Here is a 54,221-nt window from a genome sequence, read left to right as displayed (position 1 = left end):
CCTCTGGGTCAAGTGCCCGGATACCGGCCAGATGGTGTTCCACAAGGAGGTGGAGGCCAATCACTGGGTGATACCGGGCTCCGAGCACCATCTGAAAATGAGCGCCGCGGCGCGGCTCAAGATGATGTTCGACGGCGGCACCTGGATCGACGTGGCGCTCCCCGAGGTCGCCACCGACCCGCTGAAGTTCCGCGACGAGAAGCGCTACGTCGACCGGCTCAAGGAGGCTCGCGCCAAGACGGGCCTGCAGGACGCGTTCAAGATCGGCTTCGGTCGGGTCGGCGGCCTGCCCATGACCCTGGCGGCACAGGAATTCGGCTTCATGGCCGGCTCGCTGGGCATGGCGGCGGGCGAGGCCTTCGTGCGTGGCGCCGAGACCGCCCTGGAGAAGCGCACCCCCTACGTGCTGTTCTCAGCCTCCGGCGGCGCGCGCATGCAGGAGGGCATCCTGTCCCTCATGCAGATGCCCCGCACCACCGTGGCGGTGCGCCGGCTCAACGCCGCGCGGCTGCCCTACATCGTGGTGCTGACCAACCCGACCACCGGCGGCGTCACCGCCTCCTACGCGATGCTCGGCGACGTGCATCTGGCCGAGCCGGGAGCGCTGATCTGCTTCGCCGGTCCCCGGGTGATCGAGCAGACCATCCGGGAGAAGCTGCCGGACGGGTTCCAGCGGGCGGAATACCTGCGCGACCACGGCATGGTCGACCAGGTGGTCCATCGGCACGCCCTGAAGGAGACGATCACGCGCCTCTGCGGCCTGCTGACCAACGCCGCGACGCAGGACGCGCCGGGTCCCGCCCAGGCCGCGGCCTAGCCCGCCGCATGGCCTCCTCCGATGCCCTCATGGCGCGATTCCTCGCGCTCCATCCGCGCACCATCGACCTGTCGCTGGGCCGGATCGAGCGGCTGCTGGCCCGGCTGAACCATCCGGAACGGCGCCTGCCGCCGGTGATCCACGTCGCCGGGACCAACGGCAAGGGCTCGACCATCGCGTTCATGCGGGCGATCCTCGAGGCCGGGAGCCTGGCCGCGCACGTCTACACCTCGCCCCACCTCGTCCGGTTCCACGAGCGGATCCGGCTCGGCGGGATCGGCGGCGGCCAGTTCGTGGACGAGGACCGGCTGGCCGACGCGTTCTCGCGCTGCGAGGCCGCCAATGCCGGCGAGCCGATCACCATGTTCGAGATCACCACGGCGGCGGCTTTGCTGCTGTTCTCCGAGAGCCGGGCCGACGTGCTGCTGCTGGAAGTCGGTCTCGGCGGACGGCTCGATGCCACCAACGTCATCGCGCAGCCGGCCTGCGCGGTCGTGACCCCGATCGGGCGCGACCATGCCGAGTATCTCGGCGATACGGTCGAGTCGGTCGCCGCCGAGAAGGCCGGGATCTTCAAGCGCGGCTGCCCCGCCGTGATCGCCGCGCAGGACTATGCCGAGGCCGACGCCGTGCTCTGCCGCCACGCCGAAGCCGTGGGCGCGACCCCGATCCTGATCGGCAACCAGGATTTCTCCGCGCATGACGAGCGCGGCCGCATGGTCTACCAGGACGAGATCGACTTGTTCGACCTGCCCAGGCCGCGACTGGCCGGGCGCCACCAATTGGTCAACGCCGCAACCGCGATCACGGCGCTTCGGGCGGCCGGGTTCGGCGACATCGGCAACGCCGCCCTGGAGCGGGGCCTCGTCGAGGTCGATTGGCCCGGGCGGCTGCAGCGGCTCGGCCGTGGGCGGCTTGCCGCCCAGCTCGATCCCGGGGCCGAACTGTGGCTCGACGGCGGCCACAACATCGATGGCGGCCGGATCCTCGCCGCCGCCATGGCCGATCTCGGTGAGCGCAGCGACGTGCCGCTGGTGCTGATCGTCGGCCTGCTCAGCACGAAGGACGCGGACGGCTTCCTGCGCAACTTCGTCGGCCTGGCGCGGGCGCTGATCGCGGTCCCGATCACCACCTCGATGGCCGCGCGGCCGGCCGAGGAGGTGGCGCGGATCGGCGAAGGCGTCGGCCTCTCGACCCGGACCGCCCCGAGCATCGAGGCGGCACTGGGTCAGGTGAAGGACATCGCCTTCGAGCAGCCGCCGCGGATCCTGATCTGCGGCTCGCTCTACCTGGCCGGGCTGGTGCTCGCCGCCAACGATACGCCGCCCGTCTGAGGCGCAGCCCGATTCTTATCCCAAGCCCTGGATTTTTCCGGATGTTTGGTTAACGGCCCGTTCATCGCCGCCGATTCGCCGCATTCGACGGTCCGAAATGCCGCTCACGGCCACGCTTTCCCCCGGCTGTGGCAGCGAAGCTACATCCTTGGTCGGTCCCTTCGCCTAGCCTTGGCGTCGATCGGGCTTGTGCTGGGGATCACAGTAATGAAGACGCTTCTCACTTCTCTCGCGGCGTTCACGGCGCTCACCGCCGCCGCCGCTGCGGCCGACCTGCCGCGCCGCGCTGCGCCGCCGGTGTTCACCCCCGTTCCGGTGTTCACCTGGACCGGCTTCTACTTCGGTATCAACGCCGGCTACGCCTTCGACGCCAGCAGCGGCGACAACAACCGCGGCTTCGTCCAGACCGCCGGTAGCCCGGCCGTGCTCGGCGCCGGCGGCCTCGTGCCCTACCGCGCCCTGGCGCCGCTCGGCTCCACGCTGATCTACAACAAGAACAACCGTGAAGGTTTCTCCGGCGGTGGCCAGATCGGCTATAACTATCAGTTCACCCCGGGCTCGGGCGTCGTGATCGGCTTCGAGGCCGACGCGCAGTACCTCGATTTCGGTGGCCGTCCGCGCTACGCTACGAACGCCGCCGCGATCAACCCGGGCTTCATCCCGGTCAACGGCACCCTGAACACGCTGGACTTCTTCGGCACCGTGCGCGGCCGTCTCGGCTACGCCTTCGACAAGACCCTCGTGTACGCCACCGGCGGTTTCGCTTACGCCACCGGCGACCAGGGCACCCAGGGCGTCGCCTTCCAGAACTTCGCTGGCCGTCGCGACGACTTCAAGACCGGCTACACCGTCGGCGGCGGCGCCGAGTTCGCGCTCCCCACCGACTCGTTCCTGAACTTCTTCCGCTCGTCGGCCGTGACGTTCAAGGTCGAAGGTCTGTACGTGAGCCTGGACCGCAACCGCACCGGCCTGCCGCTGGTCGGCGCCTCCGTCAACACCGGCGCCGTCCTGCCGGTCTACGCCGTCACCGGCAACACCAGCCGCAACACGAACGACTTCGCCGTCGTCCGCGCCGGCCTGAACTACAAGTTCGGCTCGTACTAAGAGCTACGCACACGCCGTCCGCCGGTCGGGCCCCCCTCCGCACGGGACCGTGCGGAGGGGGGTGTGAGAGACTCCAAGATCGAACAGGATCCCGGGCCCCGCGCCCGGGATCTTTTTTGTTGGATGAAGCATGCAAATGGAAGGTCAGGTGAATATCGAATGATATTCATTCAAAAATCTGACCTCGGTATAAATTTTAATAAATATAGTGTCTTTGCTTAAAGGTATTGACGTTTAGATTTCGAGTTTCATGGCTCTGCTGTTGTTTGCCGTGTCTCTTTTTTTGACGTCTTTAGATCGCCGCCTATAAGCTTAGCCGAAGAGCAGCGATTCGGAGACCGGCATGACGTTCCGGACCAGCCTGGGCAATCAGCTCGCAATCGCGACCGGCGGTGCGGTGGCACTCGTCATCCTGGGCTTGCTGGTGATCTCCGGATGGGGTGCCGACACGCGCATCCGGGCGGACGTCACGGCCCAGGCGACGGAACAAGCCTCCGGATTCGCCGGACGGGTCTCGACCGAGATTGCCGAGCCCGTCTCCGCGGCCGTGAGCATGACGGCGAGCCTCTCGGCCCTGATCGACACCGGGTCGGCGAAGCGCTCCGACGTCGTCGCGATCACCAAATCCGTCCTGCAGAGCTATCCGGTCCTCTTCGGCTCCTGGGCCGCCGAGGCGATCGACCGGCGCCTGGGGACGAAAGTTTCTGGGGAAGAGGCGACCAACAAGGCCGGCCTGTTCACGCCGTACTGGACCAAGACAACGGCGGATTCGATCGCGTTCAACACCTTCGAGATCGACCCGAAGCAGCTCTGGTATGCCGTGCCGATCACGACGGGGAAGAGCCTGCTCACCGAGCCGTATCGGAGCACCAAGGGCGATCTGATCACCTCCATCTCGGTACCGCTGCGGGCGGAGGGCGGCATCGTCGGCGTCGCCGGCTTCGACATCAAGCTCAGCCGTCTGCAGGAGATGTTCAGCGCCTTCCGCCCGTTCGGCACCGGTCGCGTGATGCTGCTGTCCGGCGGCGGAAACTGGCTCGTTCCGCCGAGCCAGGATCTCGAGATGAAGGCGTATGACGGCGTTGGCGCGAGCGAATTGAAGGCCGCCCTCACGGACGGCCGGATGCGCGTGGTCGCGGAGGGGCTCGGTGGCGGCTTGCGGCTGATCTACCCGTTCACCGTGCCGAACATGAACACGATGTGGGCCCTGGCCGTCGACGTGCCGGCGACCGTCCTGTCCGAGCCTGTCGAGGCGGACCGAAGAGAGATCGTCCTGCGCGGCTGCGTCCTGCTCGCGGCGGTCCTGCTCGTGGTCGTCCTGGTGACGCGCCTTCTGGTGGCGAAGCCCTTGGCTGCGGCAAGCCGGATCGTGGGGGCTCTGATCGGCCGCCAGTACGATGTCGTCGTCCCGAACACCGAGCGGCGGGACGAGATCGGCGCGATCAGCCGGGCACTGGCGCTGTTCCGGGACACGGCGCGGGAGACGGACCGGCTGAGGGCCGAGCAGGAGGCGCTCCAGCGCGGGCAGGAAGCCCGCATGGCGCTGATCCAGCAGCATTCCGAGGATTTCGATCGCCGCATCACGGCGCTCACCGATAGCGTCCTGGGTCTCGGCGACGAACTGCAGACGGCTTCTTCCGACCTGTCGAAGCAGGCCCAGTCGACCAGCGAACGCAGCGTCTCCGTTGCGGCCGCCTCGGAGCAGGCCTCGGCCAATGTCGGCACGATCGCCGCGGCGGCCGAGGAATTGCTGGCGTCGGTCAACGAGATCGGCCGCCAGGTCGGCCTGTCCGCGGAGATCACCGGCGGTGCGGTGAGTCAGGCGCGCGAGGCGAACGGGAAGGTCGGCGGCTTGGCCGATGCGGCCCATCGCATCGACGAGGTCATCCAGCTGATCAAGGGCATCGCTGCGAAGACCAACCTGCTGGCCCTCAACGCGACGATCGAGTCGGCGCGCGCCGGTGAGGCCGGGCGTGGCTTCGCGATCGTGGCCGCGGAGGTCAAGGAACTCGCCGGACAGACTGCGCGCGCGACGGAGGAGATCGCGCAGCAGATCGAGGCCGTCCAATCCGGAACCAAGGACGCCGTCCAGGCGATCCTGGCCATATCGGATGTCATCGAGAAGATCAGCGCCGTGGCCCTGTCGATCCGCGAGGCGGCGGACCACCAGGGCTCGGCGGTGCGCGAGATCACCCTGAACATCCAGAGCGCCTCCGCCGGCACCCGGGATGTCTCGACCAGCATCTCGGACGTGTCGAAATCCGCCGACGGGACGGGTCACGCCGCCAAGGTCGTGAGCGCCGCCGCCCTCGTGCTGCACGGCAAGTCCAACGAACTCCGCCAGGAGGTCGTGACCTTCCTGACGCAGGTCCGGGAGGCCGGCTGAAAGCGTGTGTCCCCGCCCGATTCTAGCGGGAGGAGGTCCGATGCGGCTTCCGGTCGGATCAGGATAAGGGAAGAGGTCGGGCGTAGCTCAGTCAGACCGGTTTCAGGCCGTCGCCCACCGCGCCGGCCGAACGCGCCACGGATGATCGCGGCGCGTTCGGCCTCCGATGCGAAGGCCGAACGCCATCCCGGACTGGCCGAGCGTACAGCTTACGCGACCTGCGCGCCGATCCAGCGCGAGAGATCGCCCTTCGGGGCGGCACCGACCTTCTGATCGACCCGCTCGCCGTTCTTGAACAGCAGCAACGTCGGGATCGAACGGATGCCGTACTGGGCGGCGATCTGCGGGTTCTCGTCGACGTTGACCTTTGCGATCTTCACCTTGCCCTGGAGATCGGTGGCGATTTCTTCGAGCGCCGGGCCGATCTGGCGGCAGGGGCCGCACCATTCCGCCCAGAAATCCACCACGACGGGCTCGGCGGACTTGAGAACGTCCTGCTCGAAGCTCGCGTCGGTTACTTTCACCGTCGCCATAACATCACCTTTCGGAAGCGGCCGCCGGTCGGGCGGCCTCGGACGGGCAGGGGCCCGCGCGGTTCGATGAGAATTGGCGACGGCCCGCCGCCCGGTCAAGCAGTCCGCCCGCCGTTGCATGGGGGTGCCTCGAAGGGCGCATTGCGATGTGCGCTGGCGCATGTTGGGTGGGGAAGGAGGCGGGAGAAAACCCTTCCAAACGGTGCCGCCGCCTTGCAGCTTTCTTCCTCGACATTCGCGCCCCACCGTCATTGCGAGCGCAGCGAAGCAACCCAGGGCGGCGCGCAATCTCCATACGTGGCGCATCACTGGGTTGCTTCGCTGCGCTCGCAATGACGGCGTGAGGTGGGCGCCGGTCAGCCCTCGATCCCCGCTTGGCCTAAAGCCGCCCGGACGTCGTCCGCGCTCAGGGTCCGGATCACCGGGCCGGAGGTCCAGATCAGCATCGGCCGAATCGTTCGGTCGGGATAGATCTCGCCGAGAAGCCGCGCGTAGAGGGCGATCTGCCCGGCCTCCGCGGGGGGCAGCGGCTCGTCCTCGGCCGGGGGGCGGCCGGTCTTGAAGTCGGCGATCCGGATCGTGTCGGCCGCGACCGCGAGGCGATCGACGCGGCCCTGCACCACCCGCTCGGCACCCCCGGCCCGGACGCGGCCCGTGAGGTTCACCTCCGCGCGAGCGTCGGGGGCGAACAGGGGGGCGAGGTCGGGATCGTCGATCAGGCTCAGCACCGAGCGGACGATGCCGTAGGTCGCCGGGCGCGGCAGGCCGGGTGCGCGCGCCCGCACGAAGGCGAGGCCGGCCGCCTCCCGGCGCTCTTTCTCGATCCGCGGCAGATGCTGCAACAGGGAATGGATCAGGATGCCCCGGCGGCGCGCCTGGGCGTCGGCGAGTCGGGGCGGCGGAACCCGCGAGCCGTCGGCCGCCTGCAGGGCGCCGGACGGGTTGAGAACCGGGATTTCCGGCTCCGGCGGCACGGGGCTGCGCAGCCAGTCCGGCTCCGGCACCTTCGCCGCGACCGATGAAAGCACGTCCGGTGGCCGGCGCGTCTCGGTGCCGTCCCGCCACAGGGTCGCGGGCCCGTAGGGCAGGTCCAGGGCCTGGCCCGCGCCGAGGGCGGCTTCCAGGCCGGCCCGGACCATCCGGCACCAGGCCGCCTCACTCTCCCGCTCGTGGCCCCGGAACGGCGCCACGATCAGCCGGTCGGCTGCCCGGGTCATGGCGACGTAGAGCAGTCGGTTGTGCTCCTGCCGCGCCCGGGCGAGCAGCGCCGCCCGGGCCTCGCCGGTGGCGGCGCAATCCTGCGTCTTCCCGCTCGACCAGACCGGCGGCAGCGCCGTGCCGTTGCCCGCCAGGGGCAGCAGCGGCGGGTCGTTGCGCCCGAGCGGCTCGCAGCCGTCCATGACCACGACGACCGGCGCCTCAAGCCCCTTGGCCCCGTGCACGGTCATCACCCGCACCTCGTCGCGGCCGGATTCCATGTCGCGTTTGACCGTGTGGCCGGCCTCGGTCCCAACATAGCGGGCCAGGAAGCCGCCGAGCGAGGGTGCATCCTCGCCGGTCTCGGCCTGGGCGGCGGCGGCCAGAAATACGTCGATGGCATCGCCGGCCTCGCCGCCGAGCCGGGCGACCAGCTTCGCTCGCCCGCCCTGCGGCCCGAGCAGCCGCGCGTAGAAGCCGAAAGGGCCGTGGAGCCCTGCGAGCGCGATCCAGTCCGAGAGCGCAGCCAGCCCACGGCTCGCCGCGGGATCACCCGAAGCGGCGTGGCGGTGCAGGGCATCCTCCAGGGTCTCGGAGAGGTCGCGGCGGGCGGCCAGGCGAACCAGGTCGTCGTCGGTGAGGCCGACCAGGGGCGTCTTGAGCGCGGTGGCGAGCGTCAGGTCGTCGGCCGGCAGCAGACCGGCGCGCCCGGCGGCGACGAGGTCGGCCACCGCAATATGGGCTGAGACCTCCAGCCGGTCCTGGCCGGCGACCGGCACGCCGAGATTTTTCAGGGCGCGGATCACCTCCTCGAAGGCCGGCCCGCGCTTGCGCACGAGGATCAGCACGTCGCCGGGGCGCCAGACCCGGCCGGTGGCGTCTCCGGCCGTCGTCCAGGTCCGCACCGCGTGCGCCACCCGCCGGGCGGTGACGATCGCCGGGGCGCTGGTCTCGGGGGCATCCACCGGCGCGGTCCAGGCATCGGGTTCCGGCGTCGGCTCGGGCTCGGCGATCGGCCACAGCTCGACGGCGCCGGGGGCGCCGGGCCGGGCGCTGGCATGGACGGTCCTGCGGGCGCTGTCCTCGAAGGCCAGACCCTCGTTATGCGCGTCGAGGGCGAAGACCGCATCGACCGCCTGGAGGACCAAGCCGGTCGAGCGGAACGACAGGGTCAACGGCACGTCCTCGAAGGTGAGGCCGGCCGCGCGCGATTCCTGGATCCAGGCCGCCCGGGTCAGGGCGAATTCCCGCGGCTCGGCGCCCTGGAAGCCGTAGATCGACTGCTTCGGGTCGCCTACCGCGAAGCGGGTCCGGGTGCCGGCCCGGGCGCCTTCGCCGGCGGCGAATTCCTGCGTGATCGCCCGCAGGATCTCCCACTGCTCCGGGTTGGTGTCCTGCGCTTCGTCGACCAGCACGTGGTCGATGCCGCGGTCGAGCTTGTACAGCACCCAGCCGGCCCCGACCCGGGCCAGCAGGTCCAGCGCCTTGTGGATCAGGTCGTCGAAATCCAGCGCCCCGAGCCGCGCCTTCTGGGCCTCGACCCGGCGGTGGATCTCTGCGGCGAGCTGGAACAGGGCCTGCGTCCGGGCATGGGCCCGCGCGGCGCGCAACCGATCGAACAGAGGCTCCAGCCGGTCGCGCTCGGCGATCAGGCTCTCTTTTGCCGCGGCCGGAACGCCCTTGGTGCCGAGGCTGCTATCGGCTTTCGGCTCATCCTTCTGGGTGAAGAACACCGCCCGGTAGAGGTCGAGCGCCTCGGTCCGCTCCGGCAGTCCTTCCGATCGCGCCCGCTCGGATTCGGCCGCCGCCAGCGCATCGGCCAGCTTCTCGTCGTTGGCCTTGCCGGTGCGCAGGGCTTCGATCAACGCCGCCCGGTCCTCGGGGCGGCAGGCTGGGCCACCATCCAGGATCGCCGCCTCGATCCGCTCGGCGCTTTCCTCGGCGGCGAGGCCCAACGCTCCGTGCAGGCGCGCGAAGGCGGCGTCGAGGCCGCTCCGGTCGCCGATGAGGCTGCGGGCGCGCATCGCCTGGCGGATCGCCGCCCGCAGGGTGTCGCCCGTCGCCTCGGGGGTGACCCGGGCCAGGGCGGCGCTGAGCGGCGTGTCGCCGTTCGAGACCGCGTCGGCCAGGACGTTGGCCATCTCGATGTCGAAGATCTCCCGGGCCTTGGTCTCGTCGAGCACCACGAAGCGGGCCGGCACGTTCGCCTCGAACGGGAACATGTGCAGCAGCCGTTCGCACAGGGCGTGCAGGGTCTCGATCTTGAGGCCCCCCGGCGTCTCCACCGCCCGGGCGAACAGGCGCCGCGCCATGCGCAGGCGCTCGGCGTCGGCGCGCTCGCCGGTCAGCGCCGTCAGCTCCGCCGTCAGCGCGGTATCGTCCAGGGTCACCCAGCGGCCGAGCAGGCGGAACACCCGGATCGCCATGTTGGCGGCGGCCGCCTTGGTGAAGGTCAGGCACAGGATCCGGCCCGGGGGCGCCCCGTCGAGGAGCAGGCGTACCACCCGGTCGGTGAGCACCTTGGTCTTGCCCGCGCCGGCATTGGCCGAGACCCAGGCCGAGGCACGGGGATCGGCCGCCCGGCGCTGGTTGGCCTGGGTCAGGTCGTCGACGACGAAGGGGTTGGCGATCGGGGCGCTGCTCAACGGTCTCGTCCGGCTCGGCTGCGGCACCTCTCTACAACACAAACGCGTCTGCGGCTTGAGCAAGGCGTCACACCGCGGTTTGCGGGATTGCCCCGGGCGCGGCCGCGCCGCATGGATGCGGGACCATCCTCGCGACACCGAAAACGCCCGTGACCCAGCCGACATCCGAGCCGGCGCGCCCGCCGATCCGCTTCCGGGGCCGCTCCTTCATGGCCACCGTCCTGGCCCCCGTACCGCCCGTGGCCGAGTGGTTCGGCGACCTCGACGCCCTGAACCGACGCGCGCCCAACTTCTTCGCCGGCCGGCCGGTGATCCTCGACCTCGCCGGCCTGAAGCTCACCCGGGAGGATCTCGACGGCCTGCTCGCGGAACTCGCCGCCCGGAGGATCGCGATCCTGGGCATCGAGGGCGCGCCGCCGTCGATCCTCACCCCCGAACTGCCGCCGGCTCTGTCGGGCGGCCGCCCGGTGGGCGAGGTCGCCACCCCGGACGCGGACACGCCGCCCGAACCCCAACCCAAGGACGGCGCCGCCCGCTCGCTGATCCTCGACGCGCCGGTGCGCTCGGGCCAGACCGTGCTGCATCTCGAAGGCGACGTCACCGTGCTGGGCGCCGTGGCCTCGGGCGCCGAGGTGATCGCGGGTGGCTCGATCCACGTCTACGGCGCCCTGCGTGGCCGGGCGGTGGCGGGCGCCGCCGGCAATCCGGGCGCGCGGATCTGGTGCCGCCGCTTCGAGCCGGAACTGGTGGCGATCGACGGCCTCTACCGCGCCGCCGACGACCTCGACCCGGCCTTCCGGGGCCAGGCCGTGGAAGTGCGGCTGGTGGAGGATGCGATCAAGCTGGGCTTGTTTGAGCGGGGGTGAGCGGGGCAACCCTCAATCCGATCTCCCGGCGCTGCCCGGTGGCCGTCAGCCGTTCAGCACGGAACAGGCGACGGGGAGCCCTCAACCGGGCAGAGCGGGTTCGACCTCGATAGGGACGGCAGTCAGCCGCACGTTGAGAGCCTTCATCACCCGCATAGCGGTATCCAGGCTCGGATTTCCTTCGGGAGAGAGGGCCCGATACAGGCTTTCGCGCGAGAGGCCAGCCTCCCGGGCGATCTGTGTCATGCCGCGTGCGCGCGCCACGACACCCAACGCTTGGCGGAACAGGGCCGGATCGCCCTCCTCGATGGCTGCCGCAAGGTACTCCGCGATAGCCTCGTCCGAATCCAGGAATTCCGCCGAGTCGTAAGGTGCAGTCTCAATCATCAGTCTCTCCTTACGACGTCAGAGCCAAGATTTTCGCGCGGTCGATATCCCGGCTCTGGCTGCTTTTGTCGCCGCCGCATAAAAGCAACAGCAAGGTAGCGCCACGCCGAACGAAATACACGCGATACCCGGGGCCGTAATCGATCCGCAATTCACTCACACCAGCACCGACGGATTTCACATCTCCGAAGTTGCCGTTCGCCAAGCGGTCTATGCGATTTGCTATCCGTGCCTTTGCTCGATCATCCCGGAGACTCTTCAGCCACCCGGCGAAAACCTCGGTGCGGCGGACGGTTAGCATATCGAAACGTAGCCCATGGGCTACGGTCGAACAAGATAGATTCCGAGGATGAGTCTGAGCGTTTTCAGGCTGGCGAACGAGGTTGTGACGCTGGCCGCAACCAAATCCAATCCCATGGAACTCCGCTCACGGCGACCTGCACGAGCAGACCCTCGGCGCGTGGACAGCCATACGTGGACCACCTACTTGTATCGGGCTCTTTCGATGATGGACGAGCGCACCTCGCGTTCGTGATTATAAGCACTGGACATCGACCGTTGCCGTAGACGGCGCGTTCAAAACTCGGGTTTCGACTGGTCATCGGGATCGATCCCGTAATCATCGATCCGAAATTTTTTACCGCAGAAGGCGAAGCGCGCGTCATTTTATAGCCGTCGGACGATCCGAGTTCCGGAGGCACCGCGCCGAAGCGTTCAACCGCGTCATTTTGAGAAATTTGATATTCGACAAAGCCTTACGGCGACTTGACCGTGCGCTTTCGCAGGGCCGATCCACGGCCGTCGGCCCCAATGCTGCAGGTTGCACGGCGATCGCGGCGGCCCGGCCGCACAGGCCCCAGGCTCCACCGATACCAGGATCCCGGCAGAATTTGCCGACCGGATCCAAAACTTAACCCTTCGGTAACCATGCCCGCCGTCAATGGTCCGGTAAGGACTCTTAACGGGCCGACATGAGCGAAACCCTCCCCGAGCCGATCGACGACCCGGAGACCGCCCCCAAGGCGGCTCCTGCGCCCCGGCCGCTCAGCCTTCGCGGGCGGGCGTTCAAGGGCCTGGCCCTCACCCCCGAGCCGCCGCTGCCCGAGTGGCTCGCGGGTCTCGACGCGGCGCTCAAGCGCTCGCCGACCCTGCTGAAAGGCCGGGCCGTGATCCTGGACTGCGCCCAGCTCAACCCCGAGCCGGACGCGCTCGAAACGTTAATGGCCGAGCTCAAGGCCCGCGGCATCGCGGTCCTGGGGATCGAGGGCCTCGAGACCGTCGGGTCCGGATTGCCGCCGCTGCTGGTGCAGGGGCGTCCGTCGGACCGGGTCGAGATCCCGGCCGCCCCCGCCGAGCCGGAGCCGCAGGTGGTCACCTCGATCACCGTCGAGGGCTCGGTCCGCTCCGGACAGAGCGTGATCAACCCCACCGGCGACGTCACCGTGATGGGGTCCGTCTCCTCGGGCGCCGAGATCCTGGCGGGTGGCTCGATCCACGTCTACGGCGCCCTGCGGGGCCGCGCGATCGCCGGTGCGGCGCGCAACCCGCGGGCCCGAATCTACTGCCGCAAATTCGAGCCCGAGTTGCTGGGGATCGACCGCCTCGTGCGGACGGCGGAGGACATGGGCACGGCCCTGCGCGGCAAGGCCGCCCAGGTCTGGCTCGATGGCGGCAACATCCGAATGGCAAGCTTAGACTAACGCAAGCTTAGAAATCAGGGAGATCCACGCGTGGCAAAGGTTCTCGTCGTCACATCGGGCAAGGGCGGCGTCGGCAAGACGACGACGACCGCGGCCCTCGGAGCGGCCCTGGCGCAGGGCGGGCAGAGCGTGTGCGTCGTCGATTTCGACGTCGGTCTGCGCAACCTCGACCTGGTCATGGGTGCCGAGCGCCGGGTGGTCTACGACCTCATCAACGTCGTCAACGGCGACGCCAAGCTGCCGCAGGCCCTGATCAAGGACAAGCGCCTCGACACCCTGCACCTGCTGCCGGCCTCGCAGACCCGCGACAAGGACGCGCTCACCGATGTCGGCGTCGCCCGGGTGATGGACGAGCTGCGCGAGCGGTTCGACTGGGTTGTGTGCGACTCGCCGGCCGGCATCGAGCGCGGCGCCCAGCTCGCCATGCACCATGCCGACGTGGCGGTTGTCGTGACCAACCCCGAGGTCTCCTCGGTGCGCGACTCGGACCGGATCATCGGCCTCCTCGATTCCAAGACCGCCAAGGCGGAGAAGGGCGAGGAGATGGAGAAGCACCTGATCCTCACCCGCTACGACCCAATGCGCGCCGACCGCGGCGACATGCTCAAGACCGAGGACGTGCTCGACATCCTGTCGATCCCGCTGCTGGCGATCATCCCCGAGAGCCAGGAGGTGCTGCGCGCCTCGAACCTCGGCTGCCCGGTCACCCTCAACAACCCCCTCTGCGCCCCGGCGCGGGCCTACGCCGATGCGGCGCGCCGGCTGAAGGGCGAGGCCGTGCCGATGAGCATGCCGACCGAGCGCAAGTCCTTCCTCGACAAGCTGTTCATGCGGAGGGCGGCATGAGCATCTTGGGGATCTTCCAGAAGCGCAATTCCGGCGCGGTCGCCCGCGACCGCCTGCAGCTGATCCTCGCTCACGAGCGCGCCGAGTCGGGTCGCCCTGACCTAGTGATGCAGCTCCGCGACGAGATCCTGGCGGTGATCGCCAACCATGTCTCGGTGGAAGCCGACAAGGTGAAGGTCACCCTGGAGCGCGGCGAGGGCGTCTCGACGCTGGGCCTCGACATCGAGCTTCCGCTCGGTGTGTCGGGCAAGCTCGATGCGAAGCTGGCGGCAAAGCTCGCCGAAGTCGCTGCGAACAGGGGTGGGCAGAAATCGACGGCTTCCAAGAAGGCCGCTTGATCCGGGCCGGACTGGCCACCGCCGACACGAACATCTGCGAGCCGCGCCCGCTGAGCCGGGTGCGGCTTTTTTTGATCTCCACCGCGACACGGCCTGATCGCGCGCGTTCGCGTGAGAACGGCGATCAGGCGCCGACCGGATCCCGCGGGATCAGCCGGAACTTGGCGAAACGCTGCGGCTGAGTGGTCACCACCGCGTGCGGCAGGATCGGCTCGCGATCCTCCAGCACCAGCCGGAACCGGGCCAGCAGCCGCGCCAGCGACAGGACCGTCTCGATCAGGGCGAATTGTGCGCCGATGCAGACGCGCGGACCGGCTCCGAATGGCAGGTAGGAGAAGCGCGCCGGCGGCTTCGCGCCGGGCAGGAAGCGGCCCGGGTCGAAGGCTTCCGGATCCGGCCAGAGCCCGCGGTGCCGATGGAGTACCCACGGGCTCACCATCACGATGTCGCCCTTCCTGACCGGATGACCCGCCAGCGTGTCGGGGCCGAGCGCGCGCCGCACGATGACGAAAGCCGCCGGGTAGAGGCGCAGGGTCTCGTCCACGGTCGCCCGGATCAGCGGCAGCCGGCCGTCGCTCTGGCAGCCGGTCGGGTTGGTGAGGTCGGCCGCCCGCGCCTCTGTGGCGAGGCGCTCTTGGAGTTCGGGGGCGAGCGCCAGCATGTAGGCCGCCCAGAACAGGGTGCCGGCCGTGGTCTCGTGGCCGGCCAGGATCATGGTGGCGACCTGGTCGCGCAGTTCCTCGGCGCTGAACGGAGCGCCGGTATCCGGGTTGCGGGCGGTCGCGAGCAAGTCGAGCAGGTCGCTGGAATGGCCTGCCTCCCGCGTCGCAGCCTGGCGCGCCGCGATGATCCGGTCGAGGAACGGGATCCAGCGTCGCCGGAACCGTCCCCGGGCCCAATCGAGCGGCACCGGCCAGCCCGGTGGGGTCACGATATCGAGGAGGTGCGGCCGACCGATCTTGACGCTGTAAGTGGCGATGAAGTCGCGCAGCTCCTCGCCGTACTGATCCATCCCGACCGAGAACATGCTGCGCCCGGCGATCTCCAGCGCCAGCCGGTGGAACGCCCTGAACAGGTCGACCGGACCCTCGGCCGCGTCCGTGACGATCCGCTCGATCCCGTCATCCACCGCGGCTGCGATATGGGGCACCAGCCCGTCGATCGCCCGGGGCGTGAAGGCCGGCGCCAGGGTCCGGCGCTGGTGGCGCCAGGCCGAGCCCTCGCTGATCAGGAGGCCGTCGCCGAGAATCGGGCGCAGGATCCGCACGGTCCCGGTGGTGCGGGCGTAATTGGCCTGATTCTCCACCAGAAAATGGCGGATCGCCTCGGGATCGTTCAGGACGTAGCTCGACCGCCCGAGCAGGCCGCGGCGGGTGATCGGCTCCTCGAAGGCACGCCGGGGAAAGCCCGCCAGCCCGTTGTCGCGGATCGAGCGCAGATAGGCCGGGAGCGGCAGCTCGCGCTCCGCCAGGGCCGGGTGCGGCGGCACCAAGCGCGGCAGGCCGGCGAGGCTCGGATTCGTTCGGTCCGAACTCGCGATCGCGTCGGTCAATACAGCCATGTCGGGCCAACCTGTGCCGGAGACGGGCTGCAGTGTAAACCGCCGGCCGGCCCGGGTCGTGCGTCACGGCACCGCCGCGTTCGTTTCACTCGGCGGCGTTGCGCAGACGGGATTCGGTGGGGCGGAGCGCCAGTCGTGTCGGGAAGCGGTTGGCCTCGGCTTCGCTGGACACGCTCGCCACGAGACTGCCTTTCGGCATCACCGCCGCCGTCACGTCGAGCAGCGTCTCCGCGCCGCGCTCCAGCTGCTCGCTCACCCTGTCGACCACGAGGATCTCCGGGTCGCGCAACAGGGCGCGGGCCAGGCCGATCCGGACGCGCACGCGCTCGGTCAGGAGCTGGCCGCGATTGCCGACCTGTCTGTCGAGGCCGCGCCGCTGGACCGGCCGCTCGAGGTCGAACTGGCGGAACACCGCCCGGGCCTCGCGCTGGACGATCTGCTCGCCGTGCATCCGGGCCGTATCGATGCGGCCGAACAGCAGGTTGTCGAGGACGGTGCTGCGCGGATTGATCCGGTTGGGGTCGTAGGATTCGATGTCGCAGCCGTCATGGCCGTGCATGAACGCCTGCACGACGCCGCGTGCCCCGACGATGCGCAGCTTGAGGGGCTGGTTGAGCAGGCCGAAGCGCATCCGCGGTTCGACATAGGCGAGCGCCAGTGCCAGGAACGCCACGCTGTCCGCCTCGTCCAGCCGGCCCTCGGCCGGCAGGCGGGCCAGCCGGCTCAGATACTCGGGCAGGGCGTCCGGGGTGATCAGCGAGAAGCGCCGGAACAAGGGGTGGCCCGGCGGCACGTCGGCGAAGATGTCCTTGAGGTTCTGCGCGATCGCCACACCCATCCGGTCGAGATCGTCCAGGAGCTTCGCCCGCTCCAGCGCCTCCCGGAACAGCCGCACGCCCGCGAGCCGCCGCGGATCGGTCAGGGTCGGGTCGCGCGGCACCCCGAACATCAGGTTCTCCGCCACCGTCGCCTGCGCGTTGTAGCTGCCGCGCGAGAACGGGATCACCAGGTCGGCGAGCCCGCTCTGGGCGAAATGCTCACGCAGATGCTCCCGGGCGGCGATCATGCGCTGGCCCGCCGGCGTGTCGTGGACCACGGTGCTGAGCGCGCCGAGACCAAACCGGTACAGGTCGTCGCCGAGATCGAGCTGGAAGAGCAGGTCGAGCAGGCGCTCGTCGAGTTCCCGGGCATCGCGGACGCCGAACTTGGCGTAGTCGATCCACGGATCGTCGACGCTGTCGGCGGGATTGCCGGTCTTCACCGCCTCGTTGATCCGCGCCTTGCTCAGGTCGAGGCTCGTCGTGCGCAGGGGTTTGATCCGCAGTCCATAGAGCAGGTTGTCGCGCACCGTGCCGGGAAACAGGACCGGTTCGAGATCGGCGAAGGCGATGCGGCGGGCCCGGGTCGAGCGCGGCAGGGTCGAGAGGTCGTGGTCGCCGATCCGGATCGAGCCGCTGGTCGGAACCCGCAGGCCCGCGAGCGCCCGGGCGAATTCCTGCGCGATCGGGCCGGGCGGGACCAGGGCGAACCGGCCCGGAAGCGCCGCCTGGATATCGCCGATCTCGATCGGCAGGCCCCCCTGCGGATCGCGCAGCGCCAGGGCTTCGACGCGCAGCGGGCCGCCGAGCAGCGGCGCTCCCTGTTTCTCCCGTTCCGCGGGCTGGAGGCGCTGCGGCCCGAAATGCGCCGCCACGGTCTCGTACTTCACCTCGACGTCGAGGCGCTGCTGGTCCCAGTCGATCAACTCCTTCAGGGGCGGCGGCAGGTCGCGATAGGCCGCCAGCACCGCCACGAGCTGGCCGATATCGAGCTCGCCCTTGAGCGCGAACACGCCGCCGATGGCGTAGAACAGGAACGGCGTGATCTGCGCGAGCAGGTTGTTGAGGTATTTGACCGCGAATTTCCGCCGGTAGATGCGCAGGCGCAGGTCGTACAGGCTGTAGAGCCGGCCGCCGATCTCGGCCCGCTCCCAGCGGCCTGTGTCGTTGAGCGTCACGGCCGGCAGGCCGTCGAGCACCTCGGCGACCCGGCCCGCGAGGTTGCGCGAGGCGATCTGGCGCTGGCGGCTGAGCAGGATGATCTGCCGCCGCAGCCGCGGAATCACGGTCATCTGCACCGCCACCATCCCGCCCGCCGCGAGGCCGAGCCAGATGTTCTGCATCATGATGAAGGCGAGCGCGGTGGCCGCCTGGGTGCCGAGGAAGACCGGCACCACGATCGCGTCGCCGATGAACGAGCCGATCGGCTCGACCTCGTCGCGGATGATCGTCGCCGTCTCGGAGGATTTCACCTCGCGCTGCGCCTCCGGGGTAAAGCGCAGCATCAACGAGAACAGCTGGAAGCGCAGCCGGCGCAGCATCCGCTCGCCGAGAATGCCCTTCTGCAGATTGATGTAGAACTTGAACGCGCCGTTGATCAGCACGAGCCCCAGGAACAGGATCGAGAGCCCGAGCAGCAGCTCGAACCGGTCGAACTGGAACCCTTCGAACAGCCGGGTCGTCCCGCCGCCTAGGAGATCTGGCCATTCGACGGTGATCTCGAGGAAGGGTGCGGTCGCCTCGCCATGCGCGAAGGCCTTGCCGGTTATGGCATCGTTGACGATGCGCTTCGGCAGGTCCAGCGACGCGAAGTAGAACGGCAGCGAGGCCAGCACCACGGCGCAGATCTTGAGCTGCTCGGCCTTGGAGTAGCGCCAGATGTACGGGAAAAGTCGCGGCTCAAGCTCGCGCATCGGGAACGTCCGGCAAAGGTCTCTCCTGGCGAAAACGATGCCGGCTCGCTGTGCGGCCACGCACAGATCTGAGCGAAAACGCCATCGAACGATGCGGTTCCATTCAGGAAGCCTCGCGGCGCTCGGCTTGGTTGACGCGACTCCGCAGCCTCGATGGGAGACTGCAGCGTCATCGCGCCGTCATATAGAGCAGGCCAGCCGCATGGCGGCATCATCCGATCACGGATCCGATAGCTGAGCAGTTCGCCTTTTTCGGCGCAGCTGATCCGGATGGCGTCAGATGAGGTCCAGAAATCAGATCGCCCGGGTCAGGCCGCCATCGACGCGCAGGTTCTGGCCGGTGATGTAGGCCGCGCCGTCCGAGGCGAGGAACGCGATCGTGGCGGCGATCTCGTCGGTGCGGCCGTAGCGGCCCATCGGGACGCCCTGTCGGCGTTCCTCCGTCGCGGGCAGGCTGTCGATCCAGCCCGGGAGCACGTTGTTCATGCGGACGTTGTCGGCGGCGTAGGTGTCGGCGAACAGCTTCGTGTAGGCGGCGAGGCCAGCCCGGAACACCGCGGAGGTCGGGAACATCGGGCTCGGCTCGAACGCCCAGGCGGTGGAGATGTTGATGATCGCGCCGGCCCGCTGCGCCTGCATGATCGGCGTCACCAAGCGCACCGACCGCACGACGTTCATCAGATAGGTGTCCAGGCCGGCGTGCCACTGCGCGTCGGTGATGTCGAGCAACGGCGCCCGGGGGCCATGGCCGGCGCTGTTGACTAGGACATCGATCCGGCCCCAGCGGGCCATTGCCCCGTCTACCAAGCGCTTCAGGTCCTCGCTGGACTGGTTCGAGCCGGTCACGCCGAACCCGCCCAACTCCTGTCCCAGCGCTTCACCCTTGCCGGACGACGACAGGATCCCGACCGCGAAACCGTCCGCCGCGAGCTTCTGGGCGGCGGCCGCGCCCATGCCGCTGCCGCCCGCCGTCACGTGAGCCACCCTGTCGCTCATGGTCATCCGCTCCGCTCTCGTCCGGTGATCCAGCCTGGCTGCTACAGATGCAGGGGCGGCGAATCGCCACCGCCGGCAAGCCGTACCGGTTTACGGTACGCGAGCGGTCGGGCGGAACGGACTTTGCAGCAGAACCGACGAGACCACGGGTTGCGATGGAGCAGATCGCTGCCGCTTCGAGCCCGAAATTTGCTGGCACCACGTGTGGTTTAGCGGTGCGCGCCGCGCACAACGGCATACCGGCATGCGTGCTGTGGCCTTGCGGGCGGACGCGCGGGCTTATATTGCGACGCAACCACCACGACTCCGTACCTCACCCGGCGCGGACGGCCGCGCCGCGCGGCCGCCAGGGAGCCGGCACAACCCGTTTCGGGCCGCCATGAATCTGCGCAACATCGCCATTATCGCTCACGTCGACCACGGCAAGACGACGCTCGTCGACAAGCTGCTGGCTCAGTCCGGTACCTTCCGCGAGAATCAGCGGGTCGAGGAGCGGGCAATGGACTCCAACGACTTGGAGAAGGAGCGTGGCATCACGATCCTGGCCAAGGCGACCTCGGTCGTGTGGGAAGACACCCGCGTCAACATCGTCGACACCCCCGGCCACGCCGATTTCGGCGGCGAGGTTGAGCGCATCCTGTCGATGGTCGACGGCGTGATCGTGTTGGTGGACGCCGCCGAGGGGCCGATGCCCCAGACCAAGTTCGTGGTCGGCAAGGCCCTCAAGATCGGCCTGCGCCCGATCGTGGCGATCAACAAGGTCGACCGTCCGGACGCCCGCATCAACGAGGTCGTGAACGAGGTGTTCGACCTGTTCGCGGCGCTCGACGCAACCGACGAGCAGCTCGACTTCCCGATCCTGTACGGGTCCGGCCGCAACGGCTGGATGGCCGACAGCCCCGAAGGCGATCCCTCGGTGGGTCTCAAGCCGCTGTTCGATCTGGTCCTCAAGCACGTGCCGCCGGCGCGTGTCGACGAAGGCCCGTTCCGGATGCTCGGCACCCTTCTGGAGGCAAACCCGTTCCTGGGCCGGATCATCACCGGCCGCATCGCGTCGGGCACCGTCAAGCCGAACCAGCAGATCAAGGTCCTGTCGCGGGACGGCAAGCTGGTCGAGACCGGCCGCGTCTCGAAGATCCTCGCCTTCCGTGGCCTCGAGCGTGCGCCGATCGATATCGGCGAGGCGGGCGACATCGTCTCCATCGCCGGCCTGATCAAGGGCACGGTGGCCGACACGTTCTGCGACCCGCAGGTGGATACCCCGATCCAGGCCCAGCCGATCGATCCGCCGACCGTGACCATGTCGTTCATCGTCAACGACTCGCCGCTGGCCGGCACCGAAGGTGACAAGGTCACCAGCCGTATGATCCGCGACCGCCTGTTCAAGGAGGGCGAGGGCAACGTCACGCTCAAGATCGAGGAAGCGGCCGACAAGGATTCGTTTTATGTGTCCGGTCGTGGCGAATTGCAGCTCGCCATCCTGATCGAGACGATGCGGCGCGAAGGCTTCGAGATCGCCGTGTCCCGGCCCCGCGTCGTGTTCGAGAAGGACGAAGAGGGGAACCTGCTTGAGCCGATTGAAGAGGTCGTGATCGACGTCGACGAGGAGCATTCGGGCGTCGTCGTCCAGAAGATGTCGGAGCGTAAGGCCGAGATGCTGGAGATGCGGCCTTCGGGCGGCGATCGCCTGCGCCTCGTGTTCCACGCCCCGACCCGCGGCCTGATCGGCTACCAGGGCGAGCTGCTCACCGACACCCGCGGCACGGCGATCATGAACCGCCTGTTCAAGGCGTACGAGCCGTTCAAGGGCGAGATCGCCGGCCGCCGCAACGGCGTGCTGATCTCCAACGATAAGGGCGAGGCGGTGGCCTACGCCATGTGGAACCTCGAAGACCGCGGCCCGATGATGATCGAGCCCGGCTGGAAGGTCTATCAGGGCATGATCATCGGCGAGCACAACCGCGAGAACGATCTCGAGGTGAACGTGCTCAAGGGCAAGAAGCTCACCAACATCCGCACCACCTCGAAGGACGAGGCCGTGCGCCTGACGCCGCCGATCCGGATGACCCTGGAGCGCTCGCTGGCCTGGATCCAGGACGACGAGCTGGTCGAGGTGACGCCGAAGTCGATCCGGCTGCGCAAGACCGTACTCGACCCGAACGACCGCAAGCGTGTCGAGCGCTCGTCGAAGGACACCGCCGCCTAAGCTGAACGCCGGGCAACCGGGCGCTCAGGCCCGGTTGCCGAGAGGGACTTCATTCTGGTCCCCGGTTGACCCATCAGGCCATTCCGACGAGCATTCCGGCTCTGCGGGACGTCCCGATTGGGCCGCATGAAACCCCGTGACCCCGATGCCCGTCGCCTTGAACGCCAACCTGCCGGCCCGCTCGGCCCCGGCAGCCGCTCCGTATCTCGTCGGCCAGGATGGCGAAGGCCATTGGGTCGCCGTCGAGACCGGCGGCAGGGCAGGGGGCCTGTTTCGTACCCGCCAGGATGCCATCCGCTACGCCTGCGTCGAGACCGGTTGCCGTCCGGACGAGGTCGCGCTGGCTGTCGAGCCGATCCGCTTCCGGCTTTCCTGAGCGCGTGTCCCAGGCGGTTAGAACCCCGCATCGACCTTGAGGCTCATGCCCCAAGATCGGCGGCCATCTCGAAAGGACGCCTCAGCTTCCGCCGGGGTCGGTCTCGTCGTTTTGGCTCTTTTCCCCCTGCGGACCCATCCCGGGCTTGCCATCGGTCTTCTCGTTCGGGTCCTTCACCGCGTCGGGCGCGATGTTGGCCGGTTTCTCCGGTTTCGGATCTTTACGCTCGCTCACTTTTTGTCCTCCTGCTCGACCCGATAGTGCCCGTCGGCCACTTTCTGGTCGGCGGCTGGGCCGCGTGATGCCTTCTGTTCCGAATGGCCGCCGGATGAGCCGCCCACGGCGGGTGGGGAGCGACCGGCCTCACCGGAACTGCCCCATCCCTCCTTGGATTCGGTTTTGGCCGGGCCACCCGTGCCCATATCGGTGATTGCCGCCTGCTCGGAGGTCTGGTGACCGCCGCCCGCGGGATGCTCGCCCGGTGAGCCGACCGTGTCGTCGGGCTTGCGGGTGACAGTTCTGGACTCGCTGGTGAGCCTGCCCATCAGCGTTTTCCATCATCCTGGCCGACCGCTGCGGTGGCTCGGTCGATCGCTTCGCCCAAACTTGAGCCCTTGTCCGAAGCTTTGCCGAACTCGCCCTGTAACTTCCTCAGGTTTTCCGGCGGCGTCTCCGCCTCGGTGGCGTCGGTCGCGTCCGAGCCCGGCGTGCCGGAAGCGATTCGCGCCGCCTCGGCGTCGCCCGCCGGATCCCGCTTCAGGTCGGCCTGCGTGTTGGCGGCCAGACCCACGTCGAGGGGCGAGTCCTGGCCGAGATCCTGGCCGTTCCGGTCGGCGTTGGCGTTGAAGTCCTTCAACGACGGCCGTGGTGTCGTCTGCTCTGCCATGGCTCCCGCCTCTCCTGCTGTGCGCTGTGGCGGGACAACGGGAGCAGGAGACCAGGGTTGCGTCGATCCTGCCGTTCCCTCCGGACGGCCGGTCCTAACGCTACGGTTGAGGTGAGCTGGGCGTCATGGGCCGACAATCTTCGGGGCGATTTTCTGCGTCAGCGCCAGCACCGCATCTTCGGCATGCCCTGGGTTATCGGCCTTGGCCCGAATCGTCAGCAGGTCGCCGTCGCGCAGGATCACTGCGGTCGATCCGCCTTCGTTCCCCACGGCATAGACGGTGATCCAGCCGACCGCCGGGCTGACCGGCAGGGCCGAGAGCCGGCAATCGGGGTTCTGCTTGATGCAGAGCGCCTCCAGCTTCGCCAACGAGGTCTGGCCGGTGCGCACACGCGTCTCCGTCCCGTCGGTCGAGATTCCGAGCTGGATGTCGACGTTCGGCGAACCCGTGCACGGGACACAGGTGGCGGTGAGCGTGAGAGGAGTCGCCCGCACCGAGGCCTTTCTGCCGATCGCGGCCCTGACCGGGTCCGTGAAGGCCGTGAGGTCGTGGCCGGCAAAACCCTGTGCCTGTGCCGCCTGGGCGATGAGACATCCGAGGAGAACGAGGAGGCAGCGCATGCGGCAATGTCCGTCCGGTGCTGGGGTGTCGACGACAGGACGACCCGGGATCCAGATGACCGATGCGCGAAGGTTTTCCAAGGTTTGCGTCGCCGTGCGTCGTCGCGCGGAACGCAGATCACGGATGATGCTGAAGGATACTGTCTCTGAGTCCGAGAAAAATCGCCCTTTTTCGCGAGACGGCGTCTGGTTGGTCCGTTCCGCGCTCACGCGAATCAATTGATCGATCGAAGAACTAGCAGATTCGGCGTCCTAGACGGCTCGCGGATTTCATAAGGAATCGCGCTTAGTCCCTCATGACCAACAACCGCGCCGGCTCCCGTGGAACCGGCGCGGCTTCAGACGTCGTCGATGCGGCGCGCCGCAGCGGCTGTGCTAGCCGATCCCGTCGAACAGGGCCGACGAGATGTAGCGCTCGGCGAACGAGCAGGCGATCGTGACGATCCGTTTGCCCTGGAATTCGGGCCGCTTGGCCAGTTCCAGCGCCGCCGCGACGTTGCCGCCCGTGGAGATGCCGCCCGGGATGCCCTCAAGCCGGGCGAGCGCCCGCGAGGTCTCGAAGGCGGTGTCGTTGGAGACCTTGAGCACGCCGTCCAGGATATCGGTGTGCAGGTTCTCCGGGATGAAGCCCGCGCCGATGCCCTGGATCTTGTGTGGGCCGGGCTGGCCGCCGGAGATCACCGGCGATTCCACCGGCTCGACCGCGAAGACTTTGAGGTTGGGCAGCCGCGGCTTCAGCACCTCGCCGACGCCGGTCACGGTGCCGCCGGTGCCGACGCCGGCCACGAAGGCATCGAGCTGGCCGCTGGTGTCGGTCCAGATCTCCTCGGCCGTGGTCTTGCGGTGGATCTCGGGATTGGCCGGGTTCGAGAATTGCTGCGGCATCACCGAGCCTGGGATCTCCTTCAGCAGTTCCTCGGCCTTGGCGATGGCGCCCTTCATGCCCTGCGCGCCGGGGGTGAGCGCGAGTTCGGCGCCCAGGAAGGCCAGCATCTTGCGCCGCTCGATGGACATCGTCTCCGGCATCACCAGGATCAGACGGTAGCCCCGTGCCGCGGCCACGAAGGCCAGCGCGATGCCGGTGTTGCCGGAGGTCGGCTCGACCAGCGTGCCGCCGGGCTGCAGCTTGCCCGAGGCCTCCAGGGCGTCGATCATGTTGACGCCGATGCGGTCCTTCACGCTGGCGATCGGATTGAAGAACTCGAGCTTCAGCAGGATCTCGGCGTCGACGCCGTGCTCCTTGGGCAGGCGGTTGAGGCGGACCAGCGGGGTGTTGCCGATGGTCTCGGTGATCGAGCCGTAGACACGGCCGTGGCCGACTTTCGCCGGCGCGTTGAGGGAATCGGCCATCGCGAAACTCCTGCAGATATCGAGGCGAACGGAATTCGGGTCCGGACGGTCCGGTCCAGGAAGGACCCTGGTCGGCCGGCGGATGGACAGCTGCGATATCGCGTCGCCGGAGCCGGGGCAATCGGTCTAAGTGTCCTGTACGAAAGTTCTTTTTGTCGCCGTACTGGATTACTGTCGATGGTGGGATAAGATCTCTGACAGGCCGACGTTTTGTGGAATATCGTTCTCACTACCGGTGCGTTAGGCTTTGCGCCTGCCGGTTGCGGTCGAGGGCTGTCCCATGAAACGCCGTCTCACCGGTGCCGAATGGCCGTCTCGCCGCACCGCCCTGCTCTCCGGTCTCGGCGTCGTCCTGGCCCGACCGGTTCTGGCCGCAGAACCGGTGCGCGTCGTCCTCGCCACCGCGACCCCCGGCGGCGGCTTCCCGGCTTTCGGGGATGCCTTCGCGGCATCGATCCACGCGGCCGATCCCGAGCTTGTCATCGAATCACGAGCCAGCAGCGGCTCGGCCGAGAATGTCGGGCTGCTGCGTGCCGGCCGTGTCGACCTCGCGCTGGTCCAGGGGGAATACGCGTATCCGGCCCTGACCGAGTCGATCGACCTCAAGGTCCTGGCGCCGATGTATCCCACGTCCGGGCTGTTCGCCGTCCCGGCGGCGAGCCCGATTCGTACCGTGGAGGATTTGCGCGGGCGGTCGGTGGTGCTGGGCACGCACAGTTCCGGCCTGACCGTCATGGGGCGCGCCGCGCTCCAGGCCTCGGGCCTCGATCCCGAGCATGATATCCGCCCGATCCTGCTCGACCGGGCCGGAGACGGGCCGCGCATGGTGCGCGATGGCGGCGCCGACGCGCTCTGGGGCGGTGGCCTCGGCTGGCCGGGCTTTGTCGCGATGGCCCAAGAGCCGGGCGGTGCGCGCTTTTTCGGTCCGTCAGAGGCGGGCATCGCGCGCATCGCTCATGCGGGAGCGGCGCTGCAGCGCATGACCGTGCCCGCCGGCAGCTTCGCCGGCCAGATGTCTGCGATCGAGACGGTGGGTTCCTGGAGCCTCGTGCTGGCACGGCCCGGATTCGAAGCCGCGACGGCCTACCGGATCGTCCAGGCCCTGGCCCACGCCGATATGGCCGCGCGCCATCCGCAGGGCGCGGCCACGCAGCCGCGGAATCTCCGCGGGATCGTACCCACAGCGCAGCTCAACCTCGGCACGCTGCGCTATCTCGAAGAGACCGGCGTGACCGCGCCCTGAGGCCTCGATCTGACCGGATCTCAGCGGAACGAGGCGACGCGGCGGTCGCGCTTGCGCTCCGCCGCCGGCTGGTAGGCGATCTCGGCGTGGTGGGTGCAGTAGGGCAGCCCGGTGATCGAGCGGGCGCCGCAGAATCGGAATTCCGGCGTGGTCGGATCGCCGAGCGGCCAGCGACACATCGATTCCCGAAGGTCCATGATCGTAACCCGCTGTGACACCGACAGCGCCACGGGCTCGGGGGCCACCGGGGCCGGGGTCGGGAAGACCGGCGCGGGGCGATGCGAGAGGATCGCCACCGGCTCGGGCGCCTGCGTCTCGACCACCGCGATGGCGGTCTCGATCTCGACGGCCTTGGCGGCCTGCGGGGTTGCAGGAGCCTCCTCGCCGCCCCGGGCGCGACCGCCCAGGCCGAGGCGATGCACCTTGCCGATCACCGCGTTCCGGGTGACGCCGCCGAGTTGCGCCGCGATCTTGCTCGCGCTCTGCCCGTCTTCCCACAGCCGGCGCAGGAGCGCCACGCGATCATCCGTCCAGCTCAGGCCCGCGTCCATAATCCCCCTCCGCCCCCTGCGGCCCTGCGCTCTCACTGCGTGACGGTCTGCGTTCCGGGTCGATCGAGACCCTCCCGGCCGTATTGCCGGTTCGGATCGCACCCTTGCGCGTCACCCATGCGCGTCGAATGCCGCACCGCGTGCGACACCCTGTCTCGTCAGGCCACGGCCGGACCCTAGCGCGGCGTTCGCGACGCTTGCAAGGGCGGCCCCGCGACCGAGACGGACCCTGTCCACCGGCAATGGGCCGTTCGCTTGGGAAGGTGGTTACCGGGACCCCGTGGCCCGGCCGATCCCGGTGCGGCGTGGCCGCGGCGTCACAGACCGGCGCAATCGCACCACAATCGTGTCGAATGCGCAGCTTGGCTGGAACGGCGTCACGGCCAAGCTGCTTCCCTGTGGCAGAAGGGGCAAGCGTTGCTGTTATCCGAGGTGAGGACGATGGGTTACCGTCACGGGGGGCTTCGCGCGCTGATCGCGCTCGGGCTGGCCGGCCAGGTCGCGGCCTGCGGCTCCGTCCCGCGCACCGCCTACACGGCCGAGCAGGCAGCCTTCGCCAGCGTGCCCGGCATCCCCGGGGCGCGGGTCTACGCCGATGCTTCGGTCGACACGATCGCGGAACTCGCGGGCAATCCGGCGCGCCGCTCCGCCGGTTTCAATTACCTGGCGCTGTCGGGCGGCGGCGGCGACGGCGCCTACGGGGCCGGCGTGCTGAACGGCTGGACAGCCTCCGGCACCCGCCCGGAATTCACCCTGGTCTCCGGCGTATCGACCGGCGCGCTGATCGCGCCGTTCGCCTTCCTGGGCCCGGCCTACGATCCGTACCTGACCGAGTTCTACACCAGCGGCGTCGCCGGTGAGCTGGTGAACTCGCCCAACATCGCCAACGTCCTGTTCGGCTCCGGCCTGTTCGGGGACGGCCGCCTGCGCAACCTGATCGGCCGCTACGTCACCCCGGAGCTGCTCACCGCCATCGCGGAAGAGCACGCCAAGGGCCGCCGTCTGATGGTGGTGACGACCAATCTCGATTCCCAGCGCGCGGTGATCTGGAACATGGGCGTCATCGCATCGAGCGGCGCGCCGAACGCCCTGGAGCTGTTCCGCGACGTGCTGGCCGCCTCGGCGAGTATCCCGGCGGTGTTCCCGCCGCAGATGATCGACGTGACGGCGGCCGACGCGCGCTTCCAGGAGATGCATGTCGACGGCTCGGTGGTGACGCCGGTCTTCACCCTCCCGCAGACGCTCCTGTTGCGCGACGGAAAGATCCGCACCGGCGGCAAGGCCAACATCTACGTGGTGATCAACGGACGCCTCGAGCCCGACTTCGAGGTGACGAAGGACAATACTCTGTCGATCGTCGAACGCTCGTTCACGACGGCGAGCCGCGCTCGCTCGCGCGCGACGCTCACCGCGACCTACGCGCTCGCGCGCAGCAACGGCATGGGCTTCAACCTGACCTATATCGACGAGAGCGGCCCGAAGGCGTCCGCCGCCAAGGGCTTCGATACCGGATACATGCGGGCCCTCTACCAAGAGGGCCTCGAGAAGGGTCGGACGGGCAGATTCTGGCAGCACACCGTTCCGGCGTCACCGACGCTCAAGCAGACCGCGAACGCGGTCGCGAACTGACGGCGTCTGATCTCAGCGCCGCGCATCCGGTGGGGTGCGCGGCGCTTGGGTCTGTTACTTGCCCAGGATCTTGGTGACCAAGCGGCCGATCGGCGTCGCGGTGCTGGCGTTCCGGTCGTCGCGGTCGATGGGGCGGTTCTCGTTGCCGAGAAGCTTGGTGACGATGCGTCCGATCAGGCTCATGGATCTGTCCCCGCGTTCGCGCCAAAACGGCGCAGCTTGCCCATCAACGGGCGATGCGCGTGCGGCGTTCCCCGGTTCGCGGCGTCAGACCTGCATCAATCGGATGTTGTTGGTGTTCCCCGCGGTGTGGAACGGGATGCCGGCGGTGACGACGATGATGTCGTTCGGCCGGGCGAAACCTTCCGCTTGGGCGTGGTGGCAGGCCTTGGCGGTCATCTCCTCGTAGGAGTCGACATCGTCGGTGTGAACGCTGTGGGCGCCCCAGAGCAGGCACAGGCGCCGCGAGGTGGCAAGGCTCGGGGTCAGCGCCAGGATCGACGCCGCGGGACGCTTGCGTGCGACGCGGGCAGCCGTGGTCCCGCTGGTGGTGTAGGTGACGATCGCGGCCGCGTGCACGGCTTCGGCCAAGTCCGCGGTAGCGGTGGCGACCGCGTGGGGCGGCGTCTCCTCCTCGCCGGGCTCCGAGGCGGCCACGATCGAGTGGTAGAGCTTGTGGCCCTCCACGCTGCGGATGATCCGGTCCATCATCGACACGGCCTCGACCGGATACTGTCCGGTCGCCGATTCCGCCGACAGCATCACCGCGTCGGCGCCGTCATAGATGGCGGTGGCGACGTCCGAGGCTTCCGCCCGGGTCGGGGCCGGGGCCGACACCATCGAGTCAAGCATCTGGGTTGCCACGATCACCGGCTTTACGGCGAGGCGGCAGGCGCGGATCAGCTCCTTCTGCCGCCCGGGCACGTCCTCGTGCGGGATCTCGACGCCGAGATCGCCGCGGGCGACCATCACGGCATCCGAGAGCCGGATGATATCGTCGATCCGCTCCAGCGCCTGCGGCTTCTCGATCTTCGACATGATGCCGGCGCGGTCGCCGATCAGCCCCCGGGCCTCGATCACGTCGGACGGCTTCTGGACGAAGGACAGGGCGACCCAGTCGACGCCGAGCTCCAGCCCGAAGGCGAGGTCGGCCCGGTCCTTCTCAGTCAGCGGCGACAGATCCAGCAGGGTGCCCGGCAGGTTGACGCCCTTGCGGTTCGAGATCGGGCCGCCGGTCACCACCTCGGCGGTGATCGAATCCCGCTCCGGCCCCACGACCCGCACCCGCACCCGCCCGTCGTCGATCAGGAGGTCCTGGTCAGGCACCACGGCGGCGAAGATTTCCGGGTGGTGGAGCGGGATCGCCTGCTTGTCGCCCTCGGACCCTTCGAGCACGAAGCGGATCGTCTCGCCGGCTTCGAGATCGAGGCGACCGCCCTGCAGCGTGCCGACGCGGATCTTCGGCCCCTGCAGGTCCTGCAGGATGCCAATCGGGCGGCCGACCTCCTGTTCCAGGGCGCGGATCGCCGCGTGGACCTTGGCGTGATCCGCCTGCACCCCGTGGCTGAAGTTGAGCCGGAAGGTGTCGACCCCGGCGAGGAACAGGGCGTGCAGACGATCCGGCGTGGAACTGGCGGGACCGACCGTGGCGACGATCTTGGCGTGGCGGTGACGGCGCATGCGGGGCTCTGCCATGAACACGACCTCCGGGAATCGGCCGGACGATCGGGCCCGCCGACCGCCTTCACATTGGTAAGGATGCGCGCCGAGGCGAGCTTTTTTTGCGAGGTGGGCGCAATTCGTGGTGCGAGCGGGCGGCCTATCTGGAGACCTCGCGGGCGATGCCGGCGAGGCCCGCGTCGTAGACGCCGGTGATGTCCTTGAGGGCCTCGGCGTCGCTCATCCCCTCGGCGTCGAAGGTCGCGGTCCAGACCACCGTCGAGCCCGCGCCGTTCGGGCGGACCGCCAGCGTCGCGTTGTAGGCGCGCACCGGCAGCGAGCCCTGGATGAAGCTGTAGCTGTAGCTCATGGCCGCCTCGTCGCGGGCGGTCTCGACCTCGACGATCGTGCCGAGGCCGCCTTTCGCCACGAGGCCCCGGATCTGCGCGCGAATGCCGTCGTCGTCATCCTCTCGCGACAGGACGCAGCGCTCGACTTGGGGGTGCCACAGCCCAATCGCGCAGAAGTCGCCGATCAGCGCCCAGATCGCCGCGGGCGGCGCCGGGATGTCCCGGCTGCGGGTGACCTCCAGGGCGCTGGCCGGACCGGCGATGAACAGGGCTGCGGTGCCGAGCGCGGCACGGGCGGATCGCTTCACGATGGGGCCTCCGCGGGATGTCGCGGGAGGGAAGTAGGGCGCCTGTCGGAGGAAACCCATCCGGGGCCCGGCAGCCGATCCCTGGAAACCGATGGGTTCAGCCGGTAAGACGGCTTGGTCGATCGCTCGGCTGATCGACCTTTCGCCGTCATTGCGAGCGTAGCGAAGCAACCTAGGGAAACGCGACATTCGGAGATCGCGCGCAGCCCTGGGTTGCTTCGCTACGCTCGCAATGACGGTGCGGGGCGCTTCGACCAGAAACCGCATGTCAGGTTTGGAGCTGGAGACGCTGATGGACGATCGCATCATGTCGACTCCTAAATCGCGCGAAGGCAGGCATACGGGGCTTCGCGCCCTCAGGCTCGGGATCGCAGCCCTGGCACTGGCTCCGGGTCTGGCCGTGGCGGCGCCGGAGCCAGCGCCGACTCCACCCTTCGAGACCTGCCGCACCGATCTGATCGCCTGGGCCGCGGCGCATGACGTGCCGCAGCCTGTCGCGCAGGCGCAGCTGGGCGGCCTGGAGCCCAACCCGGACGTGCTGGCCGCAACCCGGAACCAGGGCGAGTTCGTCCGGCCGATCTGGGACTATATCGAGGCCAGCGTCACGCCGGCCCGGATCGAGGCCGGGCAGCGCAAGCTCGCCGAGCTGGCGACGCCGCTCGCGGCGATCGAAGCCCGGTACGGCGTCGATCGCTACACCCTCGTCGCCTTCTGGGGCGTGGAATCGACCTACGGTACCGTGCTCGACGATCTTGCGGTGGTGAAGCCGGTGGTCCGCTCGCTCGCGACCCTGAGCTGCGGTGATCCCAGCCGGGCGGCCTACTGGCGCGACGAGCTGACCGCCGCCCTGCAGATCCTCGCCCGCGACGAGGCGCCCCTCGACAAGATGCCCGGCGTACTGACCGGGTCCTGGGCCGGCGCCATGGGCCATACCCAGTTCATGCCCACCGTCTACCAGCAGCATGCGGTCGATTTCGACGGCGACGGCAAGCGGGACATCTGGACCTCGGCCACCGACGCGCTCGCCTCCACGGCGAACTACCTGCGCGCCCATGGCTGGCGGTTCGGCGAGGGCTGGGGCTACGAGGTGGTCCTGCCGGAGGGGTTCGATGCTGCGCTCGCGGATGAGACCACGCCGCGCAGCCTCGCCGCTTGGCGGGATCTCGGCCTGAAGCCCGCCCACGACCGCGCCATCCCGGACGAGGCCACGCAGGCGACCCTGATCCTGCCCGCGGGGATCCGCGGCCCCGCCTTCCTGCTCCGGCCGAACTTTGCGGTGATCCTGCGCTACAATACGGCGCTCGCCTACGCCCTGACCGTGGCGCAGCTCTCGGACCGCCTGCGCGGCGATCCGGGCTTTTCGCGCGATTGGCCCCGGGGCGACCGTCCCCTCAGCGGGGACGAGCGCCGCGACCTCCAGTCCCGGCTGACCGAGCGCGGCTACGCCAGCGGCGGCGTCGATGGCAAGATCGGCCCCAAAACCCGGGCGGCCTTGCGGGCCTATCAGGGCTCGGTCGGGCTGCCGGCGGACGGCTACGCCGACGCCGCCCTGCTGGAGCGGATCCGAGCGACGCCGTGATCAGGCGAGAAAGGCCGGCTCGTCCCGGGCGAGCACGCGCTTGACGCTCTCCAGGTGCAGCCGCGCGCTCTCGGCGCGGCCGGCGGCTTCCTGGGCGGCCACGTGCTTCACGATCTCCTCGGGAACGACCTTCAGGGTGCGGCCCGTGCTCATGGCGAGCACCTGCGCCTGGGCGGCGCGCTCCAGGTAGTAGAGGTCGTCCCAGGCCTCCGCGATGGTCTCGCCCAGCACCATCACGCCGTGGTTCTTCAAGAAGACTACGTCGGCGTCTCCGGCGCTGCGGGCGATCCGCTCGCCCTCGCGGGAATCCAGCGCCAAGCCGTTGTAATCCTCGTCCACGGCGATGCGGCCGTAGAAGCGCAGGGCGGTCTGCCCGGCCCAGACCAGCGGCTGCCCTTCCAGCATGGCCAGCGCCGTCGCGTAGGGCATGTGCGTGTGGAAGGCGGCCCGCGCATTCGGCTTCAGTCGGTGCAGCTCGGCATGGATGTGAAAGGCCGTCGCCTCCGGCTGGCCGTCGCCCTCGACGACGTTGCCGTGGAAATCGCACAGCAGCAGGCTCGACGCCGTCACCTCCGCGAAGGCCAGGCCGTAGGGATTGACCAGGAACAGGTCGGGCCGCTCCGGCAGCACCGCCGAGAAGTGGTTGCAGATCCCTTCTTCGAGGCCGTTGCGCGCGGCCCAGCGCAGGCAGGCGGCCAGATCGATGCGGGCGCGTCGGACGCTGTCCGCGTTCAGGGGCTCGTTGCTGCGCACGGGCGGCGTGCCAGAAGCTGTGACGGCGTGCGCCATGCGGGAAGGCTTTCTCTCGGTTCGAATCTGGGCGGCCGGAATCGGCCGGCCCGGCATCTTACGCGGTCGCGCGGCGCTGCGGACCACCCCTGCGTGCAGACGCTCAGGCGCGTCCGTCGGTGACGCCGTCGACGAGGTTGAGCCCGAGCAAAAAGTCGGACGCGAAATCCGTGCGCACCACGGGATCGCGCGGAACGGGTTCGCGCAGGACATCGCGCTCCGCCCGGCGGGCCGCCACCGCCTCGGCCACGGTGACGCTGCGGAACGACAGGCCCGTCCCGCCCTGTGCCTGGGCCAGGCGCCCGAGATCCGGCCCGATCACGGTGGCGATCTTCGGATAGCCGCCGGTGGATTGCCGGTCCGCCATCAGGATGATCGGCAGGCCGTTGCCGGGCACCTGGATCGCGCCCATCGCAACCCCGTCGGAGACGATGTCGTGACCCTTGGCGTGCTTGAGCGGCGTACCGTCCAGGAAGCAGGCCATGCGGTCGCCGCGGGGCGAGACGGTCCAGGGGCCAGCCAGGAAGGCGTCGATCTGGTCGGCGGCGAAATAATCGTCCTGCGGGCCGAGCACGACCCGGATTGTTTCGGGATTCCGGTCGAGCCAGGGGGCAACCAGCCGCTGCGGCAAGGCCTCGCCCGGCCGGGCTTCGGCCACCGGGAGGCGGTCGCCGGCCGCGAGCCCGCGCCCGTCCAGGCCGCCGAGGCCGGAGCGGGTGTGTGTCGCGGTCGATCCAAGCACCGGCGCCACGTCGATGCGTCCCTGCACGGCCAAGTAGCCCCAGGCTCCGGATGCGCCCGCGCGCACCGTCAGTGTCCGGCCAGGCTCCAGGGTTAGCGCGACCGCGTCGGGCAGGGCGACCCCGTCGAGGGCGATTCGGAAGCTTCGGGAGACCATCGCGATCCCGAGCGGCCCGCCCTCGGCCGTGACCGTCATGCCGCCGGTGGAGACCTCGATGGCGGTGGCGTCGAGGGCATTGCCCGCGGCCCGGTTGGCGGTGGCGTGCATCAGCGGGTCCATCGGGCCTGCGGCGGTGATGCCGTAGCGCAGGTAGCCGTGTCGGCCGCCGTCCTGCAGCGTGACACCGGGCCCGGCGGACTCGATGACGAGGGCGCTCATCGGACGGCCACTCCACGGCGGGCGATCGGCTCGCCGGCCGCCTCCCGGGCCGTCAGAGCGTCGAAGGTCGCGACGTCGACCGGCTCGAACCGGATCACGTCGCCGGCGCCGACGAAGAAGCTTGTCTCGCGCTCCGGGGCGTAGAGCCGGGCCGGCGTCGCGCCGATCACGTACCAGCCGGTCGGCATCGGCACCGTCGCCACCGCGGCGAGGCCGCCGCCGATCACCACGGCGTTGCGCGGATGCGGCGGTCGCGGGCTCGCGCGTCGGGGTACCGCCAGGGTCTTGGGCAGGCCGCCGAGATAGGCGAAGCCCGGCGCGAACCCGTACATGTAGACCCGGTAGGTCGCCCCGGCATGGGTCGCCACGATCGCTTCGGCGGACAGGCCGGTGCGCTCGGCGACCGCTCCGATGTCCTCCCCGTGCGGGGCGTCGTAGCAGCAGGGCAGGGTCCAGAGGGTCGGCGTGCCGGCCCGCGCCACGGCCCCGGCGACCAGCGTCCGGACGCGCTCGGCCAGCGCCGCCCGGTCGAGCACAAGCGGGTCATAGTGGAGCATCAGCGAGCGGTAGGTCGGCACACGCTCGCGCAGGCCGTCTAGCGGGTCGGCGCCGAGGGCGTCGTCGAGCGCCAGGACCCGGTCGCTGATCGCCGGATCGACGGTGCTGCCGAACTCAATCACCAACGCAGCCTCGCCGGAATCGAGCAGCCGGGGCTCGCTCCCGCTCTCAGTCCCGCTCATGGCCGGAACGGCGCCAGGGTCACGCCGGCGCTCTCCAGGCGGGCGCGCACCGCCCGGGCCGTGGCGACCGCGTGCGCGGAATCGCCGTGGACGCAGATCGAGCGGATCGGGGTCGGCAGCGTCTTGCCGGAGGCGGTGAGGATCGCCCCGCCCTCGACCATGCGCAGCACCCGTTCGGCGGCCGCGTCGGCCTCGGTGATCAGGGCGCCGGGCTGGTTGCGCGGGATCAGCAGGCCCTCGTCAGTGTAGCCGCGATCGGCGAAGATCTCCTGGTAGACTTCCAAGCCGTAAGCCTCGCCGGCCGCAACTTGCGCGGTGAGCGCGATGGCGAGCAGGGCCAGGTCGCGATCGACCGCCCGGACCGCCTTGGCGATGGTGTCGGCGACCGCGCGATCCTCGGCGGCCAGGTTGGCGAGCGCCCCGTGGGCCTTCACGTAGGTGATCCGGTGGCCGGCATACGTCGCGAGCGCCTGGGCGGCGCCGACCTGATAGGCCACCAGCCGCTCGATCTCGGGCGCGCTGAACGGCATCCGCCGCCGTCCGAAGCCCCAGAGATCGGGGAAGCCCGGATGGGCGCCTACCGCCACGCCCCGATCTTTCGCCAGCGCGAAGGTGCTCGCCATGATCTCGGGATCGCCCGCATGCAGGCCGCAGGCGACGTTGGCAGACGTGACGATGCCGAGGATTGCCGCATCGTCGCCGCAGGCATAGGCGCCGTAGCCCTCGCCGAGATCGGAGTTCAGGTCCACGCTGGCCAACGGACTCGTCCCCTTCCTGCTGCGGCGCCGTCCGGCCATGCAGGCGAGGCGGCGCGCATCGTGACCGGATCTGCTCGTTCCACACCCGCGACGGTCAGAAGTCGAGAGCGCCGTGTCGACGGCGGGGTGGATGCGGGGGCATGAGCAAGGCCGATGCCGGATGGGTTTTCTTTCGAGGGATCAGAGGGCGGCCCGAGCGGGCGGCCGGTCTCAGCGCGGCAGCCCGGGATCCGCCTGCGCGATGAGCTTGCGGCCCAGGAGGGCCAGCGTCGCACGGCGTCCGAGCTTCATCACCGGATAAAGCAGGCGGGCGCGGGACGGGTTGCGCAGCAGTCGCGCCAGGGTTCGGCCGACCGCGCCCCGGTCCTCGCTGAGGGTCGAGAGCAGAACCAAGGCATCCGGGCCGTAGTAGAGGGTCTGGCCGTGGCGCACGACCATGCCGTTGTTGAGGTCATAGCCGCACCGGGCGAGATCCGCGACCATCGGGCCGCCTGAACGGGCATCGATCAGCGCCACCGCGCCGACCGACCGGCGCAGGGCCATCAGGCGCACGTAGTTGCTGCAGAACGGGCATTCGCCGTCGTAGACGACCGTGAGGGCGGCGTCGCTCATGGCTTCAGGTCGATCCGGTGCTCGGCTTCCGAGACCAACCGGCGGACCGGCATGCCGTCCTGCAGGCTGAGGCAGACGGATTCTCGCCGGTAGATGTAGGCGACGATATTCTTCAAGGGCACGCCGTCGAAGCTAGCCCCGTGCTGGAGCGGGACGAAGAAGTGGTGCGGGTAGAGCGCGTGGGGAAATGACCCCAGCGTATCGGCGATCCGGCTGACCAGGCCGTGATAGCCCCGGACATAGGCATCGACCGCGGGGCGGTCGATCTCGTTTTTGGAAAGCTCCTGCCCGGCATCGTCCCGGGTGGTCAGGACCGGCACGTCGCAGGTCAGCGAAGCCAGCACCTTGCGGTAGACCTGAGTTCCGCCGTTCGGGTTGTCGAGGGCGAAGGCGGTCTCGGCGTCCGGCGATCCGTAGGCCATGTGGGCGAAGGGATACGAGTAGAAGGTGAAGAAGTTCGTCGGGACGTAATGCCGTCCGCCGTCTTTATCGACCGCCTGGAAGTACATCTTGTTGTTCGCGGCGGTGTCGTACCAGCCGAGCCGCGCCTGGGTCATGAAGCTGTTGTCGGTGAGGATGAACAGTACCGAGAAGAGCCCGACCAAGAGCGGCGGCCGCTGGTAGTGGCGGCTCACCACCACGGCGCCGATCGCCAGGTTCAACAGGATCCACGGGGCGAAATTGGCGCCCATGACGATCACGATGGACAGGTGCATCGCGTCGAAGCCGAGCAGCAGGAGCAGGAGCCAGCGCTGCGGCATCAGGATGCCCACCAGTGCCGCGCCCTGTCCGAGCAGGATCAGCGCGTTCGTCACCGGCCCGGCATGGCTCAGGATCGCCCGCATGCCCTCCACCAGCCAGGACCAGCTGGCGTAGAACACGTGGTTGTTGTCGAGGCCGACGCTGAACAGCTTGCCGGGGTCGTTCGCCAGCAGCCAGGAGGTCGGGCCGGCATCCAGCGTCACCTTGGCCAGGAACGACGAATAGTAGTTCCCGAGATGGATGCTGATCGCCGCCGCGATCAGGATTTTGGAGAACAGCGCGCTTGCGGTCGCCATGTCGCTCGTCGCGGGGCCGCTCAGGCCCGGCCGGGCGCTCACGCGCTCCGTCAGCGCGATGACGGCGAGGCCGGCGAGCAGGCAGAAGCTGACCTCGGCGAGGGGCACGACGTCGATGATATGCCCGTGCCAGAGCCCGGTCACCCGGATGACGGCAACCTTGCTCCAGACCAGGTAGGCCGCGCCCACCACGCCGAGCGACGGCCAGCGCAGGCACAGGATTCCGGACGCCACAGCGGCGACCCAGAGGATCACGATGGCCCAAAGCGTCACCGTCGCCTTAAAACCTTGCTCGACCATCGGGAAGAGCGGGTAGTGAACGAGCGCATAGGCTCCCGAGATCACGCCGATCAGCTGCAGCAGCCGGATGGCGGCTCTGTCGGAGGCGGCATAGGTCCGGCGCACCATCGCGGCGGACAGCAGCAGCGGCAGCACGATGATGTAGAAGTTGTTCCGCTCGTCGATGACCCGGGACAGCTTGAGCATCATCAGCAGCGCGATGGTCTGCGCGAGCACGATGAGATACGGCCGCGCAACCGCGAACGAGACCGGGCCGGTGAGGGGAGATGCCCCGAGAGGGACGGTCCCGTTCGGAGCTGAACTCAAGAGCGATCGGATCATCGTCAGTCTTCGCTGCCAGAGGATCGTGACGGGCGCAGCGGCAGCGCGGCGACCAGGCGGCTCCTGAAGGCGCGGGGGCGGCGGGACCGCCGGGGCGTCCTCGCCCCTCTGCCGAACGGCCTCGACCCTTCCGCGCTTCGGAACCCAGGGTTGCACGGGATCGGGCGGGATCGAGAACAAACTCGGAGGATTCCGGATACGCCTTTCGGATACGACCGGCCCTTCGAGACGAGGCCGCGGCACTGTGAGCCGCGATCACGCGGGGCCGCCGGCCCATTGAGCCGTCACCCGTTTCAAAACGCGACAGGGACTTCGCGGTGTTCTCTCCCTCGGGTTGCGAGGCACCTTTTGCAAATCTTCCAGGCATCCGGGAACCTGCACGCCTCGACTACCCTGGACAATCATGCCCATGGACGTTCGCGCCTGCCAGCATCGCAATGAAGAATGCGGACGGATTCGGTCTTTTTACTATTGCGGCGACATGTTCGCGTAAGGCGAGACTTCATCCACCAGCACCGTATTGCCCATCATGCGCGCGGTCAGGAACCTGCGTCTGGCCGCAAGCAGCGGTTGAAGCAGGCGGCTGCCTTTCATGAGGACGCCGATCCTCGACCCGGACGTGAAGATCGTGGATTCGAAGGGCTTGAGTGAGACCGGGTTCGGCGACATCACTCGCGCCCGCGCAATCGCCTTGTGCTCGTAGAAGTATTCCCAATTGTCCGCCGCGGCGACGATCGGCCGGTTCACTTTGAGGATGCCTTCCGCAGCTTGCCGGGTGATCACGTAAGCCGCCGCGGCCCCGAGCCCGGCCATGCTCATGGGCAGGCACAACCGATAATCGCCGATCACGTCGGCGTTCACGGTACTGAAAGCGGCGCGGTGTTGCGGCCGGTTGTAGAGGAGGACGACGTCGCCCCGGCGGAGGGTCGCCTCGACCCGGACGAGGGTATCTTGGATGTCGGGCGGGAGCACTGCGTCGTCTTCGACGATCAACGCCCACGGCATCTTGCGAGCGACCATCACCTCGTAGGCAGCCAAGTGCGACAGGGCGCAGCCGACCTGACCCGCGCTCAGATTGGAGCCAGATGACGCATCTCGACCCGCCACCATCCCGTCGACGCCTACGATCTCGAAATCCGGCCCCCAGATCGTCTGGAGGTGCCGAGAAATATAGGCGTGTCTCTCGCAGAATCGCGGGAGGGATATTGCAATGCAGCACATGATTTCAGCCTTTTATGCCGGGCATTGCCTGAACACTAAAATTCATTCAACAGATTTTCATAAAATTATCAAGTAACGATCGTATTGAATAATGATGCGCAGAAAATACCGATAATTTCGAATTCTCCAGGTTTGCATCCGGAATTTTCGATTGCGAATTGAGCCATCTTGACTCTATGCTTTGGGTTTCAAATCGACTATCCGGCATAAATACTAAGTATCAGCAGATTATTTTTGCAACATATTGCCTATATACCGAGCAAAATTTTGACTACGTCTGGCCAATACGTTTCCAGGTTGTACTCTAGTGCTTCGGCAGTCCGTATTGTTATCGACGCATTCCAAATCCTGCACCGGCTTCGACGATCCGTCAGGTGGGCACCCGCGGCCGGAGAACAGGCAGGATGGCTGCCAGCAAGAATTGATGCAGCCCGTGATTCACGAAGAGTGGGCATTCGAAACAGACGAGCAGCATGGTCTGGGTCAGGAACAAGATCGGCCAGGCCTCGATATAGCCCGGCGAACGCGCGAAGTGCCGGACGACCCGTCGCGCGGAGTCGAGTATCACGCAAGCGAACACGATGAGGCCGACGACTCCGAATGCGACAGCAACGTCGATAAAATTATTATGAAAGAACCAGAGTTTTTGCTGTGTGGTGAAGTGCAGGTACGGCGCGGTTGTGATCGGGCTTTCCCAATAGGCTTTGTAGCCGACGCCGATGAAAGGTTCCCGCCAGAATTGATCGATCCCGAACTGCCAGAGGATCGTGCGACCGGTGAGCGTCGAGTCCTTGCCGAGATCGGAGAGCAGCCTGGTGGACAGGTCCGCACCGTAAGTCGCCGCCACCAGGATGCCGATGCCGGCGAGCGCGATGGCGACGCCCAGGCAGAAGCCCGTGACCAGGTTTCCCTGCCGCCACGCCATGATGACGCTGAGCGGTGCGAGTCCCAGGACGCCGGCCACCAGGGCGGTCGCGGAATGGGACGAGACGAGCAGCGCCAGCGCGCCGACAAAGGCTGCCCCGGTCAACATGCGCTGCCAGCCTTGCAGGAACAGACAGGCGGCGCAGAGAAGCTGGAGGCTCATCAGGCCTCCGAGCACATTCTTGTGCGGATAGACCCCCGACCATTCCCCGCCCGGCCCGCGGGTCATGCTCGGCGCGGCGACGCCCAGCACGGCCGACAGGATCTGCCCCCCCAGGAGCCCGAGGAAGACGATGCGGACGATACCGGATAGCCCGACCGTGGTGCGCAGGGCGATGCCGGCCACGATCGTGGCGAGAAGCTGGAGGCCGTGATAGGCCGAAATGCCGGGTGTCAGGGACCAGGTCGCCGACAGGATGGCCAGGGCCGGCCAGAGCAGGATGAGCGGCCGGCTTCCGAACAAGGTGCTGGCGAGATCACGTCGCAGGACCAGGAAGGCGAAGGCCGCCAGGTCGGCGCCCAGCCAGATCAACTTGTCCACCCCCGGAAGCTTGACTTGCTCGCCGCTCACCGGCGCCAGCATGATCAGCAGGATCCAGGGAGTTGCGGCGGCCCCGAGCCGCGGTAGAGCATCCGACCCGCTTTGGCGGCCTCCGGGGCGGGCCACCACCTGCCGGCCGGAGTTGTCGCCGCCGCCGGGCATAAGCCAGGCCATCGGCGCGGCATCCCCAGGCCCGAAGCCCGTCATGTCTCGCCGAAACGCCATCGCACCCAGCCCCAGACTACTCGCCCGCTCTGTGCCAGCGACTCCCTACGGAGGGCGACTCTAACCGCGCGCACCGCCCGGCCGATTCCGCCAAACGAGGTAGGCCGGCTCAGGTGTCGGCGTGTTCGCTCGGCCGAGCGTCTGACCTGTACAAAACGGTAAAGTCCGCCGCCGGCTGGGCCAGGCGGTCGCCATGATCCACGAGAGCAGCACGCTCTCGCGACGGATCAGCTCAATGAGGATCGGGGGAAACAGTGGAGCGGGCGATCGGGATCGAACCGACGACATTCAGCTTGGGAAGCTATATCCTGGACTGGTAGCCCCACCCGAAATCCTCTTAACTACCCTCACCAAATCATTGCTCGAAATAGGGTTTTCCCCGTGACTGCGCAGTCCGCTGCGTTGCATGGCCGGGATAGTTCTGTTGTATCCCCGTTGTATCCGGGGGGGACGGGGGCGATGGGCGAGACGACAAGCCGGGGCACGTATGCCCGCGAGCGCGTGCGGATGACAGCGGCGACGCTGACCCGCGCTGCCTCGATGATCCGCTCCGGCGCCCTTGAGGGCCGGGGGGCCGAGATCCTCGACACCGACACGCCGGGCCTGACCCTGCGCGTCACCCGTGCCGCCGGGACCTGGTACCTGCGTCACCGCAAGGGCACGATCCGCCTCGGGTCGATGGACGTGCTGAACCTGCCGGCCGCGCGGGAGGCCGCGGCCCGAGCCCGACGGGACGTGGAGCTTGGCGTCGACCCCCGCCATGACGTTGGCATCTTCGAGCGCCAGATGGCCAAGGGCGCGGACCTGGCGCACGCCGTCGACGTGGCCTTCCCGATCAGCGAGCCGTTCCCCTCGGCCGCCGATCGGCGCCTGCGCGGGCCCTGGCAGTGGCAGGACCTCCAGGCGGAATTCCTCGCCGCGAAGCTGCCGGGCCTGCGGGAGAGCTACCGGTCGAAGTACGCGGCCTATCACCAGGGGCCTGAGTTCGAGCCGATCGCCAACCGCGAGCTGCAGCACCTCGATATCGCGAACCTCGAATCCCTCCGCGATCGCGTCGCCGAATCCCGCACCGTCTCGGCCGCGGCGCGAGTCGTCGCGCAGAATAAGGAGGCGTTGACGTGGGCGTGGCGCTACCACGGGACCCGGTCCGGCCTGTCCGACCAGCGGTACCCGTGGTGGCAGGAGCAATGGGCGATCCAGTACAGCTCGACGGCGCGGGATCACACGCCGACCGTCGAGGAGCTGGTCCGCACGCTGCTCGTCGCCGAGCACCACCGGTGCCTCGGGGGGAACGACCAGCAGACCGAGCCGGGGACGCTCGCCGCCCTGTGGGCCGTGGTTCTGACCGGGCAGCGCACAGGCGCGCTGGGCCGGACCCGGCGCGCCGGCATCATCGGGCTCGACGGGCGGCCGGCCTGGCAGGTCTGGACGTGGACCGGGCAGGAGATGAAGGGCGGGCGGCGTGCATCCAAGCCGCACGCGCTGCCGATTCCTCCGGCCGCCGTCGAGGCGATCGCGCGGTGCGGGGCCGACCCGGCATCGCCGTTCGTGTTCCCGAGCCGGATCGATGGCAAGCACGTCACGCCGTCCGGCTACACGCAGTTCTTCTACCGGATCGAGGGCAAGGAAAAGGACGGCAAGGCGGGGTCCAAGGTCTCGCGCCCGCTCGGTGATCTGTTCCAGCGCTACGGGATCCGGCGCTGGACCCCGCACGACGCCCGCCGGACGCTCGGCACCTACCTCGACGACGAGGGGCTCGGCGGGGCCGCCTCGGCGATCCTGGCGCACTCTAAGGACAAGGGGCAGGACGACGAGAAGGCACGCATCGAGGACATCACCCGGCGGGTCTACGCGAAGGCGCAGCGCCTGCCGCTGAAGGCTGCCGGGATGGAGCCTTGGGTGCAGCACGTCCTCGCCGCCTACGAGCGCGAGGCGGCCCGGTTCCGGGTGCTGGCCTAGCCGTCGTAGCGTCTCGGCTAGACTCCCTCAGGTTGCATGGTATGCCAAGCGGCAAGAGGGGTCTCGCCGGGGCAGGGATTTGATCAGCCGCGAGCATACGCAGGAGGCCCTGTCGCTCGCGTACGTCCATGCTCTGGCTGGCCGCGCCGGCTTAAACATCGCTGCCAAGCCCATCTTCGACTACGGGATCGACGGCTATTTCTATCGAGTGAAGATGCGCGGACGGGAGCGCGTCGAAACCGGGAATCCCGTCAGATTCCAGATGAAGGCGAGCGTCGACTGGGAGCGCGAGGACGAGCACGTCGTCTATGATCTTGAGGCGCGCGCTCACCGGACAATCGCTGAACGCGAGCCCGGTGAGGTCATGACTATCCTGATCCTCCTGTGCCTACCTCGGGATGAGATCCAGTGGCTGACCGGATCCGAAACGGAGATGTACCTCAGGCACTGCTGTTACTGGTTTCGAACCGAAGAGCCGCCGACTGATAATGTGTCGAAGCGGCGGATCCGGATCCCCCGTGGGAACCTGCTGACACCAGAGTCCCTACAGGACATCATGACGCTCGCCCGCGAGGAGGCCTTGGCAGGCCGATGACCAGCGAGCCCGACGATATCGAGCGCGTCCCGCTCGGCTCACTGAAGCGCTACCTGGCGACCGCCGGTTGGCACAGGCAAACGCTGCCAAGTGGCCTTGAGCTGTTCGCGCTTGGGCCCCGGGATGATGAGATAGAGATACTCTTGCCTGGCACGCCGGAGGCTAGAGATACCCAGGTACGGATTGGCCAAGCAATTCGAGCGCTGACCGCCCTCGAAGACCGGGACATGGCTGCAGTCATCGCGGCGATCCGTTCGATCAGTTACGACCTGATCAAGTCGCGGCTGCCAGACTCGGTCATTCGGCACGACACGATTAAGCTCGGTACCGCGGAGGAGTTCATCCGGCGCATGGCCCGCCTGCTTGCCGCCTCTGCCCATTCCGAGCTGCACGCCACCTCCTACTTCAACCGCGTCGACAGCGTGGCTCAGCGCTACGCCGATGAATGCCGGTTCGGGCACACCTTCCGCGGAAGCTTTGGGTTCACGGTCGAGAGCCCGGTCGGGCCGCATACGATGGAGCCGGGGAACGGGGCGCCGCCTGCTCTGCCATTGGAGCGCCGCACCGTGCACCGGCTTGCACGCGGGCTGCGCCTCATTGAGGGGGCGATCGCTCATCAGGACCCCGCGGAGATCGTGCGGGGCTACGAGGCGGGCCTCAACGCCAACGCCTGCGAGGAGCTCGCTGGGCTGGTAGAGGTCCCGCACGCCGGCGAGGTGCGCATCGACATCGTCTTCTCGCCCGAGTGGGGCGTGCCCGAAGACGTGGGGGCGGCCCCCTCGTTCGAGATCAGGCATGCGCTATCGGCCGAGATCATGCGCGAGGCGGCTAAGGCCCTCCGCCACTCCGACGACGAGCGGCGCCGTACGATCATCGGCCTGATCCGCACGCTCCACTCCAATGAAAATCCGAGCGACCTCTTCAGCATCTCCGGGACGCAGGACGTGATCGTCGAGTGGGACAGCGACGAGCACGGCATGATCCGGGTGCGAGTTTCGCTGCCGCCGGAGGAGTATTTGCAGGCCGTCGATGCTCACAAGACAGGGCGCATGGTCTCGATTCATGGCGAGCTCAAGCCGCCGGGGCGGTTCTGGCGGCTCGAAAACCCGCGCGATTTCACTCTGCTCTGAGCCGAGCCGCGCGAGCATGCGGCACCCTGTTCACGACGCGGAACGCGCGCAGGACCTTCGGCTTCACGCCCGCCCCTCCATGACATTCTTCAGGAACGCGGCCATCTCGACCTCCAGTGCCTCCATCATGGCGAGGTCGATCTCGGTCACCTCGTCGCCGTCCGAGGCGTGCCGCATGACGAGGCCCGAGTAGGAGCGGGCCCCGGCCATGAAGGCACGCTTCATCTCGCGACGCTGGATCTCCAGGGCGTCCTGGAGTTCGCACGCCGCGGCGAAGGAATCCCACTCTCGGGACAGCATGCGGGGGTGTCGGTCATCGCGTCCTCCGGATGGTCATCTCGTAGCCGTGCTCGCCCATGACCGTGGCGAGATCCATGAGCCACAGGTCGACGATGCAGCCGGCGGCCCGGAGGTCGTTGACCACGTGGTAGAAGCGGTCCCGCATGTCGTCCTGCGAGTGGAACTTGATGAGGCCGAGTTTGGCGACCTCGCCGATCGGCGTGGCGTCCCGGGCCCGCTGGATCCGGTCGGCCTTGCATTCGGTCGCCGCCTCCTCGCTCTGACAGTCCCGGTAGAGGTGGAGGCCGCAGAATGCGCAGGCTTTCGACATCATGCCCGAGCTCCCATCATCATCCTGCCGGAGGGGAGCATCGAGTACGGTAGCGCCATGTACCGGCTGCCCCCGAACGCCGGCATCCCGAACGCCGGCGGCGCGATCGGCCCGCCCCAGTCCAGCCCCCGATAGATGTCGACCTGCCGGGGCCGCGCGGTACGGGGTGTCCGGTTCGATGGGGCTTCCCGGCGTCGGGCGGCGAGCTTGCGGTGCCGGAGGGCGTGGCTCTTCTTCATGCCGACCACCCGAACCGGTCGGCGACGCCTCGGGGTAGCGTCGCGAGGAGCACCGGATACGACGGGGACAGCGCACCCGGCACGAACTTAGGCGCCATCTTGGGCAAGCCGTCCGGAATGCGGATCTGGTCCAGCTGCACGGATTCCCGGTCGACCCAGTGCCCCGGGGGGCAGTGCGCCAGCACCGGCGTGGAGAGCGGCCGCACCTTCACGGCGCGGTCTGTCGCGCTGATCAGCTCGACCTCGATGCAGACGGTGTGGCTCATCCCCGCGTCCTCCCGGACCGGCGCCGGTCGTTGCGGCGCTCCCTGTTGACGGCGTGCTCGATCCGCTTGGCGAACATCACCTGAAGGCGCGCCTGGCGCTGCGGCTGGAAGTCCGTGGGGGCGTAGCGCTCCTTCAGCCAGACCGTGCCCATGTCAGGCCGCCTCCTCGTCATTGTCGGGTTGATCGTCAGGCCCGACGACTCGGATCGCGGCCATAGCGGCCCTCATTCCGTCCGAGCCCTCGGTGCTGAAATGAGACCGCAACAGGAGTGCAGCCCCGCTTAGGCTGCGAACGATGCGCGTGGCGCCGCGCGGGGAGTCGAAGTAGCTGCGCACGCGGCGCGCCACACACTCGACCTCCATCCGTGCGTCTCTGCCAAGCGTTTCCGACTGAGCCACGCGGGTGATCTCGACGGTCGGCTCGATCACTTCCCCGGTCTCATAACGCAACAGCGCGAAGGTGCCGGCAGGATTCGCGCGGAAGGTGCCGCGCATCATCCGGGTGGACTCGTGCTGGCACTGTGGGGTTTCCTCCCTGACGGTCAGGAGGACCTCAGCCACGGTGTCGGGGCGGATGAAGCTGTGCGGAGAGAACGGCACTAGTTGGCGCCAAGTGTCGACCTCGTCAGGGAACATGGCGGAAGGGATGCGATTCCTGAGCTGGGTGTCCACGCCGAGCGTGATTCCCTGCACCGGGCGAGGTGCCGGGTGCGGGACCTCATGCCAGGTCTCATCGGACAGCTTGACCATCAGCGTCCGACCGAAATCGTCGTACGCCGCGACGGTCGTGACTTCGGAACCCATGATATGCGTCAGCGGGATGTTCTCGCCGTCCGACATCTCCGCAGTGATGGTGCCGCGATCGAGCCACACGCGAGCGATGCCACGCGGCTGAACTGGCGCGGGGGCCGTGGCAACGGTCCCGTCGCCGATGACCTCGATTGCCCGGCGCCTGATCAGGTTCAGAATCGCCGCAGGATCCCGGGCTTCGATCAAGGCCTCGACGCGCACGCCGAAGGACGCGCCGTTCTGCAGGTGGAACCGCACGAACGCGGCACCCCAGACCGCCCCGCCCTCGTCGATCCCGTACCTAACGATCGGGATCGGGAGCGACGCCATCTCACGCAGCACGAACGGGATGGTTGCGGCCTGAACCGGATCCTCCGGGATCCCCGCATTCGGATCCCACTCCGCCGAGGGTCGGCCGAAGATCATTCGGAGTGATCCTGGCATGGCCTCCCAGTGCCGCGCCTCAAGCGCGGCACTGCGTTCGGCGTTCGCCCGCTCCTCGCGTTCACGTTCCGCCTGCAGGACCTCCGGCGGAGCCTTGTCCGGGCACCACGTTCCGCCGTCGGCACCGACCAGGATCGCGGCCGTTCCAATCCGAAGCTCCGCACCCGCCTCGCGGAAGGCAGCCATGAGGTGCCGGACCTGCCGGATCGACCAGCCGGACGGCTGAGAGTTGTGCGGACCAAGCGCGCTGCCGATGCGCAGGTTCTCGATCTCCATCGCGACGTAGGAGACGCCGTTGGCCTTGCGCAGCGACCAGATGGCGTCGGACGTCATCGACTCGTCGCCGGCCTTGTCGTCGTAATCGCCACGGCCGAGGCAGTTCTCCATGCAGGCGCCCTCGCGATCGAGCGCTTGCTTGGTGACAAGCCTGACCCAGTATCCGCCGTCATCCGCGGCGATACGGTTGGCCGTGCCGAGGTCGGTCGCGGGAGCGCGCACAGACATCGAGCTCCCCCGTCCGCACCGGCGCCGAGGTCGGCCGCTGCCACCAGGCGATCGCCTTCCCGATGAGGACCCCAGCGGGGAACGAGAGGGCAGCCCAGATGAGGAAGAACATCATCATGGTCAGGCAGCCTCCCGCCCGATGATTTCCAGGATCTCGTCGGTCATCTTATAGATGAAGCCGATCTCGTTGACGGCCTCGGGCGTGTGCTCGGCGTTGTAGCCTTCACCCGACGCTGCCCAGCCTGCGAGGTAGACGGTGACCAGATCTTCGCCGCGCAGGAATCCTCCTTCCCGCAGGGTCTTGAGGATCCCATCGGAATCGAAATGCCCGATCCCGATGGCCTGTTTGATGAGCTCGATGTCGGACTTCGCGCGGAGGGCGGCGAGGCGGTGGGATTACTCGTGCGCCATATCCGTGAGCATGTCGGCGACATGCTCGTGGAACAGCCGCCTCGCATCCAGGCTCATGTGGGCGACAGTCCTGACGATCTCGAAGACCTTGTCTTCGTCCAAGCCGGACTTTTCGTACGCGTTCGGGATCGAGGTCATGATCAGCCCTCCCGCGCCGGGAAGGTGCCGACCACGCCCTCGCGGCGGTCGATCGTGTCCCGGTAGGTCCGGTAGACCGAGATCGCCTCCTCCTCAGGGACGCCGCCCGGCGGGGTCAGCACGCTGTCGGGGCGGCCGTCCCGGTAGACGATCGCCACCTCCCAGCGGGTTATGGGCGTCCGCAGCTCCGGGTTGTGCTCTGCCTCGGCCATGTCAGCCCTCCACCGGCTTGAAGGCGGCAGCGAAGTCCCGCGCCGAGGACGAGAACGGCATCGCGCCCTTCCGGCGCGCGACGACGTAGCCCTCGACGACAGCCATGACGCGGACGGGACCGTCCTCGTCGGACCAGTGCGAGCCGACCGTCGGCTCGGGGGCGGCGGCCTTCGGGGCCGGAGCGGGGGTCCCGCCCTGCCGGGCGAGCCATGACTGGAATCCGGACTGACCGGAGAACCGGCGGGCGAGCTTCGCCTGCAGGGCGGGATCGAGTGACGCGCTCATGCCGCCACCTCGTCGATCGGCTTCGGGGCGAGGTGGCCGGCGAGCCCCGGATCCTCGCCGATCACGTCGAGGTAGACAGCGACCAGGCTGTGCCGCGTCGTCAGGAATTCCCCCTCGACGACCTCCTTTATGACGAGGTGCCGCTCGCCCGGCTGGATCGTCTGCTGGATCCAGTGGCAGGTGTGTGGAACCCGACCGCGCACCACCTTGCGGTTAAGCTCTTTGGCCTCGCTATCGCCGCCGTCGAACGGCCGCATCTCCAGGAGCCGGTCATCCGTTAGGGCCCCGGCCCGGCTTCGGATCCAGTCGATGTCTGCGAGCGTGTGCGTGCCCTTCGCGATGCGCGCGATGATCCGCTGCTCGCGACTGTGGCTAAGGCACTCCGTCTCCTCGAACACGTCGGAGGCGAGGGACAGGACCTCGTTCACGCAAGCGGTGCCGAAAAGGAGTCGAGCAACCTCGCCGGGACCATCACCCTCTAGGCGATGCAACTCGTACAGGACGCGGTCCACCTGCGTGGCGGTGTGCGTCAGGATGATATCGAGACCCTTGATGCCGAGCCGCTCGAAGGCGTCGCGGATGGGGCATTCATGTTCCTCGTTCCGCACCGCGCCGACGGCGTTTCGGAATGCGGTGCGAGCGGCGTGTGGAAGCTCGTTGTAATATCACATGCCTTCTGCCCCCTGCTGTCCTGTTCCCCAGGGGACTCTGCCACCCGATGAACGATTCGGCCTGGACGCCAGCGAAGGATTCTTACAGCGGACTGATTCGTGGGAGCGCGCGCTACGAGGTAAACCGGCGATCAGGCCGACTTGCGCCTATGCGGCATGTTGGCACATGGCTGTCGAGCCGGTGCCTTACAGCCCGGGGCGCTACCGTCCGCTGCATGGAGATCTTCAGCCTCGGTCAGAAGGTCCGGACCGCCCGGATCCACCGCCGTCTCTCACAGCGCCGGCTCTCAGCGCAGGCGGACGTGAGCCTGTCGTGGCTCGCCCGGTTCGAGAACGAGGAGATCATGGAGCCCTCGATGCACCGCGTCCTGCGCGTGCTCCACGTGCTCGGCCTGGACATGCGGCTGACCGTCCACCGGCCGCGCCCCACCTTCGAGGACATCCGGCAACAGAATGATGATGCGGACGAGAGCGAGATCTACAAGCTACTTTCGTGGATGTGAGTAAGGATGCGCACACCAACCTCGAAGTCGGCATCTAGCCAAGTCGCCCCGTCCAGGCTTTAGTGATCCTCGTTACTCGGAAGGACTCCGCCGTGATCCACGCCCGCTCGATGTTGAAAGCCTTGACCGCCGCCTGAGCTAACAGCTCAGGCCTCGCCGCGTCCTGCTTTCTCATCTTGCGAGTGTCCTCCGATGACCAGCGAATCTCAGCGCCTCGGCGCGAGCATGTCCGCCGTGCGCGCCGTCATGCTCAATCCCTCCGAGCTCTCCGGCCCCAAGGCCCCGGACATGCCGCTCGACCGCGCCTGTCACCTGCGCGGCGGTGAGTTCGTGCTCTGGTCCGCCCGGGAGGACGCGCGGCTGCTACTGACGCCGCTGTTCGACCTCGTGCTACCGGACCCGGTTCTGGCCGCGATCCGCCGCGCGGTCGACAACCCGACGGTTGTCACGCTCCGGCGCGTCGAGGCCGCGCTCCGCCGGGACGTGCCTGACATGTCTCGGACCCGCTGCCTGGAAGTCGCGGACCTGCTGTGTTTCCATCAGTGGCACATGGGCTCCAAGGACGCGGCCGCACGCTGTGCCGCCGACGCCCTGGAGAGCGCAACCGGATGGGCGGACACGGGGCATTTCCCGCAGGCCTACCTCGCATTTCGCGCCGCCTGTCTCTACGCCTCCGACGCGCAGGAGGACGCCCTGGAGGGCAGCTACGTCGGGGGCCCGGTCTACGCGCGCCTCGCCGCCTATGATTTCCGAGCGGAGAGCTGGCTGCGGGCGTGGACCGTCATCGCTGGCGCCGAGCGGATGCTGGACGACGAGGACGCCATCCTGCGCGGCAGCGCGGGGCAGCAGGCGAATCCGGCAGACCTAGCGTCGCTCGACCAGATCCTCGCTGAGGCTCAGTCCGCACAGCGCCATCGAGCCGAGGCCGACAAGCGCGCGGCGGAAGCGAAGGGGCCCCGCACGCTCGTCGTGTTCCCGAAGCTGAGCCACCTGCCCAAGCCTTCGGCGTCCCAGCAGGACCGCGGCGATAGCCCCCGGGCCCTCGTCGAGGCCTACGCCGAGAAGCCGATGCCGCTCGTGGCGCCCCCGGATCCACAAGCGTTCTCGGCGGCGCTGCTGGCGCGATTCCCGTGGGCACCCGAAGTGATCGAGGCGTACGCCGGCGACCTCGTCGGCGCCCTGTGCGCCGGGTTCCGCCCTCGAATCCTGGTGAGCGGGCCGGGTTTCGGGAAGACTGCGTTCGCCAGGGCTGCGCTCGAAACCGCCGGGCTGGACGTGACGCTCTATAGTGCTGGCGGGCAAATGGATGGCGGCGCGTTTGCCGGCACAAGTCGTCAGTGGGGATCCTGGCGCGTATCCACGAGCGCTCAGGCGATCCTGCGGGCGCAGAAGGCCTCAGTCGGCATCATCGTCGACGAAGTCGAAAAGGCCGGCACTTCCCGGAGGTGGGGCCGTCTCGATGAGACGATCCTACCCTGCCTCGAAAAGCACACCGCACGTTCTGTGCACGACCCGGCGCTGGAGGCCCCGGTAGATCTGTCGGCCGTCTCGTACATCCTGACAGCCAACGGAACCGGTGGGATCGTGGGCCCGCTTCTGGACCGCGCGCCGGCGCTGCATTGGCCCGCCCCGAGGGAGCAGGACCTCCCGGTCGTGGCGGCGGCGATCCTGGAAGATCTACGCCGGGAGCGCGGGCTGGACGCGACCTGGTGCCCGGACCTGGATCCGGAGGAGCTCGATCTGATCCCGTGGGCAGGCGGCTCGATGCGGCCGCTCCGCCGGATGGTCGAGACCGTCCTCGCGAGCCGCGACCGGTTCAGCGCCCGTCACTGACCCCACCCCAACGCCCCCATCCCTGGAGATCTGACATGACCCTTCATGCCCGAAAGCGCCTGCCCGTGCTCGAAGCTGCCCGCGAATCAGTGCGCGGCGCTCGCCACCGGGAGGCGATCCGCCCCGAGCTGGCCGCCGCCGTCGTCGTCGTCCTCGACCACGGGTCCCGCGCCTACGCCACGGAACGCGCCGGCTCCGGAGACCTGCGCCTGCTCGCGCAGCTCCTCCTCGTCCTGACGACGGCCCTGCCGCCCGGCGAGGACCGCGGAGCCCCCCGCTCATGAAACGGATCCGCGGCCCCCCGCGCCCAAGGAGGACGTCATGCTGTTCGACGAATTCATGCTCATCGCGGCCCGTGCCCTCAAGGGCTACGGGGGCAGCGCCTCGATCGAGATCACCGCCATAGTGCCGAACAGGCGAGGTCCCGTCATCCGCTGGACGGCGCCCCGCCTCGCGACGGAGCGCGCCCAAGTCCGCAAGCCCGGCGGGGGGCCATCCGACGGTCCCGTGCCCGGTCCCGTGATCCTGGACGTCCTGGCGCGCACGCTGCAAGCGCGGTGGCGCTACGGCACGCCGCGCTGCCCCAGGGACTGGGATGAGCAGCTGACGCGCCGGCACAGGCGTGTCTTTGGGCGCATGGCACCGTCGACGGGTCCTGGATGGTACTGGCTCTGGCAAGCCGGGGCCGATGCTCTCACGCGCGCCGGGCTCCCCCGCGGATTCACGACCATCGACACGAAGGAGAAGTTCGGCCAGGCCCGCTGGGACTGGCACGCCGACGAGGACTCCCAAGTCACCGAGGACCTCATCGAGGCGGTCGACATGCTGAGCGCTTGGATCTGTGAGGACTGCGGACGGCCCGGGAAGCTGCGCCGCGGCAGCTGGATCCGCTGCCAGTGCGACAGGTGCGCGGAAGGGAGGGCAGCGGCATGACCCGGACCCTCATCGCCCTGCTGGTGGCCATGCCGGTCGCCGCGGCCGCGCAGCCCGCCCCCGGCCGGTACTGCGCCCCGGGCCTGCCTGACATCACCGTCGGTCCCGCGCCCGGGACGCTCGGCATCGACCTCATGGACTGCCGGGGGGCGGTCTACGTCGGCGGGCAGGTCACCGCCCCGCATTGCTACGGCATAAGCGGGGCCGAGGTCCCGTACGACACGGACCTCGCCGTCGAGCCGGGCGGTGACCTGATCCACGACGGCACCCGGTACCGGCCGCAGCCGCCGGGCCGGCTCTGCCCGTGAAGGTGTGGGATTCGTGCCCGCCGACCACCATCAAGCGAAGGAGAACCCCCAATGCGCTTCCGCCACCTTTCCCTCGCCGAGATCGCCAAGCGTCGCGCCGACGCAGCGCGGGATCAGGACCTCCTTGGATCTGGCTGGACGCCCGACGAGCGGACGCTCGCCGCGGCGCCCTTCATGACGGACTATGTCGAGACGACGTACCCCGGCACCGGCGAGCCGGCCCTGTACGGGCGGTGCACCGGGCACCCGATGCTTGCCGACGGGCCGGTGATGACAAGCCCGATCCTTGCCCGCGGGGATGGCTGGATCCGGACGCATGGGCGTTTCTATCGTACGGGCGAGCCGCGCGCGGAGCCGACGATATCGCCTGAAACAGCGTTCGATGAACTCGTCGATCGGCTCGCGTCCGTTCCGCCTCCGCAGCCGCCTGCAGGCTGGGATCCGGGCGATGACCTGCCGGAACCTCAGGGTTACGGCTCATGAGAAAGGGCGCCGGCCTCGCGACCGGCGCCCTCGGGGGCAGCTGAATTTTCAGCCGGGTCAGATGCCGGCGAGCCGGGGCTGCTGGACGGCGGCGAGCGCGGCGATCGCCATCTTCTGCTCGCGCAGCAGATGGGCCGCCCAACGTTGCTGGAAGAAGACCACGCCCGCTCTGGTCACGACGGTCTGGGGGCGCGGCCGGCCGTTCCTGTCGTGGAAGATCACGCGCATGCAGTGGTCGGTCAGATCAGAGCGCGGCTGCATCTCACCGTCCTCGACGTGGATGTATTTCCTGCCCTTGGCCCATTCGAAGAAGGTGCCCGGCGCGATCCCGAGCACCCTCGCGACGGTGCGCAAATTGGTGTGGCCGCGGTTGTCGAGGAAAGAGTCGTAGGCCTCGACCTTCGGCGCCGCGACGGCGAGAGCCTGGTTCTGCTGCTCGACCTTTGCCTCCAGGACCTCGATGCGCTCGATGCGGCCGAGGAGCAGGCGCTTGAGGACCTTGTCGTTGTCGAGGTCGCTGTCCGCGTCCCGCTGCCGGCGAAGCTCGGCCTCCATCCGGTTGAAGGCTGCCACGAAGTCGAGCTTCCACCGGGTCGCGCGGGTGCCGGTGAATCCCATGGCGAGCAGGGCGAACCCGTCACGCGTCATGAGGTACTGAGGGTGGGTCTGCCCGTTGGCCGGATCTGTCCATGCCGACTCGACGAACAGGTCGGAGGGGGCCCCCTCAAAATTGAGGAGGCCCCTGATGTCCCGCAGGACGTTGTCGTGGCGCTTGCCGAACATGGCCGCCACGTTGCGGGAGTTCGTCATCGGCACGCCGGAAACGGGCGTGATCACCGGGACGACGGTCGCGGGCGGCAACAGGGCGATGGCGGTCGAGGTGGCGGGCATCAGGCAGCCCTCTCGTCGGCGAACGGGACGGCGACGAAGCGCACGCCCTCGCCCATCCGCAGGTGCCGCCCGACGCTCGGCGCACCAACGACGAGGCCCTGCTCCAGACCGGCGTGCTCCATGTATTCGGCGACATCGTTCACGTCGGATCCGGCGTAGGCCTGGGTTCCGTAGGTCCAGGGCGTGAGCTTCCCGTCGAGGTAGACGA

General features: G+C 68.4%; 57 protein-coding genes (1 of these 57 running past the window's edge). 22 read left to right on the top strand and 35 right to left on the bottom strand.

What is annotated here, in order from left to right; genetic code table 11:
- The 4 genes from accD to MKL09_RS12355 form a co-directional block, all read left to right on the top strand.
- Positions 1–817 carry the 3' portion of an acetyl-CoA carboxylase, carboxyltransferase subunit beta gene (gene accD, locus MKL09_RS12370; RefSeq protein WP_244020478.1) on the top strand. 80 nt of this gene lie to the left of the window's left edge, so only the last 817 of its 897 coding nucleotides appear in the window; the start codon falls outside the window, past its left edge; the stop codon is at positions 815–817.
- Positions 818–825: 8 nt separating this feature from the next.
- Positions 826–2,151 carry a bifunctional folylpolyglutamate synthase/dihydrofolate synthase gene (locus tag MKL09_RS12365; protein WP_244020477.1) on the top strand — a complete coding sequence of 442 codons (1,326 nt, stop codon included), beginning with the start codon at positions 826–828 and terminating at the stop codon, positions 2,149–2,151.
- Positions 2,152–2,358: 207 nt separating this feature from the next.
- A complete protein-coding gene (locus MKL09_RS12360) occupies positions 2,359–3,255 on the top strand; it encodes an outer membrane protein (protein WP_244020476.1) in 897 nt (298 codons plus the stop codon).
- 343 nt (positions 3,256–3,598) lie between these two features.
- Positions 3,599–5,641, top strand: coding sequence for a methyl-accepting chemotaxis protein (locus tag MKL09_RS12355; RefSeq protein WP_244020475.1), 2,043 nt, complete (start codon positions 3,599–3,601; stop codon positions 5,639–5,641).
- A 209-nt stretch (positions 5,642–5,850) separates the two neighbouring features.
- Here the strand turns inward: MKL09_RS12355 and trxA are convergent, their stop codons facing one another.
- Together trxA and addA are read right to left on the bottom strand one after the other, a co-directional pair.
- Positions 5,851–6,174, bottom strand: coding sequence for a thioredoxin (gene trxA, locus MKL09_RS12350; RefSeq protein ID WP_007561219.1), 324 nt, complete (start codon positions 6,172–6,174; stop codon positions 5,851–5,853).
- Positions 6,175–6,530: 356 nt separating this feature from the next.
- The gene (addA, locus tag MKL09_RS12345; RefSeq protein WP_244020473.1) at positions 6,531–10,016 is read right to left on the bottom strand and encodes a double-strand break repair helicase AddA; all 3,486 of its coding nucleotides are present in this window, start codon (positions 10,014–10,016) and stop codon (positions 6,531–6,533) included.
- 209 nt (positions 10,017–10,225) lie between these two features.
- On the opposite strand from addA, the gene minC (MKL09_RS12340) reads away from it, so the two are divergent.
- Entirely contained in the window at positions 10,226–10,882 is a 657-nt protein-coding gene (gene minC, locus MKL09_RS12340) for a septum site-determining protein MinC (RefSeq protein WP_244020539.1), read from the top strand.
- Positions 10,883–10,963: 81 nt separating this feature from the next.
- Here the strand turns inward: minC (MKL09_RS12340) and MKL09_RS12335 are convergent, their stop codons facing one another.
- Together MKL09_RS12335 and MKL09_RS12330 are read right to left on the bottom strand one after the other, a co-directional pair.
- Entirely contained in the window at positions 10,964–11,269 is a 306-nt protein-coding gene (locus MKL09_RS12335) for an addiction module antidote protein (protein ID WP_244020471.1), read from the bottom strand.
- Between the two features lie 10 nt (positions 11,270–11,279).
- Positions 11,280–11,570: a type II toxin-antitoxin system RelE/ParE family toxin gene (locus MKL09_RS12330; RefSeq protein WP_244020469.1), complete on the bottom strand. Its 291-nt coding sequence runs from the start codon at positions 11,568–11,570 to the stop codon at positions 11,280–11,282.
- Between the two features lie 670 nt (positions 11,571–12,240).
- Between MKL09_RS12330 and minC (MKL09_RS12325) the strand changes: the two genes are divergently transcribed.
- Genes minC (MKL09_RS12325) through minE form a run of 3 tightly spaced genes read left to right on the top strand, consistent with a single transcriptional unit; the run spans position 12,241 to position 14,153 of the window.
- Positions 12,241–12,969 (top strand): septum site-determining protein MinC, encoded by a 729-nt coding sequence (gene minC / locus MKL09_RS12325; protein WP_244020468.1) that lies wholly within the window; start codon positions 12,241–12,243, stop codon positions 12,967–12,969.
- A 30-nt stretch (positions 12,970–12,999) separates the two neighbouring features.
- Positions 13,000–13,815, top strand: coding sequence for a septum site-determining protein MinD (gene minD / locus MKL09_RS12320; protein WP_244020467.1), 816 nt, complete (start codon positions 13,000–13,002; stop codon positions 13,813–13,815).
- Positions 13,812–14,153, top strand: coding sequence for a cell division topological specificity factor MinE (minE, locus tag MKL09_RS12315; protein ID WP_244020466.1), 342 nt, complete (start codon positions 13,812–13,814; stop codon positions 14,151–14,153). The genes minD and minE overlap by 4 nt, the downstream gene beginning before the upstream one ends.
- Positions 14,154–14,277: 124 nt before the next feature.
- On the opposite strand, the gene MKL09_RS12310 is transcribed toward minE, so the two are convergent.
- From MKL09_RS12310 to MKL09_RS12300, 3 genes are all read right to left on the bottom strand, one after another.
- A complete protein-coding gene (locus MKL09_RS12310) occupies positions 14,278–15,714 on the bottom strand; it encodes a cytochrome P450 (protein WP_244020465.1) in 1,437 nt (478 codons plus the stop codon).
- 85 nt (positions 15,715–15,799) lie between these two features.
- Positions 15,800–18,445, bottom strand: a complete 2,646-nt coding sequence (locus MKL09_RS12305; protein ID WP_244020464.1) for an ABC transporter ATP-binding protein/permease — start codon at positions 18,443–18,445, stop codon at positions 15,800–15,802.
- A 294-nt stretch (positions 18,446–18,739) separates the two neighbouring features.
- A complete protein-coding gene (locus MKL09_RS12300; RefSeq protein ID WP_244020463.1) occupies positions 18,740–19,441 on the bottom strand; it encodes an SDR family oxidoreductase in 702 nt (233 codons plus the stop codon).
- A 379-nt stretch (positions 19,442–19,820) separates the two neighbouring features.
- On the opposite strand from MKL09_RS12300, the gene typA reads away from it, so the two are divergent.
- Together typA and MKL09_RS12290 are read left to right on the top strand one after the other, a co-directional pair.
- Positions 19,821–21,647, top strand: a complete 1,827-nt coding sequence (typA, locus tag MKL09_RS12295; RefSeq protein ID WP_244020462.1) for a translational GTPase TypA — start codon at positions 19,821–19,823, stop codon at positions 21,645–21,647.
- A 145-nt stretch (positions 21,648–21,792) separates the two neighbouring features.
- Entirely contained in the window at positions 21,793–22,023 is a 231-nt protein-coding gene (locus MKL09_RS12290) for an RAG2 PHD domain containing protein (protein WP_244020538.1), read from the top strand.
- Between the two features lie 81 nt (positions 22,024–22,104).
- Here the strand turns inward: MKL09_RS12290 and MKL09_RS12285 are convergent, their stop codons facing one another.
- The 5 genes from MKL09_RS12285 to cysK form a co-directional block, all read right to left on the bottom strand.
- Positions 22,105–22,257, bottom strand: coding sequence for a hypothetical protein (locus tag MKL09_RS12285; protein ID WP_244020461.1), 153 nt, complete (start codon positions 22,255–22,257; stop codon positions 22,105–22,107).
- Complete coding sequence (locus MKL09_RS12280; RefSeq protein ID WP_244020459.1) at positions 22,254–22,568, bottom strand: hypothetical protein; 315 nt, start codon at positions 22,566–22,568, stop codon at positions 22,254–22,256. Before MKL09_RS12280 ends, MKL09_RS12285 begins: the two co-directional genes overlap by 4 nt.
- Entirely contained in the window at positions 22,568–22,909 is a 342-nt protein-coding gene (locus MKL09_RS12275; RefSeq protein ID WP_244020457.1) for a hypothetical protein, read from the bottom strand. Before MKL09_RS12275 ends, MKL09_RS12280 begins: the two co-directional genes overlap by 1 nt.
- Positions 22,910–23,032: 123 nt before the next feature.
- Positions 23,033–23,749 (bottom strand): hypothetical protein, encoded by a 717-nt coding sequence (locus MKL09_RS12270; protein WP_244020455.1) that lies wholly within the window; start codon positions 23,747–23,749, stop codon positions 23,033–23,035.
- Positions 23,750–23,905: 156 nt separating this feature from the next.
- A complete protein-coding gene (gene cysK / locus MKL09_RS12265; protein WP_244020453.1) occupies positions 23,906–24,880 on the bottom strand; it encodes a cysteine synthase A in 975 nt (324 codons plus the stop codon).
- Positions 24,881–25,160: 280 nt separating this feature from the next.
- On the opposite strand from cysK, the gene MKL09_RS12260 reads away from it, so the two are divergent.
- Positions 25,161–26,123, top strand: a complete 963-nt coding sequence (locus tag MKL09_RS12260; protein ID WP_244020451.1) for a TAXI family TRAP transporter solute-binding subunit — start codon at positions 25,161–25,163, stop codon at positions 26,121–26,123.
- A 20-nt stretch (positions 26,124–26,143) separates the two neighbouring features.
- Here the strand turns inward: MKL09_RS12260 and MKL09_RS12255 are convergent, their stop codons facing one another.
- A complete protein-coding gene (locus tag MKL09_RS12255; protein WP_244020450.1) occupies positions 26,144–26,674 on the bottom strand; it encodes a GcrA family cell cycle regulator in 531 nt (176 codons plus the stop codon).
- A gap of 441 nt (positions 26,675–27,115) precedes the next feature.
- Between MKL09_RS12255 and MKL09_RS12250 the strand changes: the two genes are divergently transcribed.
- Positions 27,116–28,303, top strand: a complete 1,188-nt coding sequence (locus MKL09_RS12250) for a patatin-like phospholipase family protein (protein WP_244020449.1) — start codon at positions 27,116–27,118, stop codon at positions 28,301–28,303.
- 54 nt (positions 28,304–28,357) lie between these two features.
- Here MKL09_RS12250 and MKL09_RS12245 read toward each other — a convergent pair whose 3' ends face one another.
- The 3 genes from MKL09_RS12245 to MKL09_RS12235 all read right to left on the bottom strand — a co-directional run bounded on the left by MKL09_RS12245 (position 28,358) and on the right by MKL09_RS12235 (position 30,620).
- Positions 28,358–28,486 (bottom strand): hypothetical protein, encoded by a 129-nt coding sequence (locus tag MKL09_RS12245; RefSeq protein ID WP_007561257.1) that lies wholly within the window; start codon positions 28,484–28,486, stop codon positions 28,358–28,360.
- 84 nt (positions 28,487–28,570) lie between these two features.
- Entirely contained in the window at positions 28,571–29,983 is a 1,413-nt protein-coding gene (gene pyk, locus MKL09_RS12240; protein WP_244020534.1) for a pyruvate kinase, read from the bottom strand.
- Positions 29,984–30,122: 139 nt separating this feature from the next.
- Positions 30,123–30,620 (bottom strand): SRPBCC family protein, encoded by a 498-nt coding sequence (locus MKL09_RS12235; RefSeq protein WP_244020448.1) that lies wholly within the window; start codon positions 30,618–30,620, stop codon positions 30,123–30,125.
- Positions 30,621–30,912: 292 nt separating this feature from the next.
- Here MKL09_RS12235 and MKL09_RS12230 point away from each other — a divergent pair, with 292 nt between their 5' ends.
- On the top strand, positions 30,913–32,199 hold the full coding sequence (locus tag MKL09_RS12230) for a lytic murein transglycosylase (protein WP_244020447.1): 1,287 nt from the start codon (positions 30,913–30,915) through the stop codon (positions 32,197–32,199).
- On the opposite strand, the gene MKL09_RS12225 is transcribed toward MKL09_RS12230, so the two are convergent.
- From MKL09_RS12225 to MKL09_RS12190, 8 genes are all read right to left on the bottom strand, one after another.
- Entirely contained in the window at positions 32,200–32,988 is a 789-nt protein-coding gene (locus MKL09_RS12225; RefSeq protein WP_244020446.1) for an aldolase, read from the bottom strand.
- 103 nt (positions 32,989–33,091) lie between these two features.
- Positions 33,092–34,108, bottom strand: coding sequence for a biotin-dependent carboxyltransferase family protein (locus tag MKL09_RS12220; RefSeq protein ID WP_244020445.1), 1,017 nt, complete (start codon positions 34,106–34,108; stop codon positions 33,092–33,094).
- Positions 34,105–34,848 carry a 5-oxoprolinase subunit B family protein gene (locus MKL09_RS12215; protein ID WP_244020444.1) on the bottom strand — a complete coding sequence of 248 codons (744 nt, stop codon included), beginning with the start codon at positions 34,846–34,848 and terminating at the stop codon, positions 34,105–34,107. Before MKL09_RS12215 ends, MKL09_RS12220 begins: the two co-directional genes overlap by 4 nt.
- A complete protein-coding gene (locus tag MKL09_RS12210) occupies positions 34,845–35,606 on the bottom strand; it encodes a 5-oxoprolinase subunit PxpA (protein ID WP_244020442.1) in 762 nt (253 codons plus the stop codon). Before MKL09_RS12210 ends, MKL09_RS12215 begins: the two co-directional genes overlap by 4 nt.
- A gap of 210 nt (positions 35,607–35,816) precedes the next feature.
- Positions 35,817–36,218, bottom strand: coding sequence for a DCC1-like thiol-disulfide oxidoreductase family protein (locus MKL09_RS12205; RefSeq protein WP_244020441.1), 402 nt, complete (start codon positions 36,216–36,218; stop codon positions 35,817–35,819).
- Complete coding sequence (locus tag MKL09_RS12200) at positions 36,215–37,897, bottom strand: hypothetical protein (RefSeq protein ID WP_244020440.1); 1,683 nt, start codon at positions 37,895–37,897, stop codon at positions 36,215–36,217. The genes MKL09_RS12205 and MKL09_RS12200 overlap by 4 nt, the downstream gene beginning before the upstream one ends.
- Positions 37,898–38,365: 468 nt before the next feature.
- The gene (locus MKL09_RS12195; RefSeq protein ID WP_279605842.1) at positions 38,366–39,007 is read right to left on the bottom strand and encodes a glycosyltransferase family 25 protein; all 642 of its coding nucleotides are present in this window, start codon (positions 39,005–39,007) and stop codon (positions 38,366–38,368) included.
- A 481-nt stretch (positions 39,008–39,488) separates the two neighbouring features.
- Complete coding sequence (locus MKL09_RS12190) at positions 39,489–40,757, bottom strand: O-antigen ligase family protein (protein ID WP_244020438.1); 1,269 nt, start codon at positions 40,755–40,757, stop codon at positions 39,489–39,491.
- Positions 40,758–41,267: 510 nt separating this feature from the next.
- Between MKL09_RS12190 and MKL09_RS12185 the strand changes: the two genes are divergently transcribed.
- The 3 genes from MKL09_RS12185 to MKL09_RS12175 all read left to right on the top strand — a co-directional run bounded on the left by MKL09_RS12185 (position 41,268) and on the right by MKL09_RS12175 (position 44,492).
- A complete protein-coding gene (locus MKL09_RS12185; RefSeq protein WP_244020437.1) occupies positions 41,268–42,767 on the top strand; it encodes an integrase arm-type DNA-binding domain-containing protein in 1,500 nt (499 codons plus the stop codon).
- Between the two features lie 79 nt (positions 42,768–42,846).
- Complete coding sequence (locus tag MKL09_RS12180) at positions 42,847–43,362, top strand: DUF4365 domain-containing protein (RefSeq protein WP_244020436.1); 516 nt, start codon at positions 42,847–42,849, stop codon at positions 43,360–43,362.
- Positions 43,359–44,492 carry a hypothetical protein gene (locus MKL09_RS12175; RefSeq protein ID WP_244020435.1) on the top strand — a complete coding sequence of 378 codons (1,134 nt, stop codon included), beginning with the start codon at positions 43,359–43,361 and terminating at the stop codon, positions 44,490–44,492. Before MKL09_RS12180 ends, MKL09_RS12175 begins: the two co-directional genes overlap by 4 nt.
- A gap of 63 nt (positions 44,493–44,555) precedes the next feature.
- Here the strand turns inward: MKL09_RS12175 and MKL09_RS12170 are convergent, their stop codons facing one another.
- The 9 genes from MKL09_RS12170 to MKL09_RS12130 all read right to left on the bottom strand — a co-directional run bounded on the left by MKL09_RS12170 (position 44,556) and on the right by MKL09_RS12130 (position 48,999).
- Entirely contained in the window at positions 44,556–44,792 is a 237-nt protein-coding gene (locus tag MKL09_RS12170) for a hypothetical protein (protein WP_244020434.1), read from the bottom strand.
- 13 nt (positions 44,793–44,805) lie between these two features.
- Entirely contained in the window at positions 44,806–45,105 is a 300-nt protein-coding gene (locus MKL09_RS12165) for a hypothetical protein (protein ID WP_244020432.1), read from the bottom strand.
- A 232-nt stretch (positions 45,106–45,337) separates the two neighbouring features.
- Complete coding sequence (locus tag MKL09_RS12160; protein WP_244020430.1) at positions 45,338–45,607, bottom strand: hypothetical protein; 270 nt, start codon at positions 45,605–45,607, stop codon at positions 45,338–45,340.
- Positions 45,604–45,759 carry a hypothetical protein gene (locus MKL09_RS12155; protein ID WP_244020428.1) on the bottom strand — a complete coding sequence of 52 codons (156 nt, stop codon included), beginning with the start codon at positions 45,757–45,759 and terminating at the stop codon, positions 45,604–45,606. The genes MKL09_RS12160 and MKL09_RS12155 overlap by 4 nt, the downstream gene beginning before the upstream one ends.
- A gap of 1 nt (position 45,760) precedes the next feature.
- A complete protein-coding gene (locus MKL09_RS12150) occupies positions 45,761–47,344 on the bottom strand; it encodes a hypothetical protein (RefSeq protein ID WP_244020427.1) in 1,584 nt (527 codons plus the stop codon).
- Between the two features lie 396 nt (positions 47,345–47,740).
- A complete protein-coding gene (locus tag MKL09_RS12145; protein WP_244020426.1) occupies positions 47,741–47,893 on the bottom strand; it encodes a hypothetical protein in 153 nt (50 codons plus the stop codon).
- A 2-nt stretch (positions 47,894–47,895) separates the two neighbouring features.
- Positions 47,896–48,105, bottom strand: coding sequence for a hypothetical protein (locus tag MKL09_RS12140; RefSeq protein WP_244020425.1), 210 nt, complete (start codon positions 48,103–48,105; stop codon positions 47,896–47,898).
- Between the two features lies 1 nt (position 48,106).
- Positions 48,107–48,391: a hypothetical protein gene (locus tag MKL09_RS12135; protein ID WP_244020424.1), complete on the bottom strand. Its 285-nt coding sequence runs from the start codon at positions 48,389–48,391 to the stop codon at positions 48,107–48,109.
- Complete coding sequence (locus MKL09_RS12130) at positions 48,388–48,999, bottom strand: hypothetical protein (RefSeq protein WP_244020423.1); 612 nt, start codon at positions 48,997–48,999, stop codon at positions 48,388–48,390. The genes MKL09_RS12135 and MKL09_RS12130 overlap by 4 nt, the downstream gene beginning before the upstream one ends.
- 278 nt (positions 49,000–49,277) lie before the next feature.
- Here MKL09_RS12130 and MKL09_RS12125 point away from each other — a divergent pair, with 278 nt between their 5' ends.
- The 6 genes from MKL09_RS12125 to MKL09_RS12100 all read left to right on the top strand — a co-directional run bounded on the left by MKL09_RS12125 (position 49,278) and on the right by MKL09_RS12100 (position 53,122).
- Complete coding sequence (locus MKL09_RS12125) at positions 49,278–49,565, top strand: helix-turn-helix domain-containing protein (protein ID WP_244020422.1); 288 nt, start codon at positions 49,278–49,280, stop codon at positions 49,563–49,565.
- 192 nt (positions 49,566–49,757) lie between these two features.
- On the top strand, positions 49,758–51,398 hold the full coding sequence (locus tag MKL09_RS12120; protein ID WP_244020421.1) for a hypothetical protein: 1,641 nt from the start codon (positions 49,758–49,760) through the stop codon (positions 51,396–51,398).
- Between the two features lie 35 nt (positions 51,399–51,433).
- Positions 51,434–51,682 carry a hypothetical protein gene (locus MKL09_RS12115; protein WP_244020420.1) on the top strand — a complete coding sequence of 83 codons (249 nt, stop codon included), beginning with the start codon at positions 51,434–51,436 and terminating at the stop codon, positions 51,680–51,682.
- 37 nt (positions 51,683–51,719) lie between these two features.
- Complete coding sequence (locus tag MKL09_RS12110; protein ID WP_244020418.1) at positions 51,720–52,331, top strand: hypothetical protein; 612 nt, start codon at positions 51,720–51,722, stop codon at positions 52,329–52,331.
- Positions 52,328–52,639 carry a hypothetical protein gene (locus tag MKL09_RS12105; protein WP_244020416.1) on the top strand — a complete coding sequence of 104 codons (312 nt, stop codon included), beginning with the start codon at positions 52,328–52,330 and terminating at the stop codon, positions 52,637–52,639. Before MKL09_RS12110 ends, MKL09_RS12105 begins: the two co-directional genes overlap by 4 nt.
- A gap of 51 nt (positions 52,640–52,690) precedes the next feature.
- Positions 52,691–53,122, top strand: a complete 432-nt coding sequence (locus MKL09_RS12100) for a DUF6634 family protein (RefSeq protein ID WP_244020414.1) — start codon at positions 52,691–52,693, stop codon at positions 53,120–53,122.
- A gap of 57 nt (positions 53,123–53,179) precedes the next feature.
- On the opposite strand, the gene MKL09_RS12095 is transcribed toward MKL09_RS12100, so the two are convergent.
- Positions 53,180–54,013 carry a phage regulatory protein/antirepressor Ant gene (locus tag MKL09_RS12095; protein WP_244020412.1) on the bottom strand — a complete coding sequence of 278 codons (834 nt, stop codon included), beginning with the start codon at positions 54,011–54,013 and terminating at the stop codon, positions 53,180–53,182.
- On the bottom strand, positions 54,013–54,221 hold a 209-nt coding region (locus MKL09_RS12090), incomplete at its 5' end, for a hypothetical protein (protein WP_244020410.1). The genes MKL09_RS12090 and MKL09_RS12095, both read right to left, overlap by 1 nt.

The sequence above is a fragment of the Methylobacterium sp. J-048 genome (genome assembly GCF_022829515.1).
GTDB lineage: Bacteria > Pseudomonadota > Alphaproteobacteria > Rhizobiales > Beijerinckiaceae > Methylobacterium.
This window is presented reverse-complemented; position numbering and strand designations above follow the sequence as displayed.

What these genes read in the sequence shown, in the direction of transcription:
- MKL09_RS12100 (WP_244020414.1), top strand. Translation starts at nt 52,691, where the DNA reads ATGCGCTTCCGCCACCTTTCCCTCGCCGAGATCGCCAAGCGTCGCGCC.
- MKL09_RS12245 (WP_007561257.1), bottom strand. Translation starts at nt 28,486, where the DNA reads ATGAGCCTGATCGGACGCATCGTCACCAAGCTTCTCGGCAACGAGAAC.
- MKL09_RS12280 (WP_244020459.1), bottom strand. Translation starts at nt 22,568, where the DNA reads ATGGGCAGGCTCACCAGCGAGTCCAGAACTGTCACCCGCAAGCCCGAC.
- MKL09_RS12160 (WP_244020430.1), bottom strand. Translation starts at nt 45,607, where the DNA reads ATGAGCCACACCGTCTGCATCGAGGTCGAGCTGATCAGCGCGACAGAC.
- MKL09_RS12110 (WP_244020418.1), top strand. Translation starts at nt 51,720, where the DNA reads ATGCTGTTCGACGAATTCATGCTCATCGCGGCCCGTGCCCTCAAGGGC.
- MKL09_RS12250 (WP_244020449.1), top strand. Translation starts at nt 27,116, where the DNA reads ATGGGTTACCGTCACGGGGGGCTTCGCGCGCTGATCGCGCTCGGGCTG.
- MKL09_RS12185 (WP_244020437.1), top strand. Translation starts at nt 41,268, where the DNA reads ATGGGCGAGACGACAAGCCGGGGCACGTATGCCCGCGAGCGCGTGCGG.
- MKL09_RS12290 (WP_244020538.1), top strand. Translation starts at nt 21,793, where the DNA reads ATGCCCGTCGCCTTGAACGCCAACCTGCCGGCCCGCTCGGCCCCGGCA.
- MKL09_RS12145 (WP_244020426.1), bottom strand. Translation starts at nt 47,893, where the DNA reads ATGACCTCGATCCCGAACGCGTACGAAAAGTCCGGCTTGGACGAAGAC.
- minE (WP_244020466.1), top strand. Translation starts at nt 13,812, where the DNA reads ATGAGCATCTTGGGGATCTTCCAGAAGCGCAATTCCGGCGCGGTCGCC.
- pyk (WP_244020534.1), bottom strand. Translation starts at nt 29,983, where the DNA reads ATGCGCCGTCACCGCCACGCCAAGATCGTCGCCACGGTCGGTCCCGCC.
- MKL09_RS12215 (WP_244020444.1), bottom strand. Translation starts at nt 34,848, where the DNA reads ATGAGCGGGACTGAGAGCGGGAGCGAGCCCCGGCTGCTCGATTCCGGC.
- MKL09_RS12335 (WP_244020471.1), bottom strand. Translation starts at nt 11,269, where the DNA reads ATGATTGAGACTGCACCTTACGACTCGGCGGAATTCCTGGATTCGGAC.
- MKL09_RS12310 (WP_244020465.1), bottom strand. Translation starts at nt 15,714, where the DNA reads ATGGCTGTATTGACCGACGCGATCGCGAGTTCGGACCGAACGAATCCG.
- MKL09_RS12230 (WP_244020447.1), top strand. Translation starts at nt 30,913, where the DNA reads ATGGACGATCGCATCATGTCGACTCCTAAATCGCGCGAAGGCAGGCAT.
- typA (WP_244020462.1), top strand. Translation starts at nt 19,821, where the DNA reads ATGAATCTGCGCAACATCGCCATTATCGCTCACGTCGACCACGGCAAG.
- MKL09_RS12195 (WP_279605842.1), bottom strand. Translation starts at nt 39,007, where the DNA reads ATGGTGGCGGGTCGAGATGCGTCATCTGGCTCCAATCTGAGCGCGGGT.
- MKL09_RS12225 (WP_244020446.1), bottom strand. Translation starts at nt 32,988, where the DNA reads ATGGCGCACGCCGTCACAGCTTCTGGCACGCCGCCCGTGCGCAGCAAC.
- MKL09_RS12150 (WP_244020427.1), bottom strand. Translation starts at nt 47,344, where the DNA reads ATGTCTGTGCGCGCTCCCGCGACCGACCTCGGCACGGCCAACCGTATC.
- MKL09_RS12330 (WP_244020469.1), bottom strand. Translation starts at nt 11,570, where the DNA reads ATGCTAACCGTCCGCCGCACCGAGGTTTTCGCCGGGTGGCTGAAGAGT.
- MKL09_RS12205 (WP_244020441.1), bottom strand. Translation starts at nt 36,218, where the DNA reads ATGAGCGACGCCGCCCTCACGGTCGTCTACGACGGCGAATGCCCGTTC.
- MKL09_RS12305 (WP_244020464.1), bottom strand. Translation starts at nt 18,445, where the DNA reads ATGCGCGAGCTTGAGCCGCGACTTTTCCCGTACATCTGGCGCTACTCC.
- trxA (WP_007561219.1), bottom strand. Translation starts at nt 6,174, where the DNA reads ATGGCGACGGTGAAAGTAACCGACGCGAGCTTCGAGCAGGACGTTCTC.
- MKL09_RS12260 (WP_244020451.1), top strand. Translation starts at nt 25,161, where the DNA reads ATGAAACGCCGTCTCACCGGTGCCGAATGGCCGTCTCGCCGCACCGCC.
- MKL09_RS12275 (WP_244020457.1), bottom strand. Translation starts at nt 22,909, where the DNA reads ATGGCAGAGCAGACGACACCACGGCCGTCGTTGAAGGACTTCAACGCC.
- MKL09_RS12190 (WP_244020438.1), bottom strand. Translation starts at nt 40,757, where the DNA reads ATGGCCTGGCTTATGCCCGGCGGCGGCGACAACTCCGGCCGGCAGGTG.
- MKL09_RS12220 (WP_244020445.1), bottom strand. Translation starts at nt 34,108, where the DNA reads ATGAGCGCCCTCGTCATCGAGTCCGCCGGGCCCGGTGTCACGCTGCAG.
- MKL09_RS12255 (WP_244020450.1), bottom strand. Translation starts at nt 26,674, where the DNA reads ATGGACGCGGGCCTGAGCTGGACGGATGATCGCGTGGCGCTCCTGCGC.
- MKL09_RS12155 (WP_244020428.1), bottom strand. Translation starts at nt 45,759, where the DNA reads ATGGGCACGGTCTGGCTGAAGGAGCGCTACGCCCCCACGGACTTCCAG.
- MKL09_RS12165 (WP_244020432.1), bottom strand. Translation starts at nt 45,105, where the DNA reads ATGATGTCGAAAGCCTGCGCATTCTGCGGCCTCCACCTCTACCGGGAC.
- minC (WP_244020468.1), top strand. Translation starts at nt 12,241, where the DNA reads ATGAGCGAAACCCTCCCCGAGCCGATCGACGACCCGGAGACCGCCCCC.
- MKL09_RS12125 (WP_244020422.1), top strand. Translation starts at nt 49,278, where the DNA reads ATGGAGATCTTCAGCCTCGGTCAGAAGGTCCGGACCGCCCGGATCCAC.
- MKL09_RS12140 (WP_244020425.1), bottom strand. Translation starts at nt 48,105, where the DNA reads ATGGCCGAGGCAGAGCACAACCCGGAGCTGCGGACGCCCATAACCCGC.
- MKL09_RS12365 (WP_244020477.1), top strand. Translation starts at nt 826, where the DNA reads ATGGCCTCCTCCGATGCCCTCATGGCGCGATTCCTCGCGCTCCATCCG.
- MKL09_RS12175 (WP_244020435.1), top strand. Translation starts at nt 43,359, where the DNA reads ATGACCAGCGAGCCCGACGATATCGAGCGCGTCCCGCTCGGCTCACTG.
- MKL09_RS12095 (WP_244020412.1), bottom strand. Translation starts at nt 54,013, where the DNA reads ATGCCCGCCACCTCGACCGCCATCGCCCTGTTGCCGCCCGCGACCGTC.
- MKL09_RS12355 (WP_244020475.1), top strand. Translation starts at nt 3,599, where the DNA reads ATGACGTTCCGGACCAGCCTGGGCAATCAGCTCGCAATCGCGACCGGC.
- MKL09_RS12105 (WP_244020416.1), top strand. Translation starts at nt 52,328, where the DNA reads ATGACCCGGACCCTCATCGCCCTGCTGGTGGCCATGCCGGTCGCCGCG.
- minC (WP_244020539.1), top strand. Translation starts at nt 10,226, where the DNA reads ATGGCCACCGTCCTGGCCCCCGTACCGCCCGTGGCCGAGTGGTTCGGC.
- MKL09_RS12170 (WP_244020434.1), bottom strand. Translation starts at nt 44,792, where the DNA reads ATGCTGTCCCGAGAGTGGGATTCCTTCGCCGCGGCGTGCGAACTCCAG.
- MKL09_RS12360 (WP_244020476.1), top strand. Translation starts at nt 2,359, where the DNA reads ATGAAGACGCTTCTCACTTCTCTCGCGGCGTTCACGGCGCTCACCGCC.
- MKL09_RS12135 (WP_244020424.1), bottom strand. Translation starts at nt 48,391, where the DNA reads ATGAGCGCGTCACTCGATCCCGCCCTGCAGGCGAAGCTCGCCCGCCGG.
- MKL09_RS12200 (WP_244020440.1), bottom strand. Translation starts at nt 37,897, where the DNA reads ATGATCCGATCGCTCTTGAGTTCAGCTCCGAACGGGACCGTCCCTCTC.
- MKL09_RS12115 (WP_244020420.1), top strand. Translation starts at nt 51,434, where the DNA reads ATGACCCTTCATGCCCGAAAGCGCCTGCCCGTGCTCGAAGCTGCCCGC.
- MKL09_RS12120 (WP_244020421.1), top strand. Translation starts at nt 49,758, where the DNA reads ATGACCAGCGAATCTCAGCGCCTCGGCGCGAGCATGTCCGCCGTGCGC.
- MKL09_RS12300 (WP_244020463.1), bottom strand. Translation starts at nt 19,441, where the DNA reads ATGAGCGACAGGGTGGCTCACGTGACGGCGGGCGGCAGCGGCATGGGC.
- cysK (WP_244020453.1), bottom strand. Translation starts at nt 24,880, where the DNA reads ATGGCCGATTCCCTCAACGCGCCGGCGAAAGTCGGCCACGGCCGTGTC.